Genomic DNA, 57,010 nt, shown 5'->3' with positions numbered 1-57,010 from the left:
ATCCTGAAACGCGCCGCCTTCCTGTTCGTCGCCGGCCTGCTGTATGTGCAGGTCTGGCCGGCCGACATCCTCCACTACTACGGCGCCTACATGGTCATCGGCGCGCTCGCGCTGTCGTGGCGCAGCGGCGCCGTGCTGGCCGCCGCCGCCGCCATGCTGGCCGGCTTCGTCCTGCTGGCCGCGCTGTTTGACTACGGCGCCGGCTGGAACTGGGATACGCTCGCCTACGCCGGCTTCTGGACGCCAACCGGCTTTCTGCGCAACCTGTTCTTCAACGGCTTTCACCCGGTGTTCCCGTGGGCCGGCTTCCTGTTGCTGGGAATGGCCCTCGGCCGCGTCGACCTGCAATCGCCCAAGGCGCTGCAGCGGGTCTTCATCGGCGGCCTTGCGATGGGCGTCGCGGCTGAATCGGCGATGCTGATCGGCGCCCTGTTTGCCGCGCCGGCCAGCGGCATCTGGCAGCACCTGTGGTCATCCGGCCCGCTGCCGCCGCTGCCGCTGTACTGGATCGCCGCCGCCGGCGACGCCATGGCGGTGCTCGCGGCCTGCGTCTGGATCGGCCAGCGCTGGCCCAACGCGCGGCTGCTCACGCCCCTGGTGCATACCGGCCAGCTCGCGCTCACCCTGTACATCGCCCACGTCGTCGTCGGCATGGGCGTGCTCGAAGCGCTTGGCCTGCTCAATGGCCGCACGCTCGCCTTCGCGATCGACAGTGCGCTGGTCTTTTCGGCCGTCGCGATCCTGTGCGCGCACCTGTGGCGCCGCCGCTTCGCGCTTGGACCGGTGGAGTGGCTGATGCGGCGCTGTACCGGGTAAGCGTGCGCTTACTTCCGCGCTTAGCCGCCGACGGCGCGCAAGGTGGTCTTGCCGGGCATGGCGCCGCGGCCGATGCGATCAGCGTGCAGTATCGGCACAAGCAGCAGTTGTCGGCGCGCGTGCGCACGCTTGCCGGAGGTGTTCGCCGCCGCCTGAACCTGCCAGGCCAGTGGCTTCAGACCCTCGGGCTCAGGGCGCGCGCTGGTACAGGCGGAAGCGCTCGTCGCGGTCGGCGGCGCGCCGGCCTTCCCACAGCAAGCGCCACTCGGCGCCCGGCGGCGGCTTGGCCGATTCGCGCTCGTCGTGCACCTTCACGCTGTCCTGCAGCAGGATCAGGTCGCACTTGCCGGCGCCGATTTGATCGAACGGCAGCTTGCCGTAAAACGCCAGCGACGCGCGCTGCGGCGCACCCACGTTCGAATTGATGCAGCCGGCATCGGGCGGCAGCGAGGCGGCGATCTGGCGCGCCACGACCGCGTAGCTCTTGCTGTAATTGAAGTCGGGCAGGAACAGCGTCATGAGCAGCACCCACAGCAAAATCAGGCCGCCCGAGGACAGTACCACGGCGCGCCACAGCACCGCCGGCTGGCGCGAGATGCGCCAGTGGACCAGCGCGATCCAGCCGATGGTCGCCCCCAGCGCCACCACGAACGCCAGCACCTCGACTTCCGGGCGGAAGCCCGGCAGCAGCTTGAGTGCGTTCTTGGCCAGCTGCGCCGGCCAGCCGGTCAGCTTGGCGATCCAGAACAGCCAGACGATCGCGCCGAGCATGGTCAGCACCATCACCGAGAACCAGTCGATGGCGTTGATGGCGCCGCGCTTCATGGTCGGCAGCCCGAACGCGGCCATGATGGCCAGCGGCGGCAGCAGCTTGAGCAGGTCGCCGTTTTCCGGCAGCGGATCGCACAGGATCAGCAAGGTGAGCGCGCCGACGAAAAACAGCGGCAGCACGATATGCAGCAGGTGGTCCTGGCGGCGCCACGCGTAAATGGCCCAGCCGGCGAATGGCCAGGCCGGCCAGAAGAACCAGATCCCGACCCGGAAGAAGGTCTTGATCGAGATCCAGCTCGGCAGGCCGATCTGGTTCGCGGTCCAGGCCAGCCAGCCGCTCACGGGATTGACGCCGTACGGCTGGATCGACACGGCCGGCAGCACCCACAGCATGGCGATCGCCAGCGCCGTCAGCACCGCCAGAGCGAGGTGGCGCAGGGTCGGGTTCAAGGGCACCGACAAAAAGCGCGTGCACGCGAATAGGGCCAGCAGCAGGGTGATCGGGGTCAGCAGGCCGCGCGTGAGCACCAGCGCGCCCAGCGACAGGCCGATCAGGACGGCATTGCGCACCGTCTGCGCTTCCACATAGCGCACCGCGCGGTACAGGAAATAGGCGACCAGGCCGCCCTGCAGGGTGACGGCCAGGGTTTCGTGGCTGAACATCAGCAGGCCCAGGCAACCGAGATAGATCAGGGCGGCGGTGTCGGCCAGGGTGCGGCCATAGTCGTCCGGTTCGGGCTGGCCGCCGAAGGCCAGGCGCAGCGGCTGCGCATCCTGGCGCCGGCCCAGGTGGAAGGCGGTCCACCAGACCGAGGCCGTGCCGGCCAAAAAGATGCCGATGGTCGACATGCGCGCCGCCATCATGTCGCCCATGAGGCCGCCGAACAGCTTGATGCACAGCGCCCCCAGCCAGAAGGCCAGCGGGCCGTCGTCCGGCACGCGCATGCCGGCGATATTGGGCAGCAGCCAGTCGGCCAAGCCGCCGTGGGCCATGGTCCACATGATGCCGAAACTGCCGGCATCATCTTTCCAGTCGGCACGTCCGATCAGGCCGGGCAAGATGTACAGCAGGCCCAGCGCAAACAAGGCCCAGCGCGGCAGGGCCAGGGTGGCGGCGGCGGAAAGACGGACGGGTTTCATCGATAACGGGGGCATCGGCAATGGGGAAAAGACGTAGTATCAACGAAAAAAAAGCAGCCGGGGGCTGCTTTTTTAGGTATGCACGGCAAAAACTTAGCCGTTTGCAACCGCGGTTTTGGAGCCGACGGCGCCAAATTTCTGACGGAACTTTTCGACGCGACCGGCGGTGTCGACGATTTTGTGCTTGCCGGTGTAGAACGGGTGCGATTCAGCCGAGACCTCGATCTTCACCAGTGGGTATTCTGCGCCCTCGTGGGTGATTTTTTCGCGGGTCTGGATGGTCGAACGGGTAACGAATTTGAAATCGCACGACAGGTCGTGGAAAACAACGTCGCGGTATTCTGGATGGATATCTTTACGCATGGTCTTGCCTCGGTTAGTTTGGTAGCCAAACTGCACTTCGTCGGTCGTCTTGCCTCGTGACCCGATTGCCGCTCACTTGCCAGGGGTTAAATACTGCAACCGGCGATTATACAGCTTTTCACGGGGAGGGGTCAGATCTCGGTTTGAGGGGTCTGACCCCGGTTTTTCTGTTAGGGGTCAGACCCCGGTGGCACCGAAGTCACCGAAATCCCCATCCTGGCGTATTCCCAGCGCAACACCGGGGTCTGACCCCCAAGGGAACAACCGGGGTCAGACCCCGGTATTGCGCTGGGAATACGCTTCATGCGCCGCCGCCGTTGCCAGAAACGAAAAAGGACAGCCGCAGCTGTCCTTTGTTGATGCTACGCGCAGGAATTACCCGCCGCGCCGCATCATGTCGAAGAACTCATTGTTGTTCTTCGTGGCCTTCATCTTGTCGAGAGGGGGAGGGGTCAGACCCCGGTGTTGCGCTGGGAATACGCTTCATGCGCCGCCGCCGTCGCCAGAAACGAAAAAGGACAGCCGCAGCTGTCCTCCCTGTCGATGCTGCGAACGGGAATTACCCGCCGCGCCGCATCATGTCGAAGAACTCATTGTTGTTCTTCGTAGCCTTCATCTTGTCGAGGATGAACTCCATCGCTTCGATCTCGTCCATCGAGTACAGCAACTTGCGCAGGATCCAGATTTTCTGCAACTGGTCGGCCTTGATCAGCAACTCTTCGCGGCGGGTGCCCGATTTGTTCAGGTTAATCGCCGGATACACGCGCTTCTCGGCCAGGCGGCGCTCGAGGTGGACTTCCATGTTGCCGGTGCCCTTGAATTCCTCGTAAATCACGTCATCCATGCGCGAACCGGTTTCGATCAGGGCGGTGGCGATGATGGTCAGCGAGCCGCCTTCTTCGATATTGCGCGCCGCACCGAAGAAACGCTTCGGACGCTGCAGCGCGTTGGCGTCCACACCACCGGTCAAGACCTTGCCCGAGGCAGGGATGACGGTGTTGTAGGCGCGCGCCAGGCGGGTGATCGAGTCGAGCAGGATGATTACGTCTTTTTTCATTTCGACCAGGCGCTTGGCCTTTTCGAGCACCATCTCGGCCACTTGCACGTGGCGCGTGGCCGGTTCGTCGAAGGTCGAGGCAACCACTTCGCCGCGCACCGAGCGCTGCATCTCGGTCACTTCTTCAGGACGTTCGTCGATCAGGAGCACGATCAGGGTGCAGTCCGGGTGGTTCGCCGTGATCGCATGCGCGATGTGCTGCAAGATCACCGATTTACCCGACTTTGGCGAGGCCACCAGCAAACCGCGCTGGCCCTTGCCGATCGGGGCGATCAGGTCGATGATGCGGCCGGTGATGTTTTCCTGGCCATTCATTTCGCGCTCGAGGCGCAGCGGCTCGTTCGGGTGCAGCGGGGTCAGGTTCTCGAACAGAATGCGATGCTTGCTCGCTTCCGGAGATTCGCCATTGACCTTGTCGACCTTGACCAGCGCGAAATAGCGCTCGCCGTCTTTCGGGGTGCGCACTTCGCCTTCGATCGAGTCGCCGGTATGCAGGTTGAAGCGGCGGATTTGCGACGGCGAGATATAGATATCGTCGGTCGATGCCATGTAGCTGGCGTCCGGCGAGCGCAGGAAGCCGAAGCCGTCCGGCAGCACTTCGAGAGCGCCGTCGCCAAAAATTTGTTCGCCCGATTTCGCGCGCTTCTTGAGAATGGCGAACATCAGTTCTTGTTTGCGCAGGCGGGCTGCGTTGTCGATATCGAGGCCAATCGCCATCTCCAATAGTGCGGAGACGTGCATGGCCTTCAGTTCAGATAAGTGCATGAGTTGAGTCCCGTGACGGGAAGTAAAGGTAGGGGAGGGAACTGCGTGGGTTAATCATCTGGGAAGAAGTCAGTCAAGGCCAACTCGCTTCCCGGCCGGACAAGACGGCAGCGCGGGCGCGCCGACGTCACATTGTACTAACAATCAGATATTGCTGTCGAGGAAAGCGGTCAGCTTGCCTTTGCCGTTGTTGCCGACCATGCGGGCCGCTTCAACACCGTTCTTGAACAGAACCAGGGTTGGAATGCCGCGAATGGCGAATTTGGCGGGAACCTGCTGGTTGGCGTCGACGTCCATCTTGGCAATGACAACCTTGCCATCGTATTCCTGGCTGATTTCTTCGAGGATCGGAGCGATTTGCTTGCACGGACCGCACCATTCAGCCCAGAAGTCGACCAGCACGGGACGGTCCGACTTGAGGACGTCCGCTTCGAAAGATGCATCGCTAATGTATTTAATATTTTCGCTCATGTTTTCCTCTAAATGAGGTAGGGGGTCAATAACGCCTGGAGGATAAGCCGACCCTGCTTCGGGGACCATCGCTATCACCAGCCAGTTCCTTTTTATCTTGCAACACTATGGTGGTGACGGTGTGCACAAATTCAATATAGGGAAGGGCGGCAGAGGGTATCAGGCGGGGATTTAGCCGAAATAATAACCTATTTTCCCGAAACGGGAGAGGGATTGTACAAATTCTCGTGTCCGGGCGCATCCGGGTCCTGCGCCGGCCCCAGCAGCGGGCCCAGCGCGGCCTGCAATTCCAGGGCGCTGATCGGCTTCTTGAAGGCGCCCAGCACGTTCAGTCCGTGCGCCCTGGCCAGCCGTTCGGCCGCCTTGCGCACGCCGCTGTCCATGCCCGAGAGCAGCATCACGCCACCGCCGAAACCGGCCGCAGCGGCCGCCTGCATGAACTCGATGCCATCCATGTCCGGCATCGACAGGTCGCAGATCAACAGGGCCGGGGGATCGAGCGCCAGGCTGGCCAGGGCGCGCCGCGCATCCGATTCGGTGCGCACCTCGAAGGCGGCCACCCCGCCGCCGGCGCCGCCGCCGCTGTTGCCCAGATCGGCCAGCATGTCGGTCAGCAGTTCCAGCATGAAATGATCATCGTCCAGCAGCAGCACGCGGATGCGTGGCGGCGGGGCCTGTGTTACGGGCTCGTCCATGGTTGTCTTTAGCGGCTGTTATTGTCGTTATCGGCAGCGCTGCGTCAATTTTGTAGCGCCTGCGCCACTATTATCATGGAGAATGCCCGCCAACGGCAGCCGTGCGCACGTTTTTTTAGGCGTCGCTGGCAAAAGTGGTGTTCTGCATGATCTGCTCGGTGATGCGCGCCAGCAGCGGCCACAGCTGCGCGACCAGGGCTTTCGCCTCGGCCCGTTCGGTGGCCGGGCTGCCGTGCGCCAGGTTTTCCAGCCGCAGGCACAGCTCGCCCATGCCCATCGCCCCCACGGTGCGCGCCGACGACTTGATGCGGTGCCCCAGTTCGCGCACGCGGGCGATGTCGCCGGCCGCCAGCGCCGCTTCCATCTCCTCGAAGCCGGCCTGGGTGGTCTGCAGGAACTTGAAGGCGAACTTGCGCACCTTGTCCTGGTTATAGCTGAGCAGCTTGGCCAGCACCGTCAGGTCGATCACCTCCGGGTCGCCGGCCACCGTGCGAAAGCCCGGCTGGGCCGGCAGCGCCGGCGCCGGCGCGGCTGCCGGCGCGCGCGCGGGCAGCCAGCGCGCCACCACCTCGCACAGCAGCGCCGGCTGGGTTGGTTTACTGATGAAATCATCCATGCCCGCCTCCATGCAGCGCGCCCGGTCCTCGCTGGTGGCCGTGGCCGTCATGGCCAGCACGCGCAGGCCGGCCAGGCGCGGGTCGAGGCGGATCAGGCGCGTGGCCTGCAAACCGTCCATGACCGGCATCTGCACATCCATCAGCACCACGTCGAAACCGGTCTTGGCCAGCAGGTCGAGCGCTTCCAGGCCATTTTGCGCCAGGCACACCACACAGCCGGCTTCCTCCAGCATTTCGAGGGCGATCTGCTGGTTGAAGGTATTGTCCTCGACCAGCAGGATGCGCGCGCCGCGCAGCAGCGCGTCCTGGCCGGGCGCACGCGCGCCGGCGCTCGCATGCGGCTCCTGGCCGCGGCCCGCGCCGACGGCGGCCGGATCGAGCTTGCCCACGCGCGCGGTGAACCAGAAGCAGCTGCCGCTGCCCGGATGGCTCTCGACGCCGACATCGCCCCCCATCAGCTGCGCCAGCTGCTTGCAGATCGCCAGGCCCAGGCCGGTGCCGCCGTATTCGCGCGTGGTCGAGGTGTCGGCCTGCTGGAACGACTGGAACAGCTTGGCCGTCTGCTCGGGCGTGAGGCCAATGCCGTTGTCGCGCACCTGGAAGCGCAGCAGGCAATCGTCCGCGCGGTCGTCGATATTGTCGATCCGGATCGTGATGCTGCCGCTGTCGGAAAACTTGATCGCATTGTGGGTGTAGTTGATCAGCACCTGGCCCAGGCGCAGCGGATCGCCCTGGAGCGCGGGCGGCAGCGCCGGATCGAGCTCGAACACCAGCGCCAGGTCCTTGGTGGCCGCCTTGGGCGCGACCACGGTCGACAGGGTCTGGATCACATGGTCGAGCGTAAACGCGACCATCTCCACTTCCAGCTTGCCCGCCTCGATCTTGGAAAAATCGAGGATATCGTCGATGATACCCAGCAGGTGCTCGCCGGCGAAGCGGATTTTTTCGATGTAGTCGCGCTGGCGCGGATTGAGGTCGGTCTTGAGCGCCAGATAAGCCATGCCGATCACGCCATTCATCGGCGTGCGGATCTCGTGGCTCATATTGGCCAGGAACTGGCCCTTGGCCATGCTCGCTTCCTCGGCCACCTTCTTGGCCTGGTCCAGCTGCGCGGTGCGCTGCTGCACGCGCTCTTCCAGGTGCTCGTTCAATTCGCGCAGCTGCTGCTCGGTGCCGATGCTGGCGCTGATATCGACCATCATCGTGATCAGGTACTCGCACAGCCCCTGCTCGTTGCACACGGTTTTGCGGATGGTGCGCACATGCAGCTCGCGTTCGAGGCGCGCGTTGTACACCGTCTCCACATCGTCCAACATGACGCCGCCGGCAAAGGCTTCGCGCTCGCGCGCGCTCAGCGTGCCCTGCAAGCCTGGCTGGTCGCCGCCCAACTGCGCCGGCGCCAGCCCGAACTGGGTCTCGCAGGCGCTGTTCATCAAGGTCACGCGGCCCTCGGCATCCTTGATATACAGGCCGATCGGCATCATCTGCAAAATCTCGTGCAGGCGCGCCGCCAGCGCCTTGAGGGCCTGCTCGGCGCGCTGGCGTTCGCTGATGTCGCGCAGCGACACGATGGTCAGCTTATGCCCCTGCGACAGCATCGGCGTGCGGTTCACTTCAGCCGGGAACTGACTGGCGTCGCGCCGCTGCGCCGTGATCACCCGGTTCGGCGCGCCCGGCTCGCGCACGCCGGGCGCGAGCCGCTCGGCCGGCATGCCGACCAGCGCTTGCACCGCATAGCCAAAACTGCTCGCGCACAAATGGTTGGCGTAGCGGATGCGGCCATCGGCGTCGAGGATCAGCATGGCCTCGGGGGAGGCTTCGAGCACGGCGCGCACGCGCGCCTCCTCGGCTTCCTTGCGGTCGCCGATATCGGCCATGGTGCCGGAGACGCGCAGCGCGGGCGTGCCGGCGTCGCGGCCGAGCACGATGCCGCGTCCCAGCATCCACCTCCAGCGGCCATCCTTGCAGCGCATGCGGAACTCGCACGCCAGCACATTGTTGCTTGACGCCGGCGACTTCAGGCAGGCCGACAGGTCGCCCTTCAGGCGCGCCACGTCCTCCGGATGCACATGCAGCAGCCAAGCGTTGAAATCGACCGCGAATTCATCGGCCGCATAGCCCAGCAACTCCTTGAAGCGCGCCGACAAGGCCAGCTCGCCGCTGTGCTGGGTCCACTCCCAGGTGCCGTGGCCCGAGCCATCGAGCGCGAAGCGCAGCAGGTTCTCGCTGCCGGCCAACTGCACGCGCGTGTCGGCCAGCAGGGCGCGTTCGGCGCGCAGCGAGGCCGCCAGGCGGTGCGCGCGCAAGCAGGCCGCGGCGGCCACCAGCAGCAGCGCCAGCAGCGCCAGCGCCGGCAATACGCCGGGAAAGGCCAGGCGCGCATCGGGCCGCGCCTCCTGGTACAGGAAACCATCGAGCGAAAAATCGGCCGGCAGCAGGCCCAGGCCGGCGTAGGCCGAGGCGATGGCGCGCCAGCGCGCCGGATTGCTGTAACCCGGTTCCAGCATGTCGGCCTCGATCAGCGGCACGATCCCGCGCGCCTCGTACAGCAAGTGCTCGCGGCTGAGACGATGCGGATAGCGCGCGCGGATCAGGTCCACCGTCTCGGCCTGGTGCGCCAGCGCGTGCTGCCAGCCGCGCAGGGTGGCCGCGCGCATGGCGGCTGCGCGCGCCGGATGCTCGCGCAGCTCGGCCTCGCTGGTAAACAACAGGTCGCCATAAAAATCGATGCCCGCCGCGCGCGGCGTGAGCGTGGCAAAGCGCGCATGTTCGCGTTCGAGCAGGTAAGGCTGGTCGGTGCTGAAGGCCGACATGGCCGCCACCCGGCCGTTGGCCAGGTCGCCCACGTTGTAGCTGTGGCGCATTTGCGCATAGTTAGCTAGCGGCGGGCCGAACTTCTTCATGAACACCAGCAGCTCCACGCTGTTCGACGAAATCATCACCGTGCCGCTGGCGGGCAGCTGCGGCTGGCCGGCGGCGTCGGCGCGCACCAGCAGCACCGCCGGCGAATGCTGGAACACCGACGCCAGCACCACGACCGGCTTGCCGCGCCCGCGCGCCACCAGCAAATTGGTATTGGCCACGCCGTACTCGGCCGCGCCCGACGTCACCGCCGACACCGCGTCGTCGCCGCGCTCGGCCTCGCGCAAGGTCACCTCCAGCCCCGCCTCGCGGTAAAACCCCTGCTCCTGGGCCGCGTAATAGCCGGCGAACTGGAACTGGTGCTGCCATTTGAGCTGCACCACCACCTTTTCGAGCGCCAGCGCCTCGCTCGCGGCCAGCGCCGCTGCCAACAGCGCGCACGCACGCCAGCGGCGCAGCGCGGCGCGGGGGCGGGTGAACGAGGTCGGAACGGGCATGGCGCGGCCATCGGAAGAGGTTTAGGCTAAGCTCCATAGTAGCCATTTTTTGACGCACAGAATTTACCAACCGGAATCTTCGCCTATCGTGCGGGTAAAAGTGTCGTATTTCTGCCGCGCGGGTGCGATTGTCCCGCTCAGCCGACCTTGCCGGTGAACTGATACAGCTGGCCGGGATGCCACATTGTCACGACCGACGCGACCTGGCCGAGGGCCCTGGTCTGCCGCTTGAGCACCAGACAGCACTGGCGCGGCCCGACCGCCAGCATGCTGGCGATGTCGCGCGGTGCGGGCAGGGCCTCGATGCTGTAGCTGGCGCTCTGCAGGGGCGCGGCCTTCATCAGATGCTCGTTGGGCGTGATGGCCGAAAAATCCTGGGCCAGGTAGGCGGGCGCGCAAGCCGGATTGACCCAGCGGTCCTCGACCTGGATCGGCGCCTCGTTCTCGAAGTGCACGATCACCGAATGGAACAGCGGCTGGCCGGGCGCCAGCTCGAACTGGCGCGCCAGCAGCTCGCTGGCGCGGCCCTTTTCGAGCAGGTGCAGGCTGCTGCGGTGCGCGTGGCCGCGCGCGCGGATCTCGTCGGCGATGCTGTTGATCTCGACCAGCGTGGCCTGGTATTTTTGCGGAGCGACAAAGGTGCCGGACCCCTGGCGGCGGGTGAGCACCTGTTCCGCGGTCAGTTCGCGCACGGCGCGGTTGACGGTCATGCGCGAGACCCCGAACTGGCGCACCAGGGCTTGCTCGGACGGCACCACATCGCCCTCCTTCCAGCGGCCGGCGGCGATCTCGCCGAGCAGATAATCCTTGATGCGCTGGAAAATCGGCGTCGTATCTTGCGCAATCTGCTGTTCCAAACTACTCTCCGAAGGCCGGCTCAAAAACCGATTTTAGCACCGTGGCCGCGCGTCCGGATTCAAAAGCAAGCACCGGGATGACAGCCCGGGCCGCGTCGCCTACGATGGGTGCCTGCGAACTCGATCGCGAACCACAGCGGGAGCACAGCCATGAAACCAGCAATGAACACAATCGTTACCGACCATACCGCCGGCGCAAGCGACGACAACGACGACGCGCGCTGGGCCGCCGTGCAGCGGCGCGACGCCGGCGCCGACGGCCGCTTTTACTACTCGGTGCGCACCACCGGCGTGTACTGCCGGCCCTCGTGCGGGGCGCGCGCCGCCCTGCGCGCCAACGTCGCCTTCCACGCCAGCGGCGACGCCGCCGAGCGGGCCGGCTTTCGTCCCTGCCTGCGCTGCAAACCCGACCAGCCGCCGCTGGCCGAGCGCCACGCGCAGATGGTGGCGCACGCCTGCCGCCTGATCGACGCCAGCGACGCCGAGCCGGACCTCGACAGCCTGGCCGGCGCCTGCGGCATGAGCCGTTTTCATTTTCACCGCATCTTCAAGCAGCACACCGGCATCACCCCCAAGGCATATGCGGCCGCGCGCCGCGCCGGCAGGGTCGATCTTGGGCTGGCCGGCGCCGCCAGCGTCACCGAAGCCATCTACGCGGCTGGCTACAACTCCAGCGCGCGCTTTTACGCCAGCGCCCCCGCGCGCCTCGGCATGACCCCCACCGCCTGGCGCGCCGGCGGCAGCGGGGCCGTGATCCGCTTCGCCATCGGCGCCTGCTCGCTCGGCGCGATCCTGGTCGCGGCCACCGACAAAGGCATCTGCGCCATCCTGATCGGCGACGACCCCGACCTGCTCGCGCGCGACCTGCAAGACCGCTTCCCCGCCGCCGACCTGCGCGGCGCCGACGCTGGTTTTGAGGCGACAGTGGCGCGCGTGGTCGGCCTGGTCGAAGCGCCCGGCGTGGGGCTCGACCTGCCGCTCGACGTGCGCGGCACCGCCTTCCAGCAGCGCGTATGGCAAGCCCTGCGCGAGATCCCGGCCGGGCAGACCGTCAGCTACGCCGAACTGGCCGCGCGCATCGGCATGCCGACCGGCGCTCGCGCCATTGCCGGGGCCTGCGCCGCCAATCCGGTGGCCGTCGCCATCCCCTGTCACCGGGTGGTGCGCACGGACGGCGCGCTGTCCGGCTACCGCTGGGGTGTCGAGCGCAAGCGCATCCTGCTCGATCGCGAGAGCGAAGGCGGGGGTGGGGCGTGAATCCCGGCGTGGCTGCGCTCGACTGGGGCCAGGTCGGCATCGACCTCGATGCGCACGGCTGCGCGGTCGTCAAGGGCATGCTCGACGCCGCGACTTGCCGCGCCTATGCCGGCGCGTACGACGACCAGGCGCGCTACCGCAGCCGGGTGGTGATGGAGCGGCACGGCTTCGGGCGCGGCGAGTACCGCTACTTTGCGTATCCGCTGCCCGAAGGCCTTGCCGCGCTGCGCGCAGCGCTGTATGGACCGCTGGCGCGCATTGCCAACGGCTGGCATGAAGCGATGGGGACCGGCGCGCGCTTTCCGGCGCGGCATGCCGAGTTTCTGGCGCGCTGCCACGCGGCCGGGCAGGAGCGGCCCACGCCGCTGATCCTGCGCTACGGCGAGGGTGACTACAACTGCCTGCACCAGGATCTGTACGGCGCACACGTGTTTCCCTTGCAAGTGGCGGTGTTACTGTCGCGGCCGGGGGAAGACTTCACGGGAGGCGAATTCGTGCTGACCGAACAGCGTCCGCGAATGCAATCGCGGGTCGAGGTCGTGGGGCTGGGGCAGGGAGACGCCGTGATTTTTCCGGTGAACCAGAGGCCGGTGAACGGCACGCGCGGCGTGTACCGCGTCGCCATGCGCCACGGCGTCAGCCGCCTGCGCTCCGGGCAACGCCACACGCTCGGCATCATCTTCCACGACGCCGAATAGTCCTACAACCGGGGTCAGAGCTTTAATTGGTAATTGTTGCGCCTGTTCCATATTATTCCTACGGTCGTGATCAAAATTCTTATAACCGGGGTCAGAGCATTTATTGGAAATGATTGTCCGCAGACTAGTCCTGACGCGGTCCTCTTCGCCTTGGCATTACATCGTTTTCGCTGGCAATCGCCATCTGATCAATGAACTCCTCGCTTCCAAAAACAGCGTTCTGATGAGTCGCATGGCGTAGCTGCTCGACCATTTCCCAAGGCATTTCTTCCTCGAACAGTGCGCGATACCTGAGTTCGCGTTCGAACCGCTCGGCTCCGAGGGCATCATAGAGAATGTGTGGTTCGATAATATTGTTTCTTTCCCCGTACGCGTTCGCTTGATAACTCGACCACCGGTAGTCCAGCGGGTGAGTCGCCATGCCAGCCCGCACTGGGTTCAGTTCGATGTAGCGTTGACATACAAACAAATATTGAGCGTCCTGGACCAGGCATGACCGATATCGTCCCTCCCACAGCGTCCCGGTGCGGCTACGACGCCGATTGACATACGGAACGTAGCGCTCCCCCAGCGCCTTCATCATGATGGCGGGTGATGAGCATGACTGCGGAGATACCAGTAAATGCACATGGTTGGTCATCAGTACATATGCATGCACACGACATCCTGCCTGCTGCGCGGAAAGACGGAGCATGTCGAGATACACAAGATAGTCCGCTTCAGTAAAAAAGCAGGGCAGGCGATTATTGCCTCGTTGAATGATGTGAAGCGGGATGTCGGGGACGGTCAAGCGGGGTCGGCGCGGCATAAGGCACTCATGAAAGAAGGTTGGGCATAAACGGGCTCAATCAGCGTATCGCTTGAGGCGGCTCGACTATGGTGTTGCATCAATTGGGTGCGACTTTATTGCTAGTTAAAGCTCTGACCCCGGTGGAAACAAGTTCATGCAATCGAGAATTTAGTTGCTAATAAAAGCTCTGACCCCGGTGGGAGAGCGGTCGAGCAACAAGTTGACGACCAGGCAAAGCGCGCTACACTTTGGTCTTGCCCACCGAATGGAGAAATGATGCGCCCGATCCCTTTGCAGTGCTGCCTCGCCATCCTCGCCGCCCTCGCGGCGCTCGCGCCGGCGCAGGCGGACACCGTCCTCGATAACGCCAACGGTTATACCCTCAACAGCCGCAATGAGCTGCTGCGCTTCACTTCCCTGGCGTTCGACGACAAGGGCCGCATCCTGGCCGTCGGCAGCGCCGCCCACACCCGCGCCAAGGCGCCCAAGGCGCGTCATATCGACCTGCAGGGAAAAACCGTCCTCCCCGGCCTGATCGACGCCCACGGCCATGTATTCGGCCTCGGCGAGATGCTCACCCAGCTCGACCTGGCCGGCAGCGCCACCCTGGCCGACGCCCTCACCGCGGCCACCGAGTACGCCCGCGCCAATCCCTCGCACGCCTGGCTGCGCGGACGCGGCTGGAACCAGGAAATCTGGAAGCTGGGCCGCTTCCCCACCGCCGCCGAACTCGATGGCGCCGTCGCCGACCGCCCCATCTGGCTCGAACGGGTCGACGGCCACGCCGGCTGGGCCAATACGCGCGCCCTGCAACTGGCCGGCGTCACCAAAGACACGCCCGACCCGGCCGGCGGCAAGATCGTGCGCGACGTCGACGGCAATGCCACCGGTGTGCTGATCGACGCCGCCCAGGACCTGGTCGCCAAGGTCCTGCCCAAGCAGTCCGACGCCCAGGCCCGGGTGGTCCTCGAGCGCGCCCTCAAGCAGATTGCGCAAATGGGCCTGACCAGCGTGCACGATGCGGGCATCAACGTCAGCCAGGATGCGCTCTACCGCAGCTACGCCGACCAGGGCAAGCTCACCGCCCGCGTGTACGGCATGATCGGCGACGCCGGCGCCGACTTCGACCAGCTCTCGGCCAAAGGCCCGCTCACGACCTACGCCAACGACCTGTATGCGCTGCGCGCGGTCAAGCTGTATTCGGACGGCGCCCTGGGCAGCCGCGGCGCCGCCCTGATCGCCCCCTACAGCGACGAGCCCAAGTCGCACGGCCTGCTGTTCCGCCAGGACGCCGATATCTACGCAATGATGGACAAGGCCATGCGGCGCGGCTACCAGGTCAACGTGCACGCCATCGGCGACGCCGGCAACCGCCAGATCCTGGACGGCTACCAGCAGCTGATCCCACGCTACAAAGGCAAGGGCGGCGCCGCCCTGCGCCACCGCATCGAGCACGCGCAGGTCGTCGCCGCAGCCGATATCGCGCGCTTCAAGACCATCGGCATCGTGCCGTCGATGCAGCCGACCCACGCCACCTCCGACATGAACATGGCCGAACAGCGCGTCGGCCCCGAACGCATCAAGGGCGCCTACGCCTGGCGCACCTTCCTCAAGCAAGGCTCGCGCATCGCCTGCGGTTCGGACTTCCCGGTCGAGTCGTCCAACCCGTTTTTCGGCATCCACGCGGCCGTCACGCGCCAGGATGCGGCAGGCCAGCCGGCCGCCGGCTGGTACCCCAACGAGGCCATGACGCTCAAGGAAGCGCTGCGCTGCTTTACGCTCGATGCGGCATACGCCGGCCACCAGGAACAATCCACCGGCTCGCTGGAAAAGGGCAAGTGGGCCGATTTCATCGTTGTCGACCAGGACCTGTTCACCATGCCGGCAGCCGATATCCACAAGGTCGGCGTGCTGCAAACCTGGGTCGCGGGCCGCCAGGTGTTCAAGAAAGAGTAAGCCTGGAAGGGGGCGTTCGCAAGGGCGCATAAATGATTTGACTTGGTTGTATATACAACTTAGACTTTGAAGCTGTACGGCTCGCGTGGCGCTTGCGCACGCGCCTGCCCCTAAACTCTTGAAGGAGATGCCATGACCACCGATCCGACCAGTTTCGATGATGATCCCCGCTTCGACGCCAGCCGCACGATCCGCGCCCCGCGCGGCACCGAACGCTCTTGCAAAAGCTGGCTGACGGAGGCGGCCTACCGCATGATCCAGAATAATCTGGATGCGGAGGTGGCGGAAAATCCCAGGCACCTGGTGGTCTACGGCGGCATCGGCCGCGCGGCCCGCAACTGGGCCTGCTACGACCAGATCCTCGCGTCCCTGCGCGAACTGGAAGACGACCAGACCTTGCTGATCCAGTCCGGCAAACCGGTCGGTGTGTTCCAGACCCACCCCGACGCGCCGCGCGTGCTGATCGCGAACTCGAACCTGGTGCCCAAGTGGGCCAACTGGGAGCACTTCAATGAACTCGACCGCAAGGGCCTGTTCATGTACGGGCAGATGACCGCCGGCAGCTGGATCTATATCGGCACCCAGGGCATCGTGCAGGGCACGTACGAAACGTTCGCCGAGGCAGGCCGCCAGCATTTCGGCGGCGACTGGGGCGGACGCTGGATTCTCACTGCGGGCCTGGGCGGCATGGGCGGCGCGCAGCCGCTGGCGGCCACCTTCGCCGGCGCGGTCTCGCTCAATATCGAGTGCCAGCAAAGCAGCATCGACTTCCGCCTGCGCACCCGCTACCTCGACAAGCAGGCCACCGATATCGACCACGCCATGTCGCTGATCGCCCAGCACACGGCGGCGCGCGAAGCGGTGTCGATCGGCTTGCTGGGCAACGCGGCCGATGTGCTGCCGGAGCTGGTGCGGCGCGCCAAAGCGGGCGGCCTGGTGCCCGACATGGTGACCGACCAGACCTCGGCGCATGACCTGATCAACGGTTACCTGCCGCGCGGCTGGACGGTTGAACAGTGGAAGGCCGCCCAGAAGGACCCGGCGCAGCACGCGCGCCTGACCGCCGACGCGCAAGCGTCATGCGCGGTGCACGTGCAAGCGATCCTCGACTTCCACGCCATGGGCGTGAAGGCGGTCGATTACGGTAACAACATCCGCCAGGTGGCCAAGGACCAGGGCGTGGCGAATGCCTTCGACTTCCCCGGTTTCGTGCCGGCCTACATCCGCCCGCAGTTCTGCGAAGGACGCGGTCCGTTCCGCTGGGTGGCGCTGTCGGGCGACCCGGAAGATATCTACAAGACCGATGCCAAGATCAAGGAGCTGTTCCCGGAGCAGAAACAGGTGCACCACTGGCTCGACATGGCGCGCGAGCGCATCGCCTTCCAGGGCCTGCCGGCGCGCATCTGCTGGCTGGGCCTGGGCGAACGCCACATCGCCGGCCTGGCCTTCAATGAAATGGTGCGCACGGGCGAGCTGAAAGCGCCCATCGTCATCGGTCGCGACCACCTCGATACCGGCTCGGTCGCCAGCCCGAATCGCGAAACGGAAGCCATGCGCGACGGCACCGACGCCGTCTCCGACTGGCCGCTCCTGAACGCGCTGCTCAATACCGCCGGCGGCGCCACCTGGGTCTCGCTGCATCACGGCGGCGGGGTCGGCATGGGCTACTCGCAGCATTCGGGCGTGGTCATCGTGGCCGACGGCACCGACGCCGCCGCCAGGCGGCTGGCGCGGGTGCTGGTCAACGACAGCGGCTCGGGCGTCATGCGCCACGCCGACGCCGGCTACGAGACGGCGGTGGCCTGCGCCAAGCGCAATGGCCTGAACCTGCCGATGCTTCCGTAACGGGCAACATTCCGACCCACGCATATCTGACCAGAGCAAACATGAACACGACTTCGAACAAAGGCTGGACCCTCACTCCCGGCGCCATGAGCATGGCCGACCTGCGCGCCGTCTGGGCCGCACCGGGCGCGCTGACGCTGGCGCCATCGGCTTACCCGGCCATCTTGGCCTCGGCCGCGGCGGTCGACGCCATCGTCGCCAAAGGCGACGCCGCCTACGGCATCAACACCGGTTTCGGCATCCTGGCCAAGACCCGCATTCCCGACGAAAAGCTGGAAGAACTGCAGCGCAACCTGATCCTGTCGCACTCGGTCGGCACCGGCGCGCTGCTGTCGGACGCGGTGGTGCGCCTGATCGTGCTGATGAAAATCGGCAGCCTGGCGCGCGGCTTTTCGGGCGTGCGCCCGCTCATCATCGACACCCTGATCGCGCTGTACAACGCCGGCATCATTCCCGCCATTCCGGCCAAGGGCTCGGTCGGCGCCTCGGGCGACCTGGCGCCGCTGGCGCACATGACGCTCGCCATGCTGGGCGTGGGCCAGGTGCGCGTCAACGGCCAGTTGATGGAAGCGGCCCACGCCCTCAAGGCGGCTGGCATCGCGCCGGTGGTGCTCGGCCCCAAGGAAGGCCTGGCGCTGATCAACGGCACCCAGGTCTCGACCGCGCTGGCGCTGCATGGCTTGTTCATGACCGAGCGCTTGCTGGAAGCGGCCATGGTGGCCGGTTCGCTGTCGCTGGACGCGGCCAAGGGGAGCGACGCGCCGTTCGACGCGCGCGTGCACGAAGTGCGCGGCCAGCCGGGTCAGATCGCGGCCGCCGCCATCTATCGCCAGCTGGTGGCGTCGAGCGCGATCCGCGCTTCGCACCTGGTCGGCGACGAGCGCGTGCAGGACCCGTACAGCCTGCGCTGCCAGCCGCAGGTCATGGGCGCGATCATGGACCTGATCGCCAACGTCTCGCGCACCCTCTTGATCGAGGCGAATGCCGTGACCGACAATCCGCTCATTTTCGCCGACACGGGCGAGATCATCTCGGGCGGCAATTTCCACGCCGAGCCGGTCGCCTTTGCGGCCGACACGCTGGCGCTGGCGATCGCCGAAATCGGCGGCCTGGCCGAGCGCCGCATCGCGCTCCTGATCGACGCCACTTTATCGGGCCTTCCGCCATTCCTGGTGCGCGAGCCGGGCGTCAATTCGGGCTTCATGATCGCCCACGTCACCGCCGCCGCGCTGGCGTCGGAAAACAAGTCGCTGGCGCATCCGGCCAGCGTCGACAGCCTGCCCACTTCGGCCAACCAGGAAGACCACGTCAGCATGGCGACGTTCGCGGCGCGCCGCCTGGACGAGATGGCGCACAATACGGCGGTGATTGTCGCCATCGAGCTTCTGGCGGCGGCGCAGGGGATCGATTTCCATCGGCCGCTCACCTCCTCGCCGCACCTGGAGCACGTGCACCAGCAATTGCGCCGGAAGGTGCCGTTTTTCGATGCCGACCGTTTCTTCGCGCCCGATATCGAGGCGGCGCGCCAGATGGTGCTGGACGGCGAGTTGAGTGTGTCCTGCAAGCCGCTGTTCGCGGGGCTGTACACTTGACTTGGTAATCAGGCCAACCAAGCAGGCCAACATGCAAAAAAAGTAAAGGTGGGCGATCATGGATTTTGACTTCAAGGCGGGCAGTATTCCTTTGCTGGTGTCGATGCCGCACGTGGGCACCGATATCCCGGACGACATCGCCGCGCGCCTGTCGCCCGACGCGCTGGCCCGTCCCGACACCGACTGGCACCTGGCCCGCTTGTATGGCTTCCTGGGAGAGATGGGCGCTTCGACCCTGGCGGCGCGCTGGTCGCGCTACGTGATCGACCTCAATCGCCCGCCCGAAGACACCAATCTGTATCCGGGGCTCGATACGACCGGGCTTTGTCCGGTCGATACCTTCGCCAACACGGCGCTGTACCAGGATGGCCGCGAGCCCGACGAGCACGACGTGCGCGGACGGCTGGTGCGCTACTGGCAGCCATATCACCGCCAGCTGCGCGGCGAAATCGACCGCCTGCTGGCGCTGCACGGCAAGGTGGTGCTGTGGGATGCGCATTCGATCGCATCAAGGGTGCCGCGCTTTTTCCAGGGCCGCCTGCCGGACCTCAATTTCGGCAGCGCCCAGGGCACTTCCTGCGCGCCGGGACTCGAACATGCCGTGCTCAAGGTGGCGCAGGCGCAGGAGCGTTTTTCGGTCGCCGTCAATGGCCGCTTCAAGGGCGGCTACATCACGCGCCACTACGGCCAGCCCGACGTCAACGTGCACGCGATCCAGCTGGAGATGTGCCAGGTGCTGTACATGGATGAAAGCGCGCCGTTCGCCTACCGGCCGGAGGTCGCGGCCGAGGTCCAGCCGCTGCTGCGCAAGCTGACCGACGCGGCCGTGGGCTGGGTACGCGCATGAGTGGGGCGATGAGCGAGCCGTCCGCCCTGTTCGCGCGCCACGCCTTGCTGGCGCACGGATGGGAGAGCAATGTCCTGCTCGAATGGGATGCGGGCGGCACCTTGTTGACGGTCGCGCCGGGCGCCGTGCACGCCGGTCAGCCGCTGGCCGACATCGTCTTGCCCGGCATGGTCAACCTGCATTCGCACGCCTTCCAGCGCGCCCTCGGCGGCCTGACCGAAACCGCCGGGGACGGGCCGGACAGTTTCTGGACCTGGCGCCAGCTGATGTACCGCTTCGCGCATAACATCACGCCCGAGCATATCGAGGCCATCGCCGCGCAGCTGTTTTCGGAATGCCTGCGTCATGGTTACACTTCGGTGTGTGAATTTCATTACGTGCAGCGCGACCAGGCCGGGGCGCTGTACGCGCGCCCGGCGCAAACGGCCGAACGCGTGGTCGCCGCCGCGCACATGACCGGCATCGGCGTGACCATGCTGCCGGTCCTGTACAGCTACGCCGGCTTCGGCGACAAGCCGCTCGCGCCCGAGCAGCAGCGCTTTCGCAGCGATACCGCCGACGTGCTGCGCATCGTCGAGGCGCTCGAACCTTTGCGCGGCAGGCAGGTCGAAGTTGGCGTGGCGCCGCATTCGCTGCGCGCCGCGTCGCTGGGCCAGATCGGCGAGCTGCTGGCGGCGCTGCCGGCGGGCCGTCCGCTGCACATCCACATCGCCGAGCAGCAGGGCGAAGTCGAACAATGCCTGGCGGCGACCGGCCAGCGCCCCGTGCGCTATTTGATGGATAACGTCGCGCTGGATGCACGCTGGTGCCTGGTGCACGCCACCCACCTGGACGATGGCGAAGTCGCGGCGCTGGCCGCCAGCGGCGCGGTGGCCGGCCTGTGCCCGACCACCGAGGCCAACCTGGGCGACGGCCTGTTCCCGCTCGCGCCCTTCCTGGCCGCCGGCGGGCGCATCGGCATCGGCAGCGACAGCCACGTGTCGCAGTCGCCGGTGGAAGAGTTGCGCTGGCTCGAATACGGCCAGCGCCTGCTGCACCAGAAGCGCAACGTGGCGGCTTCGCCAGCGCAGCGCCGCGTGGGCGACTTTTTGTGGCAAAGTGCCTTGCAGGGCGGCGCGCTGGCCAGCGGACGCCCGGTGGGCGTGCTGGCGGCGGGCAAACGGGCCGACCTGCTGGTGCTCGACAGCGAGCATCCGAATCTGGCCGGTATCGGCGCGGACGATGTGCTGGGTAGTTTTATCTTCTGCGGGAACGACAATCTGGTCAGGGATGTGATGGTGGGCGGCCGCTGGGTCGTGCGCCATCGCGAGCACATTGCGCAAACGGCGATTGCGCAGCGCTACAAACAGACCATCGCCCAACTGCGCAAGCTACGACCATGACGATCCTGATTCCCTACGCCAGCCTGGTGGCGTCCCCGTGGAAAAACGGCGGCGGCAGCACCACCGAAATCGCGCTCTCGCCGCTGCACGCGGGACTCGACTCTTTCGATTGGCGCATCAGCCTGGCCACCATCGCCAGCAGCGGGCCGTTCTCGGTCTTCGAGGGCATCGACCGCACCCTGGCGCTGGTCGACGGCCCGGGCGTGACGCTCGATATCGAGGGCGACGGCCGCTTTGTGCTCAGCGACGACGAGCCGGTGCTCGAATTTGCCGGTGAAGCGCAGGTCGTCGCCACCGTCGGCGCGCAGCCGACCACGGACTTTAACGTCATGACGCGTCGCTCGCGCTGCTCCCACCAGCTGGGCAAGCGCAGCCTGTCGGGCATGTCCGGCTTTGCCACGCGCGCCGACCTGACGATCCTGTTCCTGGCCGAAGGCGACAGCCTGGAGGTGAGCAGCGACGATGAACGGTTCGGCATGGTGCGCTACGATGCGGTGCTGTTCGATGGCGACGCCACCTGGACGCTGGAAGCGGGCCAGGCGACGATCTTCATCGTCGATATCTACTTTCACCAGGACTAGCCGATGTTCGTCTACGACACGCTGTTTACCAATGTGCACCTGGCCACCATGGAGCAGGGTTATGGCGAATTGCGCGACAGCGCGGTCGCGGTGCATGAAGGCCGCATCGCCTGGCTCGGGCCGCGCGCCAAAGCGCCGCCGGCGAGAACCGTGCACGATGGCGGCGGCTGCTGGCTCACGCCCGGCCTGGTCGACTGCCACACCCACATCGTCCACGCCGGCAACCGCAGCGACGAATTCGAGGCACGCCTGAACGGCGCCACCTATGAAGACATCGCCAACGCCGGCGGCGGCATCATGTCCACCGTGCGCGCCACCCGCGCCGCGTCCGAAGACGAGCTGCTGCGCCAGAGCCTCCCGCGCGTGGCCAGCCTGCTGGCCGAAGGCGTGACCACGCTCGAAATCAAGTCCGGCTACGGCCTGACGTTGGACGACGAGGCCAAGATGCTGCGCGCGGCGCGCCGCGTGGCGCAAATGCTGCCGGTGGCCGTGTCGGCCACCTTCCTGGGCGCGCACGCGCTGCCGCCGGAATTTGCCGGCCGCGCCGACGACTATGTGGACGAGATCTGCCAGCGCATGCTGCCGCAACTGGCGGCCCTTGGCCTGGCCGACGCGGTCGACGCCTTTTGCGAGCGGATCGGCTTTACCAATGCCCAGACCGAGCGCATTTTCGAGGCCGCGCGGCGCCACGGCATGCCGGTCAAGCTGCATGCGGAGCAGTTGTCGGACCAGGGCGGGGCCGAGCTGGTGGCGCGCTTCGGCGGACTGTCGGCCGATCACCTGGAACATCTGAGCCTGGCCGGCATCGACGCCATGGCGGCGGCCGGCACGGTGGCGGTGCTGCTGCCGGGGGCGTACTACTTCCTGCGCGATACCGTGCAGCCGCCGGTGGCCGCCCTGCGCGCAGCGGGCGTACCGATGGCGGTGGCCACCGACTGCAATCCCGGCACCTCGCCGCTGACGTCGATCCTGCTGGCGATGAATATGGCCTGCACCCTGTGGCGCCTGACGCCGCAGGAGGCGCTGGCCGGCGCCACCATCCACGCCGCGCGCGCGCTCGGTATGGCGGCCGAGATCGGCTCGCTGGCGGTGGGCAAGCGCGCCGATTTCGCGCTGTGGGACATCGCGCGCCCGGCCGACCTGTCGTACGCGATGGGCTTGAACCCCTGCCGCGCTGTCGTCAATGCGGGCGTGCTGCGCAAACCGGTGGTAAGCTTGCCCGATTAATTTGTCGGGAGAGTGCCGTGCGCACCTTTTTTGCCACGGCCTTGCGCTGGCTATCTGTCTTTACGCTGCTCCTCGGGGGCGCCGCCACGGCGGCCGGCGGCGACACCCTGCGCGTCGGTTCCAAGCGCTTCACCGAGTCGTACATCCTGGGCGAAGTGCTGACCCAGGCCGCCGCGACCCAAGGCAAGGCCGAACACCGCCAGGGCCTGGGCAATACCGCCATCGTGCTGGCCGCGCTGCAGGCCGGCAGCATCGACGTGTATCCCGAATATCGGGGCACGATCGAGCTCGAAATCCTCAAGAACACCAGCGCCGGTTCGCTCGAGCAGATGCGCGCCGCCTTGAAACCCATGGGCCTGGGCGTGGCCGTGCCGCTCGGCTTTAACAATACCTACGCGCTGGCCATGCGCGCCGACAGCAAGGATGTGGCGAGCCTGTCGGACCTGGCGCGCCAGCCGGGGCTCGGGCTCGGCCTGTCGCACGAATTCATCGGCCGCGCCGACGGCTGGCCGGGCCTCAGGCAGCGCTACGGCCTGCCGCACACGCCGCGCGGGCTCGATCACGGCATCGCCTACGAGGCCCTGGCGCAGCGCCAGGTCGACCTGATCGACATCTATTCGACCGACGCCAAGATCCGGCAATACGGCCTGCGCGTGCTCAAGGACGACCTGGGGTATTTTCCGCGCTACGACGCCATGCTGTTGTACCGGCTCGACGCGCCGCAGCGCTTTCCCGGGCAGTGGGGGGCCATCGCCAAACTGGAAGGGCGCATCACGGCCGAGCAGATGATCGCCATGAACGCGCAAGTCGAACTGGAAGGCAAGACCTTTGCCGCCGTCGCCAAGAACTGGCTGGCCCCGGCCAGTGCTGCGCACGGTCCCGCGCGCGCGGGACTGATGAACAAGATGTTCGACGCCGGCCTGTGGACCCTGACGCGCCAGCACGTGCTGCTGGTGCTGGCGTCGGTGATCCTGGCCTGCCTGGTCGGCATTCCGCTCGGGATCGTGGCCGCTTTCGCGCCACGGCTGCGGCAAACGGTGCTGGCGCTGGCCGGCATGCTGCAGACGGTGCCCTCGCTGGCCTTGCTGGCGATATTGATTCCGCTCTTGGGCATGATCGGCACCGTACCGGCGTTAGTCGCCCTGTTCGTCTACGCGCTGCTGCCGATCGTGCGCAATACCTGCACCGGCCTGTTGGGCGTGCCGCAGGGCTTGCGCACGGCGGCGCAGGCGCTCGGGCTGGGCCGGCGCGCTATCTTGATCGATGTCGAACTGCCGCTGGCGCTGCCGGTGATTTTGGCCGGCATCAAGACGGCGGCAGTGATGAGCGTGGGCACCGCGACGATCGCGGCCTTTATCGGCGCGGGCGGCTTTGGCGAGCGCATCACGATCGGCCTTGCGCTCAACGATAACGATATGCTCCTGGCCGGCGCGATTCCGGCGGCGCTGTTGGCCTTGCTGACACAGGGCTTGTTTGAAGCGGGAGAACGCTTGATCGCGCGCCGCAATTAGTGTTGCGCGCTTGAGTCGCCAGCGCTGTGGTTTGCGCCGCGTCAAAAGCGCCGTTTCGGAGAAGGTAATAATTGCTTACAACAAGTTACGTAACTAAACAGAGGTAAGCAATTGTAAAGCCCGGCCAATTCGCTGCAAGCGGCAACTATAGTGAAGCCGTAGATTGTCTCCAGTCTCCCCTCCCCATTCTAAAAAAATGGGTTTGCCCACGGTGATGTTATCCCGTGGGCTTTTTCTTTTTCAGGCCGCCGCAAGCTTGCCCAGCGCCTCGCCGTCGACGCGGCAGATACGCCAGTCCGGCAAGATCTGCGCACCCACGCTCTTGTAAAAGTTGATGGCGTTCTCGTTCCAGTCCAGCACCGACCATTCGAACCGTCCGCACTCGCGTTGCAGCGCCAGCTGCGCCAGCGCGGCCAGCATCTGCTTGCCGTAGCCCTTGCCGCGATGAACTTGTTTGACGTACAAGTCTTCAAGGTACAGGCCCTTGCGCGTGAGGAAGGTGGAGAAATTGTGGAAGAACAAGGCGAAACAGGCGACTTCCTCACCCTCGACCCCAACCAGCGCTTCGCACGATGGACGCGGGCCGAACAGGGCGTCGTGCAACTGCGCTTCGGTGGCCACCACCAGGTGTTCGAGTTTTTCGAACACGGCCAGCTCAACGATCATGCCGTAAATGTGGGCGACGTCGGACGGTTGCGCCGGGCGGATGCTGAAATTGTTATCGGTAGTCATGGAACCTCGGGAATGGCGGCCAGGCTCGCTGCTGGCGCGGGTTGGGTTGAAGCGGAAGAGGACGCCGGGACGGCGGGCGCGCGCAGTGCCCAGGCGACACTGGCCAGGCACACGGCCATGCCCAGCCATTCGACCGGGCCGGGCCGGTAACGTTCGAGCTGGATCGACAGCAGCACGGAAATGACAGGTGTCACCACGCCGATATACACGGCTTTTGCCGAGCCGATGCGGTTGATCAAGGTGAAGTAGGCGTTGAAGGCGATCACCGAGCCGAACAGCGACAGGTACAGCAGCGCCATCCAGTAGCGCGGTGCGGCCGGCAGCACGAATGGCTGGCCGTTGGCGAGCGCCCAGGCGGCCACCATCGCGGTGCCCCAGAACATCGACCAGGCCATGGTCAGCATCAGGTTCGACGATTGCTCGCGCACCTTGGCCACCACCACCGTGCCGGCCGAGCTGGCAATGGTGGCGACCACGGCCAGTATCAGGCCGAGCAGGAAGTGGCCGCTGCCGCCGCCGGCGATCTCTTTCCAGGCGCCCGCGATCGAGTTGTAGAACAGCATCGTCACGCCGACGATGGCGATCAGGCCGGCCGCCCAGGTGCGCCAGGAAATCTGCGTGCCGAAGGCGATGCGGCTGCAGATCGGGGTCCAGAACACCATCAGTGCGAACAGGACGGCGACCAGGCCCGAGACCAGGTATTGCTCGGAACCATAGGTACACAGGTAGGACAGGGCGAAGGTGAAAAATCCTTGCAACATCACCCAGCGCTGGGCGCGCCACGGCAGGCGCAGCCTGTCGCCGCGCACCAGGCACCAGGCGAACAGGGTGGCCGAGGCCAGTCCGAAGCGGTACACCACCGAGACCGCGGGCGCGACTTCGCCCAGCTGCAAGGTGATGGCAAAAAAGGTGGAGCCCCAGATCAGGGCCGCGATCGCGAAGAGGAGTGGAGATGACATGCGGAAAGTATATGGTGATTCGCAACTTCCTGCCGGCCATCCTCAATTCGCCATCAGCGCGGGCAATCGGCTACCAGGCCAGGTTGAGGCGCCGGTACAGGAAGCTCAGCACGAACAAGGGGCCGATCAGCAGGAAGCGCAGGTCGTCGAAGAACGATGGCTTTTTGCCCTCGATCTTGTGGCCGATAAACTGCCCGATCCAGGCCAGCACGAAAATGGCCAGCGACAGCGGCAGCACGGTGGCAGGCGGCATCAGGCTGAGCAGGCCGAGCATCAGGGCCGACATGGCCAGCATGCCGGCCGCAAACGGTTTTGATAACTGGAAGTAATAGCACAGCGACAGCACGGTGACCGCCACGGCCGCGAACGGGTGGATCCACCAGATAATGCCGAGCAGGGTGAATACGATCACCGGCACGCAGACGAAGTGAATCAACTCGTTGGTGTGGTTCAGGTGGCTTTCGCTGTATTTGGCGAGCAAGGTGTCGATGGCGCGCGGCTGGGTAGCTTGGTCCATGGGAGTCTCCGGATTTTGTTGTTGTGGTTGGCTTGCCGGACGATTCTACACCTCTCTCGCGGGCTGCTAGAATCGCGGCATGAACGATTTTCAGCTTGCCAATGTCGAAGCGGACGAGGTCGCGCTCAAGCGCTGTTTTGCGCCGGTGGTCGATGCGCACACCCGTATTCTTGTACTCGGCAGCCTGCCGGGCGAGCGCTCGCTGGCGCAGCAGCAATATTATGGCAACCGCCAGAACCGCTTCTGGGCGCTGATGTCCGAGGTCACGGGAGTCGACCTGGTAGCACTGGACTATGCGGCGCGCCTGACGGCGCTGCTGGCGCACGGGGTCGGCCTGTGGGATGTGGTGGCGCAGGCCCGCCGCGAGGGCAGTCTCGACAGCCAGATTCGCGGCCAGGTCGGCAACGACCTGGCGGGGCTGGTCGACAGCCTGCCGCAGCTTGCAACGATTGCATTCAATGGCGGCACGGCGGCGCGGCTGGGAATGAAGGCGCTGGGCGACCTGGCGCAGCGCTATCGCATCGTCAACCTGCCGTCGAGCAGCCCGGCGTACACGGCGCCGTATGCCGATAAATTGCTGGTGTGGCGGACGTTGGGGGATGAGGTGATTCCCCAGGCGGGCAGCCCGACATAGTCAATGCACGCGCTCGTCGCAATCAGCGTCACCAGTGATGCGAGATGCATTAAACATAGGATAACATTTATCTTGACGCAAGTTTGGCATGCGACTAGGATTTCCTTGCCGCTCTAAGTGGTACACCGTTGGATTGAATTTCGCTATTTTTAGAGAGATACGAAAATGAAAAATCAAAATGGAATGAAAACGTTCGCGTTCAAGCTGGCCGAGAAAAAAACCAAGGAAGCAAAACCGGCGCCGCAGTGGCAAGCGCGCGAAGGCGTCTCCACCGCCGGTTGCTCCGGTCCCGATGCCCGCGGCGACCGCCGTCCGGGCCGCGACAACGGCATCTATTGCTGACAACGTCGCTGGATAACAAGCCTTGCTCATCGCAGGGCTTTTTTATCCATACTGCTGTCCTCCACGTCACTTTTTGAAAGATCGGTCCATGGAAAAGCAAGAGAACACCAAGCTGTTTGCCTTCAAATTGGCTGAAAAGAAAGCCAAACAAGCCAAGCCAGCCCCGCAATGGAAACTGCGCGACGGTGTCGCCAGCGCCGGTTGCTCCGGCGAAGACCAGCGTGCAGATGGGTACTGGGGCCGCGATCTCGGCGTGTGGTGCTGAGCGCCTGACACCAGGCAAGCCCTGCTCTTTCGGGCAGGGCGTTTTCCGTTGACCTCTTCAAAGCGGCATATGGCGAAAAAGGTTCTGATTGTCAGTAACAGCGCCGACCTGCACGTCGACCTGCTCATCCCCATCCTGCAAGCGAAAGGATGCGCGGCCTTCCGCATCGACCTCGATGCTTTTCCGCGCGATTACCAGAGCGCGCAATGGTTTGCCGCAGGCAGCCTGCGCCAGTGGATCCGCCACCTGCCGTCGGGCGAGTCGCTCGACCTGGCCGAGGTGGGCGCGATCTGGAGCCGCAAGCCGGCCGAATTCAGTTTTCTCAGCCCCGACCTCGGGGTCCAGGAACGCATCTATGCCAGGGCCGAAACCGAGCAGGCGCTGTTCGGCATGCTCTACACGCTCGATTGCTTCTGGATGAGCCATCCATTAGCCCTGCGCGGGGCCATGTGGAAGGGCGAGCAATTGCAGCGCGCCGCGCGCATGGGCTTTCGCATTCCCGCGTCGCTGACGACCAATTCGCCCGCCGAGGTACAAGCCTTCCGCGCCAGTTTTGATGGCCCGATGATCTTCAAGGCCCTCTCCAGCCCCAATCTCGGGGGCGAGGACCTGGCCGACGATGAGCGCGTGGCGCAGGGCATCGGCACCACCGTGGTCGACGATGCCATGTTCGATCAACTGGACTCGGTCGGCGAACTGGCCTGCCATTTTCAGCAGTACATTCCCAAACGGTACGAACTGCGCGTGACGATCATCGGCGAGCGCGTGTTCGCGGCCAGGATCCATTCGCAGGACGACCAACGCACCGCCATCGATTCGCGCGACATGTCGGCCGATATCCTGTACGAGGCGACTGTCTTGCCGGACGCGCTGCGCGAGCGCTGCCTGGCGTTCGTGCGCAGCTACGGACTGGCCTACGGCGCGCTGGACCTGATCGTCACGCCCGATGACGAGATCGTTTTCCTGGAAAATAATCCGGTCGGCCAGTTCCTCTACATCGAGCAGTTGATTCCCGCATTGGCCATGCTCGACGCGCTGGCCGACCGACTTGTCGAGGAGTGCGCATGACCCAGTCACACCGTTTCCCCGTGCGTGAGCAGATCAAGGAGATCGAAGCGCTGCGCAACAGCCGCGTGCTGGTGTTCGCCGCCTCCAACCTGGACATGGAGATCCTGCCGACGCTATATGAACAGTGCCGCGCAATCGGCCCGGTGGCGCGCCTGGACGTGCTGCTGCAATGCTGCGGCGGCATCGTCAACGCGGCGCGCCGCATCGCGCTGCTGCTGCGCCAGTTCAGCGAGCACCTGGCGTTCATCGTGCCGTATCACTGCCAATCCTCGGCCACCATCCTGGCGCTGGCGGCCGATGAAATCATCGCCGGCGACCTGGCCATGTTCTCGCCGATCGATCCGCACCTGCATGGCGGCGCCGACGACGACAGCGCCGCCTCATCGTTCTCGTGCCAGGACATCAAGATGTTCGGCGCCATGAGCGAGGAGTGGTTCGGCGTCAGTTCCGATGAAGCACGCCTGCAGTCGCTGGGTCTTCTGTGCGGCAGCATCTTTCCGCCAACCCTCACCGCGTTTTACCGCAGTACCGAGGAAGTGATGCGGATCGGCGAAGAACTGCTGCGCTTTCACATGCCCGACAAACCCGAGGCCACGCGCCAGGACGTGGTCAAGAAACTGATGTTCGGCTATTACTCGCACAACTACGCGCTCACCGGCGAGGAGCTGGGAAAACTGGGGTTGAACATCCGGCGCGAAGCGCAGGTCGAGGAATGCGCCTGGCGCATGTCGCGCGTGCTGCAAACGATCGTCGGCGGCGGCCTGCGCGAATCGGCCGAGGCGCCGTGGAACGATGTGCTGCTGGCCACGCGCGACGGCGGCATGCTGCGCGAACACCGCAGCGGCGGCTTCCTGCCGCGCTGGAGCAAGCTGGCCGTATGAGCGCCGCAGCCTACCTCGCGGAGATCATCCGCTTCTGCACCGCCTTTTTGCTCGTGTGCGCCGCCATCGGCAAACTGCGCACGCTGTCCGCATTCACGCATAACCTGGTCGAGTCGTTCGGCGTGAAGCGGCAGGCGGCGGCGCTGCTGGCGCCCGCCGTCATCGCGGCCGAGGCGCTGCTGGCGGGCCTGATCCTGGCCGGCGGCGGCATCGGCCGCATCGGCATGGCGGCCGCCCTCGTGCTGTTCGTGGTGCTCACGGCGCTCGTCGGCTACCGCTACGTGGTCGAAGGCAGCGTCAAATGCAGCTGCTTCGGCGAGAGCGAACGGCCGGTATCGGGCTACGACTTGCTGCGCAATGGCTTGGTCATCGCCGCCATCGGCGCCTGCCTTGCATTGCCCGGCGGGGCCGCTTTCGGCAAAAAGGAAAGCGTGCTGGCCGCCGCGCTGGCGACGATTGCCACGATCGGCGCCATCGGCTTCCACGATCTTGCACGTGCCTTCAAGCGCAGCGCGTGATGGATAGCGACGTCCTGGCCGTCATCCTGCTGCTGCTGGCGCTGAGCGTGGCGCTGAACCTCAAGCTGTCGTTGCAGCTCTTGAAAGTGGTGAACCATCTCAGTGCGGCCGCAAAGGCGGCATCGATCCTGCCGCTGGGCGAAGCGCTTGACGCCTTTAGCGGCAAACGCCTGGTTGATGGCTCGCCCCTCACGGTGGGCGATGACGGCCAGCCCGCAGTGCTGCTGTTCCTCTCCAGCGCTTGCCCCAAATGCCGCCACAAGCTGCCAGAGATCGCGCGCCTGGCGCCGCTGGCGCGCGAAGCCGGCGTGGCGCTCTGGCTGGTCAGCCTGGAGCCGGCCTGGCGCCTGCGCCGCTTCCTGCGCGCGAGCGCGCTGGGCGGCAGCACCGTGCGCGTGTCCAGCGCCGACTACGGGATGCTCAATCCGCTCATGTCGTCGCCCTCGTACCTGTTCGTCAGCCAGGCCGGCGCCCTGGACGCGCGCGGCATGATCGGCGACGACGACTGGCGCAGTTTTTGCGAACAGATGGACGAGGTGCGGATGGCGCAGGGAGCAAGCGCGTGAGCCGGGCGTCGCCCCATCTCGACCGCCTGCGCCTGCTGCGTCCCTTCGCCGGCCGCCTGTGCGCGGGCCTGGTGTGCATGGCGGTGACGGTGCTGATCCAGCTGGCCTATCCCAAGGCGCTGTCGTACTTCATCGATAACATCAACGTGAGGAACGACATGGCGTGGTTCAGCTCACTGGCGCTGCTCATGCTGGCCGTGCTCGCGCTGCAGGCCGTGGCGGCCACCGCGCGCTATTACATTTTCGAGTCGACCGGCTACATGATCGTCACGCGCATCCGGCGTCAGTTGTACGCGGCGCTGATCGGGCAGCCAATCGGCTTCTACGACAAGCACCACGTCGGCGAACTGACCAATCGCCTCACGGCCGATGTCGAAATCCTGCACGACACGCTGACCATGGGGATGGCTGTGTCGCTGCGCTGCCTGTGCGTGTTCATCGGCGGCGTGGCGATGCTGCTGGCAATTTCGCCGGTCCTCTGCCTGATGCTGGTGATCTTTTTGCCGGCGACGCTGTTCATCGGCAAAATGACGGGCAAGGTGTACCGCAAGCGCGCCAGCCTGATGCAGGACGGCCAGGCCGAATGCGGCAAGGTCGCGCAGGAGCATTTTTCGAATATCCGCCTGGTGCATGCCTTCAGCCAGCAGCGCACCGCGCGCGCGCGTTACGCCGGCGCGATCGAGCATGCCTTGTCGCTGTCGGTGTCGAGCAGCGCGCTGTTTGCGCTGTTTCGCGGCGGCTCGTCGTTCCTGGTGTACCTTGCGCTGCTGGGCACTTTATGGTTCGGCGCGCGCCTGATCGGACAGGGCGCGCTGTCGGTGGGCGACCTGACCGCCTTTATCCTGTATGCCAGCATGGTGACCGAAGCGGCCGGCGCCATCGGCGAATTCTGGAACGCGTGGATGCGCACCATCGGCGCCACCGAATGGATCTTCAACGTCATCAACACCGAATGCGCGCAGCAAGCCGCGCCGGGTGGCGAGGTGCGCTTGCAGGGCACGCTGGCATTCGAGAACGTGGCGTTTGCGTATCCCGAACGGCCAGATACGCCGGCCTTGAACGGCATCGATTTTTCGATTCCCGCCGGCGAAACGATTGCGCTGGTCGGCGCATCCGGCGCCGGCAAGTCGACCATCGCCAGCCTGATCCTGGGTTTCTACCAGCCCGACAGCGGCAGCATTTTGTTCGACGGCGTCAACGCCAGCGCCATGACGCTGGCGGGCATGCGCAGCAAGCTGGCGATCGTGGAGCAGGAGCCATCGCTGTTCTCGGGCAGCATCTTCGAGAACATCGCGTTCGCGGTGGCCGAACGCGACGTGACCCTGGACGAAGTGAAGGCGGCGGCCAGCCTGGCCTATGCCCACGATTTCATCAGCGCCTTCCCGGACGGCTACGACACCGTGGTCGGCGAGCGTGGGGCGCAACTGTCCGGCGGGCAGAAACAGCGCATCGCGATTGCGCGCGCCCTGCTGCGCGATGCGCGCATCCTGATCCTCGACGAAGCGACCAGCGCGCTCGATTCGGCCAGCGAACTGCAGGTGCAGCACGCGCTCGACACCTTGATGCAAGGGCGCACCACGATCATCATCGCGCACCGCTTTTCCACTATCGTCAAAGCCGACCGCATCCTGGTGCTGGAGCAGGGCCGGCTGGCGCAGCAGGGCACGCACGCGCAACTGGTGGCGCAGCAGGATGGCTTGTACTTCCATCTGATGCGCCACCAGCTGGCACGCGCCGGCGCGGAACCCGTGCCCGCAGCGCTGGCTTAAACGGCGCCGGCGGCCCCCAGCGTTTTGCTGAACTGCGATACGCCGTTCAAGTCGAACAGCTCGACCTTCATCGCTTTCGACTGCGGGTCGATATTGACTTCGCCGAAGAACTGGTAGCCGGCGAACGGCGACGAGTTCTGGATTGGCGGCGCCTTGGCAAACACCTCGGTCGGGCCGAACGTCATATCGAGCTTGCCCGGACCGAAGGCGCCGGCATTCATCGGGCCGGCCACGAATTCCCAGAACGGCGCAAAATCGGTGAAATGCGCCTTGGCCGGGTCGTAGTAATGGGCCGCGCAGTAATGCACGTCGGTCGTGATCCAGACCACGTTCGGCACCGCCTTGATGCCCTTGAGCAGGCGCGCCATTTCCAGCTCGCGTCCCGAGGCCGGCCCGCTCACGCCATTGGCCACCGCTTCCCACATCGCCACGCCTTTGGCGTCCTTGCCGTCGGCTACTTCCAGCCCGATCGGCATGTCCGACGAGATGACTTTCCAGGTCGCTTTCGAGGCGCTCAGTTCGGCGATCAGCCAGTCCACCTGGGCCGATCCGAGGATGGCCGAAGCGGCGTTTTCTTCGCTCTGCAGGTTGGTGCTGTTGGGACCTCGATAGCTGCGCATGTCGATCACGAACACGTCGAGCAGCGGGCCGTAAGCGATGCTGCGGTAGATGCGCTGGGGTTCGGCCTGTTTGTAAAAGCGCATCGGCGCGTATTCCAGGAAGGCGCGCCGGCCACGCTCGGCCAGGGTGGCGACGTTCTTTTCCTTGTAGCGCGCATCGGCCGTCAGGTCCTTGGCGCCGCTGTAGTTGTTGGTCACTTCGTGGTCGTCCCACTGCCAGAGCTGCGGCACTTGCGCGGCGAATTTGCGAAAGTTCAGGTCGAGCGTGTTGTAAGAGTGGCGACCACGGAATTCCTTGAGCGTTTCGGCAACCTTGCTCACCTCTTCGGTCACGATGCTTTTCCAGATCTGGCCATTTTCGGCCTTCGCCTCGGCCGCGATCGGGCCGTCGGCGTAGACCGTGTCGCCGTTATGGATGAAGAAATCCGGATCGCGCTTGCGCATCGATTCGTACATGCGCACGCCGCCGAAATCGGTGTTGATGCCCCAGCCCTGGCCGGCCTGGTCGCCGCTCCAGTGGAAGCGGATGGCGCGCTTGCCGTCCGCCTGCGGCATGGTGCGGAACTGGCCGGCCACCGCTTCGCTCTCGATGCGGCCATTGGCCGGGTCGACGTATTTCACGCGCACGAACACGGTCTGGCCGGCCGGCAGGCCCGACAAGTCGACGCGCGAGGTGAAGTCGGTCGCTTCGGTGGCGGTCGGGCCGGCAATGCGGCTGGCGTTGGTGAAGCGCTCGCTGGTGTCGTATTCGACGATCATTTGCGCAGTGCGGTCGCTGCGGCTCCAGATCACGGCGCGCTCGCCGGTCACGTCGCCGAACTGGATCCCCGAGGGCAGCTTGGGCCGTTCGGCGTCGCTGGTGACGATGGCCGGGGCAGGCGAATCCGAACCCCCGCAGGCCGACAGCAGCAGCGACCCATTGAGCGCCGTGCCGCCGGCGATGATGCCGCCGCGCGTAAGGAAGCCGCGGCGTGAAAGTGTTGAGGTCATGAAGGCTCCAGTGAAGAATGGCTGGAAGTCTAGAGCCTGTTTATGACCTATTGATGAATTGCTAACGGGAAATCATGCTGTGCCGGCCAGGGCGCGCAGCACGCCGGCGCTGTCGCTTATGGTGGCGTATTCGCCGTCCAGGTTGGCCAGCGCCATCGCGTGCACGTCGGCGGCGCTGCGTGCTTGGCCGGCGTAGTCGGTGCAGGCAAAGGCGAAGCAGGCGTCGGCCACCACGGTGGTGTCGAAGCCCAGGTTGCCGGCGCTGCGCGCGCTGCCTTCGACCGAATTGTTGGTGCTCACGCCGGCCATGACGATGCGCGTGATGCCGCGCACGCGCAGCCAGCGTTCAAGGCCCGAATGGATGAACGCATCGGGCACGTTTTTTTCAACCACGTGTTCCAGCGCCAGCGGCAGCAGCGCATCCTGGAATTCGGCGCCCGGCTGGCCGGGCCAGAACAAGCTGCCCGGCGTGCGCGACATGTGGCGCACGTGCACCACCGGCGCATCGACGGCGCGCCACGCCGCCAGCAGGTCGGCGATGCGCGAGCCGGCCTGCGGGTTGTTACGCTCTCCCGCGGCCGGATTGGCCATGGCTTTTTGCATGTCGATGATGATCAAGGCTGGCAGGTCGGTGCGCATGCGGGCTCGCTGAAGAAGGGACGAGCGTCGATTATAGTGGCGCCTTAATAAGCGCGCTGGCGCTTGCCGATCTGCGAGCGCAGGAAAGCCAGCTTGGCCGAATAGCGCTCGGTGGCCGCGTGCGTGGTGCTGTTGTCGAGCGCCAGCGCCAGTTCGTCGCGCGCGGCGTTCGCTTCGCCCAGGCGCCAGTGCGTCATCGCCAGCCAGAAGTGGAATTCGTGGTTGAAGGGCGCGCGCCGCACTTCCTTGTTGAGCAGCTCGCGCGCCTCGCCGTAGCGCAGCTCTTCCAGGGCCTTCATCGCCATGTGGAAGTAGTGGTAGGGCGGGGTCGGCTCCAGGGTGGCCAGGCGCGCCGCCAGCGCCTTCGACTCCGCTTCCTTGCCCAGTTTCGACAATACCGGCACCAGGTTGTGCATGGCGATCGTGCTTTCGGGCTCCAGGGTCAGGGTGGCCTTGAAGGCGCGTTCGGCCAGCGCATTGTCGCCGTGGCGCTGGTAGACCACGCCCAGGGTGTTGTAGGGCGTCGAGTAGGTCGGCAGGTGCAGCACCGCCGCGCGCGCCCACCAGTAGGCCTGGTCGAGATTGTTCTCGGCCAGCGCTTCGGCCGCGCGGTTATTCATGAACATCGCTTCGATCATGCGCTCTTCGATCACGTGCGTGTTGTAGCGCGCGCTGTCTTCGGGCGGCAGGAAGTCGATGGTGATCATGCGCTCCTCGCCGCCCAGGGTGCGCGCCTGCACCGTGCGCCGCTTGCCCATCGAGAGGTTGACGTGGGTGCTGGCGAAATACAGGCCGCCGCTGCGGGTCCAGGTTTCGTCGATCATCACGTCCTGGTACTGTACTTCCAGTCCCAGGTGCTTGGCGAAAGCGGCCGTCATGACCACCAGCGACAGGCAGTTGCCCATGCGCGCATCGAACGTTTCGGCGGCGTTGCGGGTGACGCTGGCGTCGTATTCGAGTTTCAGCTCGCCCTTGGTGTAGAGCGCCTCGACCAGGCCGCGCTCCGGCCCGAGCCGGCGCAGCACGCTGTGGAATTCGGGGCTGTCGAGATAGGCGCGCATGGCGGGACTGAGCATGAACAGCTGGTCCGGGCCGACCGCCGCCGGCGCCGGCGTGAAGGTGGCGTCGCTCAAGACCGCCGGCAGCGGCAGCGGGGGCGGCACGCGCACGCTGGCGCAGCCGCTGCCCAGCAGGGACAAGGTAAAGATGGCTAAGCTGGCAAGGTGTCGCATCGATGCCTCCTCAAGTCTGACTTTCAGTATCGTCGCCGCAACGCGGAAAGTCTAGCAGCCCGTCGGACTTGGGATCGTCGGCTGCAAAAATACCTGGGACGGTCTATATTTCGCCGCTTTCTCGGCCAATAGCTCGCTATTGGCACTGCGAAATCGCCAAAATCCGGCCTCGCCCAGCCATTTTTTCGCTTCGACTCCCCAAGTCCAACAGGCTGCTAGCCCTCGTGCTCGCCGTGGAAGGAGTCGTGCAGCTCGTCGAGCAGGTCGGTGATGTCGTCGTCGGACAGGCCGAGATACGCGCTGGCGCGGGCGCCGCCCTTGTCCCATTCGAGCGAGCCGCCGTGGCCCTGGTACTGCTGGATGGCGCTTTCGGCCAGCAGCGACAGCGCCACCAGGGCGCGCACGGCGTCGTCGGTGGCCTCGTCTTCAAGCACGCTGTAATCCTGGTGGTGCAGGATGGCCCAGGCCACTTCGCTCGACAGGCCCCAGTTGCGCGCCAGCAGGCAGCCGATGGCGGCGTGGTTGGTGCTGTGGCGTTCATCTTCGAGCGCGGTGAAGGGGCGCAGCGGGTCGTTGGCCGCTTCGGCGAAGGTCGAGGCGTAGGCGGGAAAACGCTGCATCAGCAGCGGCACGCCGGTGTCGCAGAACAGGCCGAAGGTGTGCGCCACGTCGGCTTCGCCGATGCGCAAGCGGCGCGACAGGTACACCATGGCCTGGGCGCGCCGGGTCGACAGGTCCCAGAAACTGGCCAGCGAGGCGTGGTCGGTGCCGATGCTGCGGCGTGCCAGCAGGCCCGTCATCAGAGCCGCGACCTGGTTGATCCCCAGGAAAAGAATCGCCTGCTCGATCGACTTGGCCTTGCGCTTGCCGCCGTAAAAGGAGGAATTGGCCAGTTTGAGCAGCGCCCCGGACATGCCGACATCGCTGGCGATAATGCGTCCGATGGTGGCCGGCGACGGATCTTCCGACATCAGTTCGCGCTGCAGGTCGGCCAACAGGCTCGGACGTGGCGGTATCCGGATCGACTTGATCAGGGCATCGACCGGGTCGTCGGCAGTGGTGGCTAGGGCTGAGTTGCTCATATGATATCGAAGATTAGTTTCCGTGCGGAATCTCTTGCAATGCGTCACTATAAACCAGTCTGCCTCGCAGCGGCGCATCTTGTCTCAATCAAAAAAGAATCTTTCTTCAGTGTTGGCCCGCCGTCACACATGGCCTGGCCAAAATGGCTGGTTTGCCTCAAACCCCCCCCCAACCCCCGGTGTCAGGTCTGACATTCGGACACGAGCTCAGCATTATCAGTGACGAGCCCGTGTCCGAATGTCAGACCTGACACCGGGGGAGTTTAGTAGAATTGTTTCCTATGAAAATGCAGACAACAAGGCAGTTGGCGGGTATCGATTTTGGCGCGCCGTCGCACGAGGTGGCGCTCCGGCTGGTCGGCGTGGCGCTGCTGGTCGATGGCGTGGGTGGGCGCATCGTGGAAACCGAAGCCTATGACCGCGATGATCCGGCTTCGCACAGCTTTTCCGGTCCCAGCGAACGCAACCTGGCCATGTTCGGCCCGCCGGGGCACGCCTATGTGTACCGCTCCTACGGCATCCACTGGTGCCTGAACTTCGTCTGCCGCGAGGAGGGCCACGGCGCCGGGGTGCTGATCCGCGCCATCGAGCCGCTCGACGGCATCGAGCTGATGCGCGAGCGGCGCGGCGTGGACGATGTGCGCCAGCTGTGCTCCGGCCCCGGCAAGCTGTGCCAGGCGCTGGGCGTGACCCGCTCGCATGACGCGCTGGCGCTGGACGCGCCGCCGTTCGCGCTGCTCGCCCCCGCCACGCCGGCCGTGGTGGTGGCCGGGCCGCGCATCGGCATTTCCAAGGCCATGGACGTGCCCTGGCGCTTCGGCCTGGCCGGGTCGCGCTTCGTGAGCCGGCCTTTTCGCTAGGACTCTGCGCCAGCGCTTTACACGGCGCGCCATCCGGCCGCCGCGCGCGCCGCCGGCGACAGCCCGCGCGCACCCACCGCCCGCATCCGGCTGGCCGCCGCGCGCCGCTCGGCCGGTTCGCGGTAGGCGGCGTCCAAGTCGCCGTGCAGCCCGGCGTGGGCGCCCGATCCCGTTTCGTCATCGCCATCGGTATCGATCTGGAACACCGATACCGCCTGCGACAGGTTCACCGTCTGCTCGTGCAGGCTTTCGGCCGCCGCCGCCGCCTGCTCGACCAGCGCCGCGTTCTGCTGGGTCATGGCATCCATCTGGCCGACCGCCATATTCACTTCGGCGATGCCGTCGGCCTGCTCGGAACTGGCAAGGCTGATGCGCTCGATGATCTCGTTGACTTGCCTGACCGAGGCCACGATCTCGCCCATGCTGCTGCCCGCTTCGTTGACCGAGGCGCCGCCGCCGTCGATGATGGCGACCGACTCGGCGATCAGGCCCTTGATTTCCTTGGCCGCCGTCGCCGAGCGCTGCGCCAGGGTGCGTACTTCGGACGCCACGACCGCGAAACCGCGCCCCTGTTCGCCGGCGCGCGCCGCTTCCACCGCCGCGTTCAACGCCAATATATTGGTCTGGAACGAAATGGCGTCGATCACGCCGATGATGTCGACCATCTTGGCCGAGCTGGCCTTGATCTGGGCCATGCTCGTCACCGCCCGGTCCACCGCTTTGCCGCCGCTGGCGGCCAGGGTGGCGGCGCTGGCCGCCAGCTCGTTGGCGCGGCGCGCGTTGCTGGCGTTTTCTTTCACCGCCAGGGTCAGGGTTTCCATCGCGCTGGCGGTTTGTTCTAGCGAGCCGGCCTGCATTTCGGTGCGGTTCGACAGGTCCATGTTGCCGGTGGCGATTTCGTGCGAGGCGGTGTCGATCGAGCGCACCGAGCACAGGACCGCACGCAAGGTCTGGTTCAGGGTGCCGATGGTCTGGTCCAGCGCGCGCGAGGTGTCGGCGATTTCGTCGCGGCCGCGGTTGGGCGCGCCGACCGTCAGGCGCCCGTCCGAGAGCGCGCCCACCACCCCGGCAATGGCGCGGATGTCGGTCAGCATGGCGCGCCGCACCAGCATCGTGGCCAGCAGCGACAGGCCGATCGAGAGCAGCACCAGCGCCCCCATCGCCCCCACCAGCGCGCGAAATTCTGCGCGCGCGTCGGCATAGGCGCGCTCGCCCAACTGCTTTTCCACGTTGGCCAGCTGGTCCAGGGCCGCGCTTAAGGCGACGAATTCCTTTTCCGCCTTTTGCATCGAGTTGGTGGCGATCGACTGGTCCATCTGCGCCATTTCGATGGTCTCGAGCACGCCCTTGCGGTAGGCGCCCAGCGCCGCCGTGGAAGCGTCGATCAGTTTCTTCTCGGACGGGTGCGCCATGCGCGCCAACGCGCCCAACTGGGCGGCGATGGCGCCGTGCTTCTTGCCGATGTCCTTCGCGAGCGCATCGACGCGCGACTGGGCGAAGCTGCCGTTGATCCAGGCCAGCAATTGATAGATGTTGGCGTGCGCGTGCTTGGTGTCGCCGGCCACGTCGGCCGCCGCTTTCTGGCGCGTGGCGTGCACCTGCACCATTTTTTCCAGTGAATCGTTCTGGCGCACCATGCCGTACCAGGCGCCGGCGGCCACCAGCATTAGCAAGATCAGTACCAGCCCGGGGGCCAGCAACAGCTTGGGCCCAATACGCAGTTTGTTCAGCATGCCTTACTCCCGACAGAACGTTCAGCGAACGGCAGGCGCCGCCCGCATTCCAGACGCTTCAGTTTTTATAGATACCCGCTTCCAGGATCACGTCATCGACGCGCTGGATGTAGGTGGATTTCGGCTCGATCTTGCCGTTGGTGGGGTTTTTGTACAGGTAGTCGATCCAGCCCTTGCCCTTGGACTGGCCCAGGTTGATGATGTCGCGGCGGTATTTCTTGCCGCTGGCGTCGGGCACGTCGATCAGGTCCTTGCCGACGATCGAGGGGTTGATCGGGTGCGCCAGCACGATCCCGGTTTGCAGGTCGCGCATGTCCAGATACAGTTCGCCCCGGACGAAGTCCTTGTCCTTGGCGTTGATTTTTTTCACCAATTCATCCTTGCCCTTGGCCATGATCAGCGCGGCGCCGCGCTCGACCATGGCGATGGCGTCCTTGTCGGTGGGGGCGTTGGCGCAGGCCTGGCCGGCAGTGAAGGCGAGGCACACGGCGGCGGCACTCATCAGCAGTTTCATATAGGTCCTTTCGGGAACGCGGGGCTATTGTTGCTTGGGTACATTACGTAATTTATGCCGTCCCTCATGGCGTCGATTGCGCCATGTCAAAGTCGGGGTAAAGGATGCGTACACGCCACACTCGGCCGCGCCGCCAGCGCCCCGCCGCAGAGACGATCTCTCATCTTGATCCACGACAATTTAATTCCAAAATGCAAGCATATGATGGCTTCCTGCCTGCCATTCCTTTTGGGAAAGCGCTGATGGCATTTCCTTCCGACTTTCTCCTGGAGCTCCGCCGTGACCGATTCCCCGCTACCCACATTCAAGCCCTACACGCGCCAGTCGATCGCCCAGGCGCGCCAGTGGCAATTCATGTCGCCCGAGCTGCAGGAGGCGGTGCAAGTGGTCGCGCGCGTGCTGCCGTTTCGCACCAATGAATACGTGATGGACCAACTGATCGACTGGAGCAATATTCCGGACGATCCGATCTACCGCCTTGTGTTTCCACACCGCGACATGCTGAAGCCCCAGGAGTACGCCCGGCTGCGCGAGCTGATGCTGTTCAAGAAGGATGAGGCGGCCATCAACCAGCTGGTACACGCGATCCGCATGCGCATGAACCCGCATCCGGCCGGCCAGATGACCCATAACGTGCCGCGCGTCAACGACGCTCCCTTGCGCGGCCTCCAGCACAAGTACAAGGAAACGGTGTTGTTTTTTCCCAGCGCGGGCCAGACCTGCCACGCCTACTGCACCTTTTGCTTCCGCTGGCCGCAGTTCGTCGGCATGGACGACATGAAGTTCGATGCGCGCGAAACGACCGAACTGGTGGCCTACCTGGCAAGCCGGCGCGAGGTCACCGACGTGCTCATCACCGGGGGCGACCCGATGATCATGAATACCCGTTCGCTGGCCGTGTTCCTCGAATCGCTGCTGGTGCCCGCGCTGGCGCATATCCAGAACATCCGCATCGGCACCAAGGCGGTGGCCTACTGGCCGCAGCGTTTCGTCAGCGACCGCGATGCCGACGACCTGATGCGCCTGTTCGAAAAAGTGGTCGCCGCCGGCAAGAACCTGGCCATCATGGGCCACTACAGCCACGCGGTCGAACTGCGCAACGAGATGGCGCAAAAGGCGGTCAAGCGCATTGTGTCGACCGGCGCCACCCTGCGCATGCAAGGTCCGCTGATCCGCCACATCAACGACGACCCCGCCAGCTGGGCCGAGCTGTGGACCACCGGCGTGCGCCTGGGCGCGATTCCGTACTATATGTTCGTCGAGCGCGATACCGGGCCGAGCGAGTATTTTTCGCTGCCGCTGGCGCGCGCCCACGACATCTTCCAGGCGGCGTTCCAGATGGTGTCGGGGCTCTCGCGCACGGTGCGCGGGCCGTCCATGAGCGCATTCCCCGGCAAGATCGTGATCGATGGCGTGGTCACCATCAATGGCGAGAAACTGTTCGCGTTGCAATTTTTGCAGGCGCGCAATCCTGACTGGGTGCGCAAACCTTTCTTTGCCAAGTACGATGACAAGGCGACCTGGATGGATCACCTGGTGCCGGCTTTTGGCAAGAGCAAGTTCTTCTTCGAAAGCGAGGACGATCGCGCCGCGCCGGCGCCAGCCGGCAAGGTGATTCCGATCACGTCGACGCAGCGCACCGACGCCGGTCGTTGCAGCCAGTAAACGCACGCCAACGCCGCCGCCATGGGGGCGGCCGCACGGCGTACGAGGCGAGTTGGGCGGTGGGGTGTTGGGGATGTTCCCGGCCAGGGCGCGACACCCGGTCAAGCGGGCGGATCGCCGCCACCGCTGCCGCCAGTTGCGGCGGCAAGAAACCAGGGTGTCGTATGAACTGCGGCTTGCCGGCCGGCGCGGGCAGGCCGCTCGCCGGCATCGGGCCGGACACGGCGCCGTGGCGCGCGCGTCCTGCGATCGCTGTCTTGTGATTACTTCTTGTAGATGCCGGCTTGCAGGATGACGTCGTCGACGCGCATCAGATAGGTCGTCTTCGGCTCGATCTTGCCGGAGGCGGGGTTCTTGTAGGTGTAGTCGATCCAGCCCTTGCCTTGCTTGGCCACCATCTCGACGCCCTGGCGCCGGAAGGGCTTGCCGTTGGTGTCGGGCACGTCGATCAAGTCCTTGCCCACCAGCGCCGGGTTCATCGGGTGCGCCAGGATCACGCCCGTCTTGGCATCCGACATATAGAGATAGATCGCGCTTTGCACAAACGAGGGGTCCTTGGCGTTGATGCGCTTGATCATCTCGGCCTTGCCATCCGACTTGACCAGGGCAGCGCCTTTCTCGACCAGGGCGATGGCATCTTTTTCGGCCGGTTCGGCAGCGCAGGCATGACCCGCCGCAATGGCCAGGCCCAGGGTGGCAACGGTGAACAGCATTTTCATGGCGACTTCCTTGTATAAAAATTCATTGAGTAAATGTTGCTTCGACGCATTTCCAATGTACGCCCGCGTGCGCGACGCAAGTTGCGCTACCTCAAGCGCTTGCCAGTCGTCGGGCCGGTGCGGCCGCACTGCAACACTAGCTATGTCTATGGGGGATTGATGCTCTGCGGGAAGTTTTTTGGACTCAGTTGACGCACCACAATCCGGGCCTGGCGCAGGCTTTTACTATTAATTCCTGCCGGCAATTTTGTAGGTAAGAATCTTTGACGGCGACCCAGCATCCTTTTCACCGTTTACCGGAGTCCGCAATGCGCACTGACATCATCCACAGCACATTCGTGCGCGCCACGGACGCGCACGCGCGCCCGACCGACAAGCCGGTGCCGGACGTGGAGCGTGCTGCCGGCGGCGCACCGAAAACCGCGTGGCAACCGCGTGCCGCCCTGTTTTTCACCGTGTTCCTGCCGTTCGCACTCGGTCAATACATGCATGCGCTGCTGCGCAACGTGAATGCGGTGCTGGTGCCGGACCTGGTCGCGTCCTTGTCGCTCAATCCCGGCCAGCTGGGCCTGCTCACCAGCACCTTCTTCTTTTCCGTGGTCCTGGCCCAGCTCCCCACCGCCTATGCCCTTGAGCGCCACGGCCCCCACAAGGTGCAACTGGCGATGCTGCTGCTGGCGGCCTTGGGCGCCCTCATGTTTTCTTACGGAGAAACCCTGACCCAACTGGTGTTGGCCCGCGCCGTGATCGGCTTTGGCGTCGGCGGCACCATGATGGTGGCTGTGAAGGCCATCTCGGCCGGGGTGGTGGCGGAACGCCTGCCATCGTCGGTCGGCTTCCTGATCGCCTTCGGCGGCCTGGGCTCGGCGTCCGCCACCCTGCCGCTGCGCCGCGTGCTCGAAGTGACCGACTGGCGCGGCCTGTTCATCGGGCTGGCCGCGCTGACCGCCGCGATCGCCCTGTTCGCCTGGCTGGTCAGGCCGCGCCAGGGCGGCGCCCCGCCGACCAAGGCGCCGAGCGCGCGCGCGCTGCTCGAGGTGTGGCGCAACCGCGCTTTTCGCAAGACCATCATGCTGGTGCTCCTGTCGCACACCATTTATTGGGGCATACAGGGACTGTGGATCGGCCGCTGGCTGTCCGACGTCGCCCGCTTTTCCGAGGGTACCGTGGCCTACCTGTTATACCTGAGCATGGCCGCCGTCATCTTCGGCGCCATTGCGGTGGGGATGATTACCGAATGGGCCAAGCGGCGCGGGATCGCCCCGCTCGACGTGGCCGCGATCGGGGTGGCCGGCTTCGTGCTGGTGCAGTGCGCGATTGTGCTCAACCATGCGCCGACGTTCCCGCAACTGGCGGTGTTGTTCACGCTGGTGGGCACCATCACCGGCATCGAATATACGATCGTGCAGCAAAGCCTGCCGCGCGAGCTGGCCGGCCCGGCCTCGTCCTGCCTGAACATGCTGATCTTCATCGGCGCCTTCCTGGTGCAGGCCGGCTTCGGCCAGCTGATCGGCTTGTGGGCGCCGGATGCGCTCGGCCACTATCCGGCCATCGCCTACCGGGTCGGGTTCGGCGTGCTGGTGCTGGTGCAACTGCCGGGCCTGGTGATGTACGCGCTGGGGCGGCGCTCGGCCAGCCGCATGGCGCCGCTCCTGGTTGCCGAAGAGGATTTCGCCAAGCCCGCCTGAGCGGCGCATGCGCGCTGGCCTAACGGGCGAGCGGGATTGGACGATTCGACTAAAATCGCCGGGACCGCTTCCCGTCCAATCCAAGGAGATTTTCCCATGCGCGACCATCCGTCCGTTCGCCTGCTCGCAGGCGGCATGCTGCTGGGCCTTGCGGCCTGCGGCGACAAGTCCACCTTGCCGGCCAGCGCCGATGTCGGCCCGGCCCCGCTCATTGCCGCGCCGAACAAGACCCTCATCCCGACTGTCAATATCGCGCCCGCCAAAAGCTGGCCGGCGGGCGTGACCCCGCGCGCCGCGAGCGGCATGGCCGTCAAGGCCCTGGCCAGCGGGCTGGACCATCCGCGCTGGCTGTACGTGTTGCCCAATGGCGACGTGCTGGTGGCCGAGACCAATGCCCCGCCCAAGCCCGAAGATGGCAAGGGTATCAAGGGCTTCGTGATGAAAAAGGTGATGGCCAAGGCCGGCGCCGGCGTGCCCAGCGCCAACCGCATCACCCTGCTGCGCGACCTTGATGGCGACGGCGTGGCCGAAGTGCGCACCGAATTTCTCAAGGGCCTCAATTCGCCGTTCGGCATGGCGCTGGTCGGCGACGTGCTGTACATCGCCAATGCCGACGCCATCGTGAAGTTCCCGTACCGCAGCGGCGAAACGGCGATCGGCGCCGCGCCCGAGACGGTGGCCGCCTTGCCGGGCGGGCCGATCAACCATCACTGGACCAAGAACATTATCGCCAGCAAGGATGGCGGCAAGCTGTACGCGACGGTCGGGTCGAACAGCAATGTGGCCGAAAATGGCATGGAGAACGAGGTCAACCGCGCCGCGATCCTCGAAGTCGACCTGGCCAGCAAGTCCACGCGCCTGTTCGCCTCGGGCCTGCGCAATCCGAATGGCATGGGCTGGCAGCCGCAGAGCGGCGCTTTGTGGACGGTGGTCAATGAACGAGACGAGCTGGGCAGCGATTTGGTGCCCGATTACCTGACCTCGGTGAAGGAGGGCGGCTTTTACGGCTGGCCGTACAGCTATTACGGCAAGCATGTCGACGAGCGGGTCAAGCCGCCCAAGCCGGAGCTGGTGGCCAAGGCGATCGCGCCCGACTACGCGCTGGGCAGCCATGTGGCGCCGCTGGGCATGGTGTTCTATGAGGGTAGCCTGTTCCCGGCGCAGTACGCGGGCGGCGCGTTCATCGGCCAGCACGGCTCGTGGAATCGCGAGCCGCTGAGCGGATATAACGTGGTGTTCGTGCCGTTTGAAAAGGGTGTACCGAAAGGCAAACCGATCGAGATCCTGACCGGGTTTGTGAACGAGGCGGGCGACGCCTACGGGCGCCCGGTTGGGGTGGCGGTCGACAAGGCCGGCGCGCTGCTGGTGGCCGACGATGTGGGTAATGTGGTCTGGCGGGTGACGCCGGCGGTGGCGAGCGCGCCGGTCGCGGCCAACTAGCCGCAACCATCGAGCATCAAGGCCGGCAGGCTGGTCCAGGCCACGCCGGCGACGGCCAGCACCGCACTGCCAGCGCTGGCCCAGTCCGACAAGCGCGTCGCCTCCGACGCCTTGGCCAGCACATGGCGCGCGCGCCACGCCAGCCACAAGCACAGCCCCAGCGCCAGCGCCGACACCAGTCCCACCACCGCCCGTCGCGGCGCCTCGCCATCGATCAGCCCCGGCGCGCACAGCGCCGCCACCCACAGATAGCAAAAGAAAAAATGCAGCGCCCACACCAGCAGCGGCGCGCAGGCGTGCAGCAGTTTGCTAAAAAGACGTTCGCGCATCATCAGTTCATCACCCATGGCACCAGGTGGATCGCCGCTGCGGCGGCGATGCCCTGCAGGCTGGTGTAATGCCACATCAGCGCCGTGTTATCCAGGGTCGCCCGGCTGGCGCTGGTGAGAATCCCGCGCCACGCGCGCGCGCACAAGTACAGCGCCGCCAGCACCAGCGTGATCACATGCAGCCCCTGGTAGGCGAGCAGGGTCGCCACGGTCGCGCTCCAGGCCTGCGCGGTCGGCTCCAGCCCCGCCAGGCGCTGCCCGTTGAAGTCGCACGCAAAGGCGGCCAGCATGCACACCAGCGCCGCCAGCACCAGCGGCGCCAGGCGGCGCCGCTCCAGCGCGCGGCCGGCCAGCCAGACCAGCGCGGAACTGGCGACCAGCAGGGCGCAGGACAGCAGCGGCCACAAAGGCGCGGCCAGCGCGGCCTGCGGCGGCGGGCACACGGTCAGGCGCATCGAAATATGAATGTAGGCGAACACGAAGGACGCGAAGATGGTCGCATCGACCACCAGCATGATCAGGGTCGCCCACCATGAGTGCGAGGCCGTGCCGCGCGCGCCCACCGGCAGGGTCAGGTCCGCGCCCACCCTGGCATGCGCCAGCGGCGGCGGGCGGTCCGACTGCCACAGCCACGCCACAATGCCGACAATGGCCGCGATGCCGCAAGCCCACGCGGTCCAGGTGAGTTTGACCGTCAGCAGCAGGAAAAAGCCCGCCGTGCCGGCGGCGGCGATCAACGGCCACCAGCTGTCGCCGGGCAGGATCATCAGGTAGCGCGGCACGGCGCCGAGCGCGCTGGTGGCGATGGTCTCGCGCCGCCCGCTGACGCTGCCCGGCAGGTAGTGCTGGCCCGCCGCGACCTCGCGCGCCAGGCTTGGCTGCTCCCACAGCGGATCGCTCGAGTTGATGCGCGCGATGCTGCGGTTGCCGTAGTCTTGCGACGGCAGCCATTCGAGCGTGGCCGCGTTCCACGGGTTGCCGACCTCTTTGTCGGCCATGCGCAGGCTGCGCGCCAGGTCGAACAGGAACAGCAGCACCCCGAAGGCGAAGACAAAGGCGCCCACGCTCGAGAGCATGTTCAGTCCATCCCAGCCCATTTCGCTATTGTAGGTGTACACCCGGCGCGGCATGCCCAGGAGGCCGGTGACATGCATCGGGAAGAAGGCCACGTTGAAGCCGCCGAACATCAGGGCGAACACCCAGCGCGCCAGGTGCTCCGAGAGCTGGTTGCCGTTGATCAGCGGGATCCAGTAATACAGCGCCGCGAACACCGGAAACAGCATGCCGCCAATGAGCACGTAGTGCAGGTGGGCGACGATGAAGTAGGTGTCGTGCACCTGCCAGTCGAACGGCAGCACGGCGACCATCACGCCGGTCAGTCCGCCGAGCACAAAAATGAACATGAACCCGAGCAGGAACAGCGCCGGCGCCGTCATGCTCACGCGCCCGCGCCACATGGTGGCGATCCAGGCGAACACCTGGATCGCGGTCGGCACCGCGACGGCCATGCTGGCGGCCGACACGAAGCTCATTTTCATCACGCCCAGGCCGGCCGTGAACATGTGGTGGGCCCACAGCGCAAAGCTGAAAAAGCCCACCGCCACCAGCGCCACGATGATCGCGCGCCGTCCCACCAGCGGCACGCCGGCAATGCTTGGGATCATGGTCGAGACCATGCCGGCGGCCGGCAGGAAGATGATGTACACCTCGGGATGGCCGAAGAACCAGAACAGGTGCTGCCACAGGATCGGGTCGCCGCCCCGGTCGGCAATGAAGAACGGCCAGTCGTAGGCGCGTTCGAGTTCGAGCAGCGCGGTGCCGGCGATGATGGCCGGGAAGGCGAACACGATCATCACGCCGACCACCAGCATGGCCCATGCGTAGACCGGCATGCGGCCCAGGGTCATGCCGGGCGCGCGCGTGAACAGGATGCCGACGATCAGTTCGATCGCCCCGGCGATGGCCGAGATTTCGATGAAGCCGATCCCGAGCAGCCAGAAGTCGGCGTTCAGGCCGGGCGAATAGGCCTTGCCGGTCAGCGGCGGATACATGAACCAGCCGCCGTCGGGCGCCAGTCCGACGAACAGGGTGCAGAAAAACGCCAGCCCGCCGATGGCGTAGGCCCAGAAGGCATACGCCGACAGGCGCGGGAAGGGCAGGTCGCGCGCGCCCAGCATATTGGGCAGCAGGTAGACCGCGATCGCTTCGACCACGGGAATGGCGAACAGGAACATCATCACCGTGCCGTGCATGGTGAATACCTGGTTATAGGTCGAGGCACTCAAAAAGGTGTTTTCGGGGATTGCCAGCTGCATGCGCATCATCAGGCCAAGTACGCCGGCCAGCAGGAAGAACAGCAGCGAGGTGCCGATGTACAGCAGGCCGATATTGGTGTTGTTGACGGTGGTCAGATAGCGCCAGCCGGTCGGCGTCTTCCACGCCGCTTGCAGGCGTTCGAGTTCGCCGGGAGGGCGCGGCAGCGTGTTGGGAAGTGCGGTGCCGGTCATTTGAGCTGTTCCAGGTAGGCGGCCAGCGCGTTGAGGGTATCGCCGTCCATGCCGGCCGGCGGCATGCGCGCGCCCGGCTTGATGCTTTGCGGGTCGGCGATCCAGCCGGCCAGGGTGCCGCGATGGGTGCGCAGCGCGCCGGCGGCGATATGCAGGCGTCCACCGACGTGGGTCAGGTCCGGTCCCATGCGTGTTACCTCGCTCACGCCGCGAATGGTGTGGCAGGCCACGCAGCGCTGGTCGATGAAGGCTTGCCGTCCGCGTGCGAGCAGCGCGTTGGCGGGCGCGGCGGCCGGCCTGGCCTGGCGCGCCAGCCAGGCCGCGTAATCGGCCGGCGTATGGGCGATCACGTGCAGCGCCATGCGCGCGTGCTGCTCGCCGCAGTATTCGGCGCACTGGCCGCGATAGACGCCCGCTTGATCCGCCTGCAGGGTCAATCCGGTAACGCGCCCCGGCACCATGTCCATCTTGCCGCCCAGCGCCGGCACCCACAGGCTGTGAATCACGTCGCCGGAGCTCAAGCCCAGGTACACCGGGGTCCCCGTGGGAATATGGATTTCATTGGCGCTGACGATGTCCGCGCCGCCGGCCGGATCGGGGTAGCGCACCTCCCACCACCACATGTTGGCGCCGACCGCGATCCGCGTTGCGTGCTGCGAGGTCTGGGCCGCCATCTGGCCGCTGCGCCAGGTGCTCCACGCCAGCAGCACGCTCAGCACCGCCACCGGAAAGGCCACGCCGGCGCCGGCGATCCACGCCATCGGCCGCACCGTGCGCGCGCGCCGCCCGAGGCCCAGCGCGGTGAGCGCCATCACCAGCGCGAACACCAGCGCGCCGCCGCCGAACAGCACCCACGCGAACTGGCTGATGATGGCCGCGTCGGGGCCGGCGGGGTGCAGCACGGATTGCAGCACAGGCGGCAGCGCGGCTTGCACGGATGTCCCCTTCATCGCAAGGTGTACAGGTAGGCCGCCATGTGGCGCGCTTCGGCTTTCGATACGCCGACGTTGGGCATCGTGGTGCCGGGTTTCATGGCGGGAGGATCGACCAGCCAGTCGGCCAGCGACCCTGGCAAATTGGGAATGCGTCCGGCGATGTAGCTGCGGCGGCCGAATTTGTCGAGCGGCGGGCCGGCGCTGCCGGTGGCCGCGCCCACGCCGGGAATGGCGTGGCAGGCGCCGCACTGGTACTGCTCCATCAGGCGCTTGCCCAGCACCGCGTCGCCGCCGGCCACCGCCAGGGGCGCGGGTCCGGCGTGCTTGTCGCAGCCTGCCAGCGCCGCGCACAGCACGGCCGCCACGGCGATCGGAAGGGGAAACACGCGCACGTTACGATCCTGCGAAAGCGATTTGGATCGATATAATACAAGAAAAATTGCTATCATTTTTTCAACAGAACGCGCCTCCCGGCGGTGCCCGACCATGCCTTCCAACCGTGTCCGCCTGATCCTGAAAACCGCTGCCGCCACCCTCGCCGCCGCCGCCGTGACAGCGGCCATCGGCGCCGCGCTGGTGCTCAAAAGCGGCTGGTATAACGTAGCTTCGACCGACCAGCATTTCCAGTTCGTCCACACCCTGCTCGAGCAGGGCATGCGCGACTCGGTGCGCTTCCACGCGCGCGCCGTGGCGTCGCCGAAGCTCGACAGCGCCGCCCGTATCGCCCGGGGCGCGCTGGTGTACCGCGACCACTGCGTGCAATGCCACGGCGCGCCCGGCGTGGCGCAACAGGACTTCGGCAAGAGCATGCAGCCGGTGCCTGGCCCGCTGGTCGACGCGGCGCGCCGCTGGCAGCCGGCGCAGCTGTACTGGATTACCAAAAACGGCATCAAGATGAGCGGCATGCCGGCCTGGGAATATCACCTGGCCGACGACGATATCTGGTCGCTGGTGGCCTTCATGGTCAAGCTGCCGGAACTGGCGCCGCCCGCGTATGCCGCCATGAGCGCGCCGTCCGCGCCGGCGGCCGCCGCACCGGCGCTGCCGGCGCGCTGGCAGGGCAATCCGCAGCGCGGGCGCGTCGCGCTGACCCAGTACGCCTGCAACGCCTGCCACGTGGTGCCCGGCGTGACCGGTCCCGAAACCTATGTCGGGCGGCCGCTGGCCGGCCTTGGCAAGCGCCGCTTCATCGCCGGGCACCTGCCCAACACCCAGGAAAACCTGGTGCGCTGGATCCGCGATCCACACGCCATCGACCCGCTCACCGCCATGCCGGCGCAGGACGTGAGCGAAGCAGACGCAGTCGACATCAGCGCCTATCTCCTGACCTTGCACTGAGAGGCTGAGAGTCTTTCGATCATGCCCGCTCATCACGCCAGAAAGCGCCCGCTCGTCGTTGCAAATGTTCGCCATAGCCCGAGCTATGGCTGTGCTTTGCGCCTAAGTAAGTGCGCATAAATTCTTGTAATTTACAGCTTCCATAAGCGGCGCCTTGCTGTGTTGCCCACCGCTAGCAGTGCTCGCACTGCGTCGCGGCGTGCGCCTTGCAAGGCATCCGCTTCTGTTCGCTATAAATCACAATAATTTCTGCACACTTACTTAGCCCGGCCACTCTCTGGCGCGCTGCTCGGGCAGGCCCGAAAAACTCTCAACCTCTGGGCCGCAGGCCGGCCTGCGCTACAATCGCGGGCGACTTTACGCTGTCCCCATTTAAGGAATACAAATGAAACTGGTTCGTTACGGCCGTCCCGGCAAGGAAAAACCCGGCTTGTTCGATGAAGAAGGACGCCTGCGCGACCTGTCTGGCGTCGTCGCCGATATCGATGCCTCGCTGCTGTCGGACAAGGCGCTGCGCAAGCTGGCCAAGATCGACTACAAAACGCTGCCGCTGGTGCGTGGCACGCCGCGCCTGGGCGTGCCGCTTCGCGGTGTGGGCAAATTCATCGGCATCGGCCTCAATTACGCCGACCATGCCGCCGAAACCGGCGCCACGCCGCCGCTTGAACCGATCGTGTTCATGAAGGCGATCACCTGCCTGTCCGGCCCGGACGATCCGCTGATGCTGCCGCAGGGTTCCAAAAAGACCGACTGGGAAGTCGAACTCGGGGTGGTGATCGGCACCCGCGCGCAGTATGTGAGCGAAGAAGACGCGCTCAATTACGTGGCCGGCTACTGCGTCGTCAACGACGTGTCGGAACGCTCGTTCCAGCTCGAACGCGGCCCCCAGTGGGACAAGGGCAAGGGCTGCGACACGTTCGGCCCGGTCGGCCCGTGGCTGGTCACGCGCGATGAAGTGATCGACGTGCAGCGCCTCGACCTGTACCTGGAACTGAACGGCAAGCGCATGCAGACCGGCTGCACCGAGACCATGATTTTCAGCGTGGCGCAGATCGTCAGCTACCTGTCGCGCTTCATGACGCTCGAGCCGGGCGACATCATCGCCACCGGCACCCCGCCGGGCGTGGGCGTGGCGCGCAGCCCGCAGCGTTTCCTGAAAAAAGGCGACACCTTGCGCTTGGGCATCGCCGGCCTCGGCGAGCAGCAGCAAGACGTTATTGCCTACACGAAAACCTGATCAGGCGCGTCCCCGCCAGCGCGATGCTTCTTTTATGTCAATACCGAGCTTGCTGCTGCGGTGACTTTTCGTAAGATTGCAATGCAAATATAGGAACACCATGCAGTCCAGCATGCCGAGATTCGGCGTGCGCGGCCTGCATGGACGGCTTGTTCCGGCCATGCCGGTCTTTCTCCTGTCAACCCGGAAGAAAGCGACCATGACCAGCTATCGCACCCCTTTCCTGCTCGCCCTCGCGAGCTGGGCGCTACCTCTGTACGCCACTGCCCAGACGATTCCCCACGGTAGTTATCAACTTTCCTGCAGCAATATTTCGGTCAACGGCGACAAGCTCAGGGCCAATTGCAAGAAGCTCAGCGGGGTCCAGCAAACCACCACGCTGGAAAAGATGGATGCCTGCGTGAACGCGATCCGCCAGTACGGCGACATCGGCAACATCGACGGCAACCTGATCTGCCTGCCGGACCTGCCGCGCCCGAACCCGGCGTTTGTGTTTCCCAAGGCCGAGACCCAGCTGAACCAGTGGATTTTCGGCGGCCTGGAAAACCAGATCCACCAGCATGGCTGGGGACTGTGGGCCGGGCTGACCCAGCCGGTCGGCAGCGTCGACGGCACCGTGGTGCGCGCGTTCGAAACCTGGACTTCGCCGGGCAACATCATTTTCCGCAGCGCGCCCGAGCGCAAGGCCGACGATGGCAAGGGCGGGCCGCTCGCGCGCCCCACGCTCGAGCTGCACCTGCCGCGCCAGTTCCAGCACGGCCACCGGCCGGCGGCGCGCGGCGCGAGCCTGGTATCGGCCGCAGCGCCCGCCCCCGGCAGGCCGGACACGGCGATCCTTGTGTCGGTGGCCTACAATCCGCCGGCCGCGCAGCATGCGATCAGCAACCGCCTGTTTTATGAGTCCACCCTCAAGCAACTGATGGCGCAAGGCTACACGGAGGTGCCGAATTTCCCTGCGAACGCGATCGTGATCAAGCCGGTATTCAAGATCATTCCCAAGAATGTGGAGCGTGGCATCTACGTCTTTCCGGGCTGGCCGGGACCGGGCGCCGCCAAGCCGAACAGCGGGTTCGGCGAAGCGGCCTGGAACAGTTGCGTGTATGTCGACATCAACCGTCCGATCGGCATCGGTGGCAACAGCAACGATGCGGGATGCGACCGGCGCACGCCGGCCAACACCTTCTATTTGAGCGACTTCATCCATACGCGCATCACGGCCGAGAACGCGCCCTTCCTGTCGGCCCAGCTCAACAAGCCGGTCGCGGCCGGCGACATCGCGATTTTGATCGGCATGCACATCACCTCGCGCGAAAACAAGATGTGGACCTGGCAAACCTTCTGGTGGGTGGCCGACCCCGACCGTCCGCTCTCGCCCAGTTCGCCCGCCATCGCCGGCGCGCGCCCCATGGCCTACCTGGACGGCGCGGCGCGCCACTATGCGATGTCGCTGGCCTACTCCACCGTCTCGCCGGCGCAGCCGATCACCAAGGGCAAGAACGTGGGCGCGCCGGTGTACGGCTACAACCCCTACCTGGAAGCCGGTTTCGGGCCGGATGTGTTCGCCGGCATCAGCCGCCCGATCAATGGCACGATCAACGCCAATACCGGAATCGAGTCGAACTGCATGACCTGCCACAACCTGGCGGCCTACGCGCCGGCGCCGAAACCGATCATGCCGTACGCCACCGACTTTTACATGAGCATTACCGATCCGATCTTCGACAATACGCTGCGCTCCGATTTTTCGTGGACCATTGTCGACCTGATCGTCAAGACGCCGGCCAATTAGGCGACCGGCCCGGCGACTCAGTCGAGCGCCGCCGCCAGCGAATCGGACAGGCGCGACACGATCTCCGACAGGTCGGCATCGGTGGCGATGAACGGCGGCGCCAGCAAAATATGGTCGCCGCGCACGCCATCGATGGTGCCGCCCATCGGATAGACCATCAGGCCATTGGCCATGGCCTTGTTCCTGACCGACGCGTGCAGCTTGCGGGCCGGGTCGAACGGCGCCTTGCTGGCGCGCTCTTGCACCAGTTCGAGGGCGATGAGCAGGCCGCGCCCGCGAATGTCGCCCACGTTCGGGTGCGCGCCGAACTCGGCCTGCAGCATGCGCCGCAGCGCTTCGCCGCGCAGGCGCACCGCCGCCAGCAGGTCGTCGCGCTCGATCACCTTCTGCACCGCCAGCGCGGCGGCGGCGGCCACCGGATGGCCGATGTAGGTATGCCCGTGCTGGAACGCGCCGCTGCCCTTGCGCAGCTGGTCGACCAGCGCGCGCTGGGCCAGCACCGCGCCGATCGGCTGGTAGCCGGCCCCGAGTCCCTTGCCGATGGTGATGATGTCGGGCGAGACGCCATCCTGCTCGATCGAATACATGGTGCCGGTGCGGCCCATGCCGCACATGACTTCATCGGCGATGAACAGGATGCCGTAGCGGTCGCACAGCTTGCGTACGCCACGGAAGTAGCCGGGCGTGGGCGCAATCGCGCCGCCGGTCGCGCCCACCACCGGCTCGGCCACGAAGGCGATGATGGTGTGCGGGCCGGCCGCGTGGATCTGTTCGTCGAGTTCGCGCAGCAGGGCGTTGGTGTACTGGTCCTGGGTCTGGTCCGGCAGGCGGTCGCGGTATTCGTAGCAGGGCGCCACGCGCGCCACGTCGATCAGGAGCGGCGCGAAGTGGCGGCGGCGCCACTCGTTGCCGCCCACGGCCAGGGCGCCGAGCGTGTTGCCGTGGTAGCTCTGGCGCCGCGCGATGAATTTGGTGCGCTGGGTCTGGCCGGTTTCGACAAAATACTGGCGCGCCAGCTTCATCGCCGTTTCCATCGCTTCCGAGCCGCCCGAGACAAGGTACACTTCAGTCAAGCCTTCCGGCGCGCCGGCGGTAAGGCGGTCGGCCAGTTCCTCGGCCACGTCGGTGGTGAAGAAGGCCGTGTGGGCGTAGGCGTTGCGGTCGATCTGGCGGTGCATCGCGCTGAGGATGTCCGGGTGGCCGTGGCCGAGCGACGACACCGCAGCGCCGCCGCAGGCGTCGATATAGGTCCGGCCCTCGCTGTCGCGCACCAGCATTCCCAGGGCGCTGACGGCAACCCGCGGAGTTTGCCGGAGATTGCGGTGAATCATGTGGCTCATATGGTCCTCATCATGAAAATTGTTGATGATTGACAATAAGCGGAGAACGTCGCCATTCTGTTGATCTACCCCCGGCCGCGTGCGAATATTTTTGTCTGCGGCAATAAACGCAACACATGAAAGGCAAGCGCATGATCGACCGACTCGGGCCTTTGGCAGTGCAACATCTGACGGCGGCGCAGCGGGCGGCGGCGCAAGCGATCATCGACGGGCCGAGGGGCGCGCTGTACGGCCCGTTCGTGCCGCTGTTGCGCAGCCCGGAGCTGATGGCATGCGCGCAGCGCATGGGCGAATACCTGCGCGTGCCGCAGCGATCGGCACGCGCCTGTCGGAGAACGCCATCCTGGTGACGGCGCGCGAATGGGACCAGCAGGTGGAGTGGGCGATTCATGCGCCGATTGCCGAGCGCAGTGGGATCGCGCCGGAGGTCGTCAAGGTCATCGGCGAACGGCGCAAGTCGCCGGCCATGGCGGCCGATAAAGCGCTGGTGGTCGATTTTTGCGTCGAGCTGCATCGCAGCAAGCGGGTCAGCGACGCAAGCTATGCCAATGCGCTGGCGCTGTTCGGCGAACAAGGCGTGGTCGATTTGATGGGGATCAATGGGTACTATACTTTTTTGGCGATGGTGATGAACGCCGCGCAAACGCCGGCGCCGCCATCGACGGCGGCGCCCTTGCCGGCGTAGCCCGGTGTCACGCCGGCAGCGCATAAGCCGGGATGGAAAGCGACTGTATGAGCATGCGTTGGGACGATCACTTTTTGGCGCGGGAGCGCGTTTATCGCGACCCCGGCCCGGCTTGCTTTAACGGTTTGCAGGCGGCACGCAAGCGCGTGGCCACCAATACGCGCGAGGATTGGATGTGGCTGGCGGACGCGCTGGGCGACGTGCGGCGCAAGTTTTTTGTCGCCATGGTGTTCAGATTGCAATCGGTACCGAGACGCCTGCTGGCGGCGTTGATCAGCGCCGCGGTGAGCGAACTCAATCCCAGCACCAACCAGTTCTACATCCGTCCCTGCGTGCGCACCTTTGGCACGAAGGAGGTCGTGACCCGCCTGCTGCGAATTGTCGAGGTGGGCTCGAACGAGGAGCAATGTGGCGCTGTGAGTGCGCTCTACTGGGCATATGGAAACGAGCGCGATGATGACCTGGCCGAACTGCGTCAGCGCCGGCAGCGCCTGTTGCTGATGCGCTTCATCGAGAACGAGAATGTCAACCTGCGCCGCCGGATCTTGCCGGCGCTCAGCTTCAATGCCGACAAGTACCCGGCCGAGCTTCAACCGCTTGTTGCGACGGCAATGGCGATCGCCCGCGCCCATCCTGATGAGTACATTCGCCATCGGATCGGTATTCAGACGGGGGAGGGCGGGCCGCTGATGCCGGTTCCATCCATGAGAGCGGCGGTGGAGGATCGGGCCGGCATGTCCTTCGCCGCGTCATCCGTGCCCAGCAGCGCTTCGCACGACTGGTCGTTGAATTATTCGACACGCGTGCTTGAATAGCAAGC

The 57,010-nt window shown here is 65.6% G+C and carries 50 protein-coding genes and 1 pseudogene (1 of these 51 cut by a window edge); 28 read left to right on the top strand and 23 right to left on the bottom strand.

The features are described from left to right. On the top strand, positions 1 to 816 hold the 3' portion of the coding sequence (locus tag F2P46_RS08555) for a DUF418 domain-containing protein (protein ID WP_166887512.1). 249 nt of this gene lie to the left of the window's left edge; the window shows 816 of its 1,065 coding nt (coding positions 250–1,065); its start codon lies beyond the left edge, outside the window; it ends in the stop codon at positions 814 to 816. A gap of 189 nt (positions 817 to 1,005) precedes the next feature. Here F2P46_RS08555 and F2P46_RS08550 read toward each other — a convergent pair whose 3' ends face one another. From F2P46_RS08550 to hutC, 7 genes are all read right to left on the bottom strand, one after another. After that, the gene (locus F2P46_RS08550; protein ID WP_166887509.1) at positions 1,006 to 2,727 is read right to left on the bottom strand and encodes a glycosyltransferase; all 1,722 of its coding nucleotides are present in this window, start codon (positions 2,725 to 2,727) and stop codon (positions 1,006 to 1,008) included. A 93-nt stretch (positions 2,728 to 2,820) separates the two neighbouring features. Then, positions 2,821 to 3,090 carry a type B 50S ribosomal protein L31 gene (locus F2P46_RS08545; RefSeq protein WP_054268338.1) on the bottom strand — a complete coding sequence of 90 codons (270 nt, stop codon included), beginning with the start codon at positions 3,088 to 3,090 and terminating at the stop codon, positions 2,821 to 2,823. A 559-nt stretch (positions 3,091 to 3,649) separates the two neighbouring features. Further along, entirely contained in the window at positions 3,650 to 4,912 is a 1,263-nt protein-coding gene (rho, locus tag F2P46_RS08540) for a transcription termination factor Rho (protein WP_054268339.1), read from the bottom strand. Positions 4,913 to 5,056: 144 nt separating this feature from the next. Next, positions 5,057 to 5,383, bottom strand: coding sequence for a thioredoxin TrxA (trxA, locus tag F2P46_RS08535; RefSeq protein ID WP_126076315.1), 327 nt, complete (start codon positions 5,381 to 5,383; stop codon positions 5,057 to 5,059). Between the two features lie 188 nt (positions 5,384 to 5,571). Next, positions 5,572 to 6,078, bottom strand: a complete 507-nt coding sequence (locus tag F2P46_RS08530; protein ID WP_166887507.1) for a response regulator — start codon at positions 6,076 to 6,078, stop codon at positions 5,572 to 5,574. 115 nt (positions 6,079 to 6,193) lie between these two features. Beyond that, positions 6,194 to 10,054: an ABC transporter substrate-binding protein gene (locus F2P46_RS08525; protein WP_166887504.1), complete on the bottom strand. Its 3,861-nt coding sequence runs from the start codon at positions 10,052 to 10,054 to the stop codon at positions 6,194 to 6,196. Positions 10,055 to 10,191: 137 nt separating this feature from the next. Then, positions 10,192 to 10,911, bottom strand: a complete 720-nt coding sequence (hutC, locus tag F2P46_RS08520; protein WP_166887501.1) for a histidine utilization repressor — start codon at positions 10,909 to 10,911, stop codon at positions 10,192 to 10,194. Positions 10,912 to 11,073: 162 nt separating this feature from the next. On the opposite strand from hutC, the gene ada reads away from it, so the two are divergent. Then, entirely contained in the window at positions 11,074 to 12,168 is a 1,095-nt protein-coding gene (gene ada / locus F2P46_RS08515; protein WP_208296543.1) for a bifunctional DNA-binding transcriptional regulator/O6-methylguanine-DNA methyltransferase Ada, read from the top strand. Next, positions 12,165 to 12,866 (top strand): 2OG-Fe(II) oxygenase, encoded by a 702-nt coding sequence (locus tag F2P46_RS08510; protein ID WP_368737898.1) that lies wholly within the window; start codon positions 12,165 to 12,167, stop codon positions 12,864 to 12,866. The genes ada and F2P46_RS08510 overlap by 4 nt, the downstream gene beginning before the upstream one ends. A gap of 124 nt (positions 12,867 to 12,990) precedes the next feature. On the opposite strand, the gene F2P46_RS08505 is transcribed toward F2P46_RS08510, so the two are convergent. After that, positions 12,991 to 13,656 carry a transposase gene (locus F2P46_RS08505; protein ID WP_229509164.1) on the bottom strand — a complete coding sequence of 222 codons (666 nt, stop codon included), beginning with the start codon at positions 13,654 to 13,656 and terminating at the stop codon, positions 12,991 to 12,993. Between the two features lie 273 nt (positions 13,657 to 13,929). On the opposite strand from F2P46_RS08505, the gene F2P46_RS08500 reads away from it, so the two are divergent. The 8 genes from F2P46_RS08500 (at position 13,930) to F2P46_RS08465 (ending at position 24,597) form a co-directional block, all read left to right on the top strand. Beyond that, positions 13,930 to 15,612, top strand: a complete 1,683-nt coding sequence (locus F2P46_RS08500; protein WP_368737897.1) for an amidohydrolase — start codon at positions 13,930 to 13,932, stop codon at positions 15,610 to 15,612. Between the two features lie 132 nt (positions 15,613 to 15,744). After that, entirely contained in the window at positions 15,745 to 17,457 is a 1,713-nt protein-coding gene (gene hutU, locus F2P46_RS08495) for a urocanate hydratase (RefSeq protein ID WP_166887493.1), read from the top strand. A gap of 41 nt (positions 17,458 to 17,498) precedes the next feature. Continuing rightward, positions 17,499 to 19,049 (top strand): histidine ammonia-lyase, encoded by a 1,551-nt coding sequence (hutH, locus tag F2P46_RS08490; RefSeq protein WP_166887491.1) that lies wholly within the window; start codon positions 17,499 to 17,501, stop codon positions 19,047 to 19,049. Between the two features lie 58 nt (positions 19,050 to 19,107). Next, positions 19,108 to 19,896: an N-formylglutamate deformylase gene (gene hutG / locus F2P46_RS08485; RefSeq protein ID WP_166887489.1), complete on the top strand. Its 789-nt coding sequence runs from the start codon at positions 19,108 to 19,110 to the stop codon at positions 19,894 to 19,896. An 8-nt stretch (positions 19,897 to 19,904) separates the two neighbouring features. Next, the gene (locus tag F2P46_RS08480) at positions 19,905 to 21,278 is read left to right on the top strand and encodes a formimidoylglutamate deiminase (protein WP_166887487.1); all 1,374 of its coding nucleotides are present in this window, start codon (positions 19,905 to 19,907) and stop codon (positions 21,276 to 21,278) included. Next, the gene (locus F2P46_RS08475) at positions 21,275 to 21,859 is read left to right on the top strand and encodes a HutD family protein (protein ID WP_166887485.1); all 585 of its coding nucleotides are present in this window, start codon (positions 21,275 to 21,277) and stop codon (positions 21,857 to 21,859) included. The genes F2P46_RS08480 and F2P46_RS08475 overlap by 4 nt, the downstream gene beginning before the upstream one ends. Positions 21,860 to 21,862: 3 nt before the next feature. Continuing rightward, positions 21,863 to 23,086 carry an imidazolonepropionase gene (gene hutI / locus F2P46_RS08470; protein WP_166887483.1) on the top strand — a complete coding sequence of 408 codons (1,224 nt, stop codon included), beginning with the start codon at positions 21,863 to 21,865 and terminating at the stop codon, positions 23,084 to 23,086. A 65-nt stretch (positions 23,087 to 23,151) separates the two neighbouring features. Further along, complete coding sequence (locus F2P46_RS08465) at positions 23,152 to 24,597, top strand: glycine betaine ABC transporter substrate-binding protein (RefSeq protein WP_229509171.1); 1,446 nt, start codon at positions 23,152 to 23,154, stop codon at positions 24,595 to 24,597. Between the two features lie 240 nt (positions 24,598 to 24,837). Here the strand turns inward: F2P46_RS08465 and F2P46_RS08460 are convergent, their stop codons facing one another. From F2P46_RS08460 to F2P46_RS08450, 3 genes are all read right to left on the bottom strand, one after another. Then, positions 24,838 to 25,329, bottom strand: a complete 492-nt coding sequence (locus F2P46_RS08460; RefSeq protein ID WP_166887478.1) for a GNAT family N-acetyltransferase — start codon at positions 25,327 to 25,329, stop codon at positions 24,838 to 24,840. Next, positions 25,326 to 26,288: a DMT family transporter gene (locus F2P46_RS08455; protein WP_166887475.1), complete on the bottom strand. Its 963-nt coding sequence runs from the start codon at positions 26,286 to 26,288 to the stop codon at positions 25,326 to 25,328. The genes F2P46_RS08460 and F2P46_RS08455 overlap by 4 nt, the downstream gene beginning before the upstream one ends. A gap of 70 nt (positions 26,289 to 26,358) precedes the next feature. Next, positions 26,359 to 26,805 (bottom strand): DUF962 domain-containing protein, encoded by a 447-nt coding sequence (locus tag F2P46_RS08450; protein ID WP_166887472.1) that lies wholly within the window; start codon positions 26,803 to 26,805, stop codon positions 26,359 to 26,361. Between the two features lie 79 nt (positions 26,806 to 26,884). On the opposite strand from F2P46_RS08450, the gene F2P46_RS08445 reads away from it, so the two are divergent. The 8 genes from F2P46_RS08445 (at position 26,885) to F2P46_RS08410 (ending at position 32,848) form a co-directional block, all read left to right on the top strand. Beyond that, positions 26,885 to 27,439: a DNA-deoxyinosine glycosylase gene (locus F2P46_RS08445; RefSeq protein WP_166887469.1), complete on the top strand. Its 555-nt coding sequence runs from the start codon at positions 26,885 to 26,887 to the stop codon at positions 27,437 to 27,439. Between the two features lie 165 nt (positions 27,440 to 27,604). Next, positions 27,605 to 27,781 (top strand): hypothetical protein, encoded by a 177-nt coding sequence (locus tag F2P46_RS08440; protein ID WP_166887466.1) that lies wholly within the window; start codon positions 27,605 to 27,607, stop codon positions 27,779 to 27,781. Positions 27,782 to 27,869: 88 nt separating this feature from the next. Beyond that, positions 27,870 to 28,046, top strand: coding sequence for a hypothetical protein (locus tag F2P46_RS08435; protein ID WP_166887463.1), 177 nt, complete (start codon positions 27,870 to 27,872; stop codon positions 28,044 to 28,046). Positions 28,047 to 28,115: 69 nt separating this feature from the next. After that, entirely contained in the window at positions 28,116 to 29,114 is a 999-nt protein-coding gene (locus F2P46_RS08430; protein WP_166887461.1) for an MvdC/MvdD family ATP grasp protein, read from the top strand. Beyond that, the gene (locus F2P46_RS08425; RefSeq protein WP_166887458.1) at positions 29,111 to 29,995 is read left to right on the top strand and encodes a hypothetical protein; all 885 of its coding nucleotides are present in this window, start codon (positions 29,111 to 29,113) and stop codon (positions 29,993 to 29,995) included. Before F2P46_RS08430 ends, F2P46_RS08425 begins: the two co-directional genes overlap by 4 nt. Next, complete coding sequence (locus tag F2P46_RS08420) at positions 29,992 to 30,513, top strand: MauE/DoxX family redox-associated membrane protein (RefSeq protein ID WP_166887455.1); 522 nt, start codon at positions 29,992 to 29,994, stop codon at positions 30,511 to 30,513. Before F2P46_RS08425 ends, F2P46_RS08420 begins: the two co-directional genes overlap by 4 nt. After that, entirely contained in the window at positions 30,513 to 31,079 is a 567-nt protein-coding gene (locus F2P46_RS08415; RefSeq protein ID WP_166887452.1) for a redoxin domain-containing protein, read from the top strand. The genes F2P46_RS08420 and F2P46_RS08415 overlap by 1 nt, the downstream gene beginning before the upstream one ends. Next, positions 31,076 to 32,848 carry an ABC transporter ATP-binding protein gene (locus F2P46_RS08410; RefSeq protein WP_368737896.1) on the top strand — a complete coding sequence of 591 codons (1,773 nt, stop codon included), beginning with the start codon at positions 31,076 to 31,078 and terminating at the stop codon, positions 32,846 to 32,848. The genes F2P46_RS08415 and F2P46_RS08410 overlap by 4 nt, the downstream gene beginning before the upstream one ends. Here the strand turns inward: F2P46_RS08410 and F2P46_RS08405 are convergent. The 4 genes from F2P46_RS08405 to F2P46_RS08390 form a co-directional block, all read right to left on the bottom strand. Then, on the bottom strand, positions 32,845 to 34,458 hold the full coding sequence (locus tag F2P46_RS08405) for an alkaline phosphatase (RefSeq protein ID WP_166887449.1): 1,614 nt from the start codon (positions 34,456 to 34,458) through the stop codon (positions 32,845 to 32,847). The two genes, F2P46_RS08410 and F2P46_RS08405, sit on opposite strands and share 4 nt — an antisense overlap. Before the next feature lie 72 nt (positions 34,459 to 34,530). After that, positions 34,531 to 35,097: a cysteine hydrolase family protein gene (locus tag F2P46_RS08400; RefSeq protein ID WP_166887446.1), complete on the bottom strand. Its 567-nt coding sequence runs from the start codon at positions 35,095 to 35,097 to the stop codon at positions 34,531 to 34,533. Positions 35,098 to 35,141: 44 nt separating this feature from the next. Continuing rightward, the gene (locus tag F2P46_RS08395) at positions 35,142 to 36,329 is read right to left on the bottom strand and encodes a hypothetical protein (protein ID WP_229509163.1); all 1,188 of its coding nucleotides are present in this window, start codon (positions 36,327 to 36,329) and stop codon (positions 35,142 to 35,144) included. A gap of 215 nt (positions 36,330 to 36,544) precedes the next feature. Continuing rightward, positions 36,545 to 37,411: an HDOD domain-containing protein gene (locus tag F2P46_RS08390; protein WP_166887443.1), complete on the bottom strand. Its 867-nt coding sequence runs from the start codon at positions 37,409 to 37,411 to the stop codon at positions 36,545 to 36,547. A gap of 281 nt (positions 37,412 to 37,692) precedes the next feature. On the opposite strand from F2P46_RS08390, the gene F2P46_RS08385 reads away from it, so the two are divergent. Further along, on the top strand, positions 37,693 to 38,271 hold the full coding sequence (locus tag F2P46_RS08385) for a DNA-3-methyladenine glycosylase (RefSeq protein ID WP_229509162.1): 579 nt from the start codon (positions 37,693 to 37,695) through the stop codon (positions 38,269 to 38,271). Positions 38,272 to 38,288: 17 nt separating this feature from the next. Here the strand turns inward: F2P46_RS08385 and F2P46_RS08380 are convergent, their stop codons facing one another. Together F2P46_RS08380 and F2P46_RS08375 are read right to left on the bottom strand one after the other, a co-directional pair. Then, positions 38,289 to 40,004 carry a methyl-accepting chemotaxis protein gene (locus F2P46_RS08380; protein WP_166887440.1) on the bottom strand — a complete coding sequence of 572 codons (1,716 nt, stop codon included), beginning with the start codon at positions 40,002 to 40,004 and terminating at the stop codon, positions 38,289 to 38,291. 58 nt (positions 40,005 to 40,062) lie between these two features. Continuing rightward, positions 40,063 to 40,518 (bottom strand): cache domain-containing protein, encoded by a 456-nt coding sequence (locus tag F2P46_RS08375; protein WP_166887437.1) that lies wholly within the window; start codon positions 40,516 to 40,518, stop codon positions 40,063 to 40,065. Between the two features lie 279 nt (positions 40,519 to 40,797). Between F2P46_RS08375 and F2P46_RS08370 the strand changes: the two genes are divergently transcribed. Continuing rightward, a complete protein-coding gene (locus tag F2P46_RS08370) occupies positions 40,798 to 42,183 on the top strand; it encodes a lysine 2,3-aminomutase (RefSeq protein WP_166887434.1) in 1,386 nt (461 codons plus the stop codon). Positions 42,184 to 42,446: 263 nt separating this feature from the next. Here F2P46_RS08370 and F2P46_RS08365 read toward each other — a convergent pair whose 3' ends face one another. Next, the gene (locus tag F2P46_RS08365) at positions 42,447 to 42,902 is read right to left on the bottom strand and encodes a cache domain-containing protein (protein WP_166887431.1); all 456 of its coding nucleotides are present in this window, start codon (positions 42,900 to 42,902) and stop codon (positions 42,447 to 42,449) included. A 308-nt stretch (positions 42,903 to 43,210) separates the two neighbouring features. Between F2P46_RS08365 and F2P46_RS08360 the strand changes: the two genes are divergently transcribed. Both F2P46_RS08360 and F2P46_RS08355 read left to right on the top strand, forming a co-directional pair. Beyond that, the gene (locus tag F2P46_RS08360; RefSeq protein WP_166887429.1) at positions 43,211 to 44,590 is read left to right on the top strand and encodes an MFS transporter; all 1,380 of its coding nucleotides are present in this window, start codon (positions 43,211 to 43,213) and stop codon (positions 44,588 to 44,590) included. A 96-nt stretch (positions 44,591 to 44,686) separates the two neighbouring features. Continuing rightward, positions 44,687 to 46,030 (top strand): sorbosone dehydrogenase family protein, encoded by a 1,344-nt coding sequence (locus tag F2P46_RS08355; protein ID WP_166887426.1) that lies wholly within the window; start codon positions 44,687 to 44,689, stop codon positions 46,028 to 46,030. On the opposite strand, the gene F2P46_RS08350 is transcribed toward F2P46_RS08355, so the two are convergent. Genes F2P46_RS08350 through F2P46_RS08335 form a run of 4 tightly spaced genes read right to left on the bottom strand, consistent with a single transcriptional unit; the run spans position 46,027 to position 50,193 of the window. After that, positions 46,027 to 46,359, bottom strand: coding sequence for a hypothetical protein (locus F2P46_RS08350; RefSeq protein ID WP_166887423.1), 333 nt, complete (start codon positions 46,357 to 46,359; stop codon positions 46,027 to 46,029). The two genes, F2P46_RS08355 and F2P46_RS08350, sit on opposite strands and share 4 nt — an antisense overlap. 2 nt (positions 46,360 to 46,361) lie before the next feature. After that, positions 46,362 to 48,866 carry a cytochrome c oxidase subunit I gene (gene ctaD, locus F2P46_RS08345; RefSeq protein ID WP_166887421.1) on the bottom strand — a complete coding sequence of 835 codons (2,505 nt, stop codon included), beginning with the start codon at positions 48,864 to 48,866 and terminating at the stop codon, positions 46,362 to 46,364. Beyond that, positions 48,863 to 49,801: a c-type cytochrome gene (locus F2P46_RS08340; RefSeq protein WP_368737895.1), complete on the bottom strand. Its 939-nt coding sequence runs from the start codon at positions 49,799 to 49,801 to the stop codon at positions 48,863 to 48,865. The genes ctaD and F2P46_RS08340 overlap by 4 nt, the downstream gene beginning before the upstream one ends. 11 nt (positions 49,802 to 49,812) lie before the next feature. Next, positions 49,813 to 50,193, bottom strand: coding sequence for a cytochrome c family protein (locus F2P46_RS08335; protein ID WP_368737894.1), 381 nt, complete (start codon positions 50,191 to 50,193; stop codon positions 49,813 to 49,815). A gap of 94 nt (positions 50,194 to 50,287) precedes the next feature. On the opposite strand from F2P46_RS08335, the gene F2P46_RS08330 reads away from it, so the two are divergent. The 3 genes from F2P46_RS08330 to F2P46_RS08320 all read left to right on the top strand — a co-directional run bounded on the left by F2P46_RS08330 (position 50,288) and on the right by F2P46_RS08320 (position 54,165). Continuing rightward, positions 50,288 to 51,139, top strand: coding sequence for a c-type cytochrome (locus F2P46_RS08330; protein WP_166887412.1), 852 nt, complete (start codon positions 50,288 to 50,290; stop codon positions 51,137 to 51,139). 385 nt (positions 51,140 to 51,524) lie between these two features. Then, complete coding sequence (locus tag F2P46_RS08325; RefSeq protein WP_166887409.1) at positions 51,525 to 52,376, top strand: fumarylacetoacetate hydrolase family protein; 852 nt, start codon at positions 51,525 to 51,527, stop codon at positions 52,374 to 52,376. Between the two features lie 199 nt (positions 52,377 to 52,575). Continuing rightward, positions 52,576 to 54,165 carry a hypothetical protein gene (locus F2P46_RS08320; RefSeq protein WP_166887406.1) on the top strand — a complete coding sequence of 530 codons (1,590 nt, stop codon included), beginning with the start codon at positions 52,576 to 52,578 and terminating at the stop codon, positions 54,163 to 54,165. Positions 54,166 to 54,182: 17 nt separating this feature from the next. Here the strand turns inward: F2P46_RS08320 and F2P46_RS08315 are convergent, their stop codons facing one another. Next, complete coding sequence (locus F2P46_RS08315) at positions 54,183 to 55,505, bottom strand: aspartate aminotransferase family protein (protein ID WP_166887403.1); 1,323 nt, start codon at positions 55,503 to 55,505, stop codon at positions 54,183 to 54,185. A 131-nt stretch (positions 55,506 to 55,636) separates the two neighbouring features. Between F2P46_RS08315 and F2P46_RS08310 the strand changes: the two are divergent. Together F2P46_RS08310 and F2P46_RS08305 are read left to right on the top strand one after the other, a co-directional pair. Continuing rightward, positions 55,637 to 56,190, top strand: a pseudogene (locus F2P46_RS08310) (carboxymuconolactone decarboxylase family protein). Positions 56,191 to 56,237: 47 nt separating this feature from the next. Beyond that, positions 56,238 to 57,005, top strand: coding sequence for a hypothetical protein (locus F2P46_RS08305; protein WP_166887400.1), 768 nt, complete (start codon positions 56,238 to 56,240; stop codon positions 57,003 to 57,005). Positions 57,006 to 57,010 lie beyond the last annotated feature (5 nt).

This window comes from Massilia sp. CCM 8734 (assembly GCF_011682155.1).
In the GTDB taxonomy this organism is placed as follows: Bacteria; Pseudomonadota; Gammaproteobacteria; order Burkholderiales; family Burkholderiaceae_D; genus Telluria_A; species Telluria_A rubra.
This window is presented reverse-complemented; position numbering and strand designations above follow the sequence as displayed.

Bases quoted from the DNA above. Each gene is read 5' to 3' on its own strand.
- F2P46_RS08350 (WP_166887423.1), bottom strand. From the start codon at position 46,359: ATGCGCGAACGTCTTTTTAGCAAACTGCTGCACGCCTGCGCGCCGCTG.
- F2P46_RS08380 (WP_166887440.1), bottom strand. From the start codon at position 40,004: ATGCTGAACAAACTGCGTATTGGGCCCAAGCTGTTGCTGGCCCCCGGG.
- hutH (WP_166887491.1), top strand. From the start codon at position 17,499: ATGAACACGACTTCGAACAAAGGCTGGACCCTCACTCCCGGCGCCATG.
- F2P46_RS08545 (WP_054268338.1), bottom strand. From the start codon at position 3,090: ATGCGTAAAGATATCCATCCAGAATACCGCGACGTTGTTTTCCACGAC.
- F2P46_RS08435 (WP_166887463.1), top strand. From the start codon at position 27,870: ATGGAAAAGCAAGAGAACACCAAGCTGTTTGCCTTCAAATTGGCTGAA.
- F2P46_RS08455 (WP_166887475.1), bottom strand. From the start codon at position 26,288: ATGTCATCTCCACTCCTCTTCGCGATCGCGGCCCTGATCTGGGGCTCC.
- F2P46_RS08430 (WP_166887461.1), top strand. From the start codon at position 28,116: ATGGCGAAAAAGGTTCTGATTGTCAGTAACAGCGCCGACCTGCACGTC.
- F2P46_RS08360 (WP_166887429.1), top strand. From the start codon at position 43,211: ATGCGCACTGACATCATCCACAGCACATTCGTGCGCGCCACGGACGCG.
- F2P46_RS08365 (WP_166887431.1), bottom strand. From the start codon at position 42,902: ATGAAAATGCTGTTCACCGTTGCCACCCTGGGCCTGGCCATTGCGGCG.
- F2P46_RS08305 (WP_166887400.1), top strand. From the start codon at position 56,238: ATGAGCATGCGTTGGGACGATCACTTTTTGGCGCGGGAGCGCGTTTAT.
- F2P46_RS08390 (WP_166887443.1), bottom strand. From the start codon at position 37,411: ATGAGCAACTCAGCCCTAGCCACCACTGCCGACGACCCGGTCGATGCC.
- ctaD (WP_166887421.1), bottom strand. From the start codon at position 48,866: ATGACCGGCACCGCACTTCCCAACACGCTGCCGCGCCCTCCCGGCGAA.
- F2P46_RS08550 (WP_166887509.1), bottom strand. From the start codon at position 2,727: ATGAAACCCGTCCGTCTTTCCGCCGCCGCCACCCTGGCCCTGCCGCGC.
- F2P46_RS08420 (WP_166887455.1), top strand. From the start codon at position 29,992: ATGAGCGCCGCAGCCTACCTCGCGGAGATCATCCGCTTCTGCACCGCC.
- F2P46_RS08450 (WP_166887472.1), bottom strand. From the start codon at position 26,805: ATGGACCAAGCTACCCAGCCGCGCGCCATCGACACCTTGCTCGCCAAA.
- F2P46_RS08475 (WP_166887485.1), top strand. From the start codon at position 21,275: ATGACGATCCTGATTCCCTACGCCAGCCTGGTGGCGTCCCCGTGGAAA.
- F2P46_RS08525 (WP_166887504.1), bottom strand. From the start codon at position 10,054: ATGCCCGTTCCGACCTCGTTCACCCGCCCCCGCGCCGCGCTGCGCCGC.
- F2P46_RS08445 (WP_166887469.1), top strand. From the start codon at position 26,885: ATGAACGATTTTCAGCTTGCCAATGTCGAAGCGGACGAGGTCGCGCTC.
- ada (WP_208296543.1), top strand. From the start codon at position 11,074: ATGAACACAATCGTTACCGACCATACCGCCGGCGCAAGCGACGACAAC.
- F2P46_RS08355 (WP_166887426.1), top strand. From the start codon at position 44,687: ATGCGCGACCATCCGTCCGTTCGCCTGCTCGCAGGCGGCATGCTGCTG.
- F2P46_RS08500 (WP_368737897.1), top strand. From the start codon at position 13,930: ATGATGCGCCCGATCCCTTTGCAGTGCTGCCTCGCCATCCTCGCCGCC.
- F2P46_RS08415 (WP_166887452.1), top strand. From the start codon at position 30,513: ATGGATAGCGACGTCCTGGCCGTCATCCTGCTGCTGCTGGCGCTGAGC.
- F2P46_RS08375 (WP_166887437.1), bottom strand. From the start codon at position 40,518: ATGAAACTGCTGATGAGTGCCGCCGCCGTGTGCCTCGCCTTCACTGCC.
- F2P46_RS08330 (WP_166887412.1), top strand. From the start codon at position 50,288: ATGCCTTCCAACCGTGTCCGCCTGATCCTGAAAACCGCTGCCGCCACC.
- F2P46_RS08315 (WP_166887403.1), bottom strand. From the start codon at position 55,505: ATGAGCCACATGATTCACCGCAATCTCCGGCAAACTCCGCGGGTTGCC.
- F2P46_RS08325 (WP_166887409.1), top strand. From the start codon at position 51,525: ATGAAACTGGTTCGTTACGGCCGTCCCGGCAAGGAAAAACCCGGCTTG.
- F2P46_RS08405 (WP_166887449.1), bottom strand. From the start codon at position 34,458: ATGACCTCAACACTTTCACGCCGCGGCTTCCTTACGCGCGGCGGCATC.
- F2P46_RS08395 (WP_229509163.1), bottom strand. From the start codon at position 36,329: ATGCGACACCTTGCCAGCTTAGCCATCTTTACCTTGTCCCTGCTGGGC.
- hutG (WP_166887489.1), top strand. From the start codon at position 19,108: ATGGATTTTGACTTCAAGGCGGGCAGTATTCCTTTGCTGGTGTCGATG.
- rho (WP_054268339.1), bottom strand. From the start codon at position 4,912: ATGCACTTATCTGAACTGAAGGCCATGCACGTCTCCGCACTATTGGAG.
- trxA (WP_126076315.1), bottom strand. From the start codon at position 5,383: ATGAGCGAAAATATTAAATACATTAGCGATGCATCTTTCGAAGCGGAC.
- F2P46_RS08425 (WP_166887458.1), top strand. From the start codon at position 29,111: ATGACCCAGTCACACCGTTTCCCCGTGCGTGAGCAGATCAAGGAGATC.
- hutI (WP_166887483.1), top strand. From the start codon at position 21,863: ATGTTCGTCTACGACACGCTGTTTACCAATGTGCACCTGGCCACCATG.
- hutU (WP_166887493.1), top strand. From the start codon at position 15,745: ATGACCACCGATCCGACCAGTTTCGATGATGATCCCCGCTTCGACGCC.
- F2P46_RS08440 (WP_166887466.1), top strand. From the start codon at position 27,605: ATGAAAAATCAAAATGGAATGAAAACGTTCGCGTTCAAGCTGGCCGAG.
- F2P46_RS08530 (WP_166887507.1), bottom strand. From the start codon at position 6,078: ATGGACGAGCCCGTAACACAGGCCCCGCCGCCACGCATCCGCGTGCTG.
- F2P46_RS08385 (WP_229509162.1), top strand. From the start codon at position 37,693: ATGAAAATGCAGACAACAAGGCAGTTGGCGGGTATCGATTTTGGCGCG.
- F2P46_RS08400 (WP_166887446.1), bottom strand. From the start codon at position 35,097: ATGCGCACCGACCTGCCAGCCTTGATCATCATCGACATGCAAAAAGCC.
- F2P46_RS08480 (WP_166887487.1), top strand. From the start codon at position 19,905: ATGAGCGAGCCGTCCGCCCTGTTCGCGCGCCACGCCTTGCTGGCGCAC.
- F2P46_RS08320 (WP_166887406.1), top strand. From the start codon at position 52,576: ATGACCAGCTATCGCACCCCTTTCCTGCTCGCCCTCGCGAGCTGGGCG.
- F2P46_RS08460 (WP_166887478.1), bottom strand. From the start codon at position 25,329: ATGACTACCGATAACAATTTCAGCATCCGCCCGGCGCAACCGTCCGAC.